We start from the raw sequence: 57,671 nt of genomic DNA, 5'->3' as shown, positions 1-57,671 counted from the left end.
AGTTATCAGGGTGAACACATAGGTACAGTAGAGATGGGATCAGCTTTAGGTAATAATTTTTTAGAAGAGATGCGGGGCTTTTTCCCAGGTGACTATTATCTTTACTCATTGGGAGGCAGTGCCAATGTTTCCTGGGATCAGGACTCAAGTGAGTGGATAGCTGCTACAGCAGCAGATGATCCTTATCAATTAGATGAGGAAACTATGACAGCACTTCGCAATGGTGAAGAGCTAGTAATTACAGAGGGAAATGATAATTTACTTTTGATACCATTTAGGGATTTTGAAGGTAATGTTAGCGGCTATATAAAGGCTGCTTATGACCGCAGTCAGCTGGTCGGTAGACTTGCTGCTTTATTAAGAAATATAAGTATTTTTGCTGTTCTGGCTATATTGATTGCTGTAGGGATAACCTTCATGATCAGCAGCAAGATATTTAATAAATTGAAAGATTTCGAAAACCTCTTTTCTGAGATGGCAATGGGGAACTTAAGTGTATCTTATCCGATTACCGAGGTTAACTGCTCTGAGATTATGGATTGTGGTCAGGCAGGCTGTCCTGATTTCGAAAAGGATGGGGTTGTCTGCTGGTTTGATGTTGGTAGTTATGCCCCTGATTTTGGCAATGAGATTTACTGTCCCAAAATAAAGAGTGGTGAATATGAAGACTGTCAAGAATGTAAGGTCTATAAAAAGGTCAACAGAAATGAGATCGAATCACTTGGTGCCTGGTTTAATAAACTGGTAGAGTCTTTAAGAGACTTGATCGATGAGGTTCAGGAAATATCGGAGATTCTCTCCGCTTCCAGTCAGGAATTAACGGCTACTGGAGAGGAAATTTCGGCAGCTGCAGAAGAAGTTGGAGATTCTATGCAGCAGGTTGCTTCTGGTGCTGAAGAACAGTCAGCCCAGGTTGAAGAAACCTCTGCTTCTATAGAAGAACTAACCCAGCTGCTTGAAGTTGTAAATGATGATTCAGAATCGATGGCAGAAAAAGCAGATAAGGTGATGGAAAATATAGATAGTGGTAATCAGGCCTTAGATAAAACTGAAAACAGCATCAGCCGGGTTAAAGATAATACTGATTCAACCTCTGAAGCTATTGATTCACTGGGAGATTCTTCTCAGAAGATCGGAGAAATAGTTGATCTGATCAATGATATAGCCTCTCAAACCAATTTGCTGGCTTTAAATGCTGCTATAGAAGCAGCCAGAGCTGGAGAGGCTGGTCGGGGCTTCTCGGTTGTAGCAGATGAGATTAGGGAACTATCAGAACAATCTGCTTCTGCCACAGAAGAGATCACCAAGTTGATCAATTCTATTCAAAAAGATGTCAAAAAGGCTGTTAAGAATATGGATGAAAATAAAGGGGCTGTTGAAGAAAGTGTTGGTTCAATTAAGACTACAGCCGGTTCCTTTGCTGAAATAACTGCTCAGGCTTCAGAGCTAGATAATTTGATTCAAAATATTAAATCTGAGGTCAACAAGATGAACAAAAACAGTCAGGATGTAGAAAAGGCTGTAAGTGAAATATCAGCTGTAAGTGAACAGGCTGCTTCAAATGCGGAAGAGGTTGCTGCCTCAAGTGAAGAACAGGCTGCTTCTACCCAATCTGTTGTAGATGCTTCTGAAGAACTGGTAGGAGTTGTAGAAAAACTAACTACAATAGTAAATGAATTTGAACTATAAGGGAGTAAAAAGAGAGTCTTCCTAAAGTGAAGGCTTTCTCTCTTTTTTTTTACTTTAAATATATCAATTTAATAATCCAAAGTTAAGGAGTTAAAAAAATGCCTCCCCAAAATTATAATAGAAACTATTTAAGTGAACAAGAGCTTAGAGATGACAATTGGAAATTAAAAGAAAGAGTTAAAGAGTTAAAAGCACTTTATTATCTCTCAGAGTTACTTCGGGCTAAAAATAATTCGATTAATTATATTCTGGCTGATTTAGCCCATAAGCTGGGACAATTTTGGCAGTTCCCTGAGATTACAGCAGTAAGAATCAGCTTTAGAGATAAAGAATTTTATTCACCTGCTTTTAAAGAGAGCCGCTGGAAACAGAGCAGTGAAATAGAACTAAGCCAAAATGAGAATGGCTTAATAGAAATTTTCTATTTAGAAAAAAGAGCTGCAGCAGATGAAGGGCCATTTTTAAAAGAAAAGAGGAATTTGCTGGAAACTATCAGCAATATATTAGCTGAAGCATTAGAAAACAGGCTCTATGCCGAACAGCTGCAGAGAAAAAATGAATATCTAGACAGTTTGATTTTTCAAACTCCCTCGGTTATTTATTCTTATCACATTAGAGGTAATAAGTTTAGGATGGATTTTGTTCATGACAATATAGAGCAGGTTTTAGGCTGGAAAAAAGAAACTGTAACCGCAAAAGCAAAAGCAGATTATTTACAGCTCATCCATCCTGATGATCACGAAAAACTGATTAAAAAAATAGCTAATATTAGAAATAAAGATAAGTTTAGCGAAGAGTATCGCTTAAAAGATATCTGGGGTAATTACCGCTGGGTCAGAGATTATCAGGAGATAAAAAATAGAACTAGTGATTTTGTTAAAGTTGTTGGCTCATTTAGGGATATCCATAAATATAAAATAACCCAACAGGAATTAAAAAGACAGGAAAGACGCTACAGAACAATTTTTGAATCAGCCCCGATGGGGATTATGATCGAAGATGATAAAGGTAATATTTTAAAAGTTAATAATAAATTTGCCGAAATAACAAATTATAAGAAAGAAGAATTAGAAGGCAGCAGCATTTATGATAAATTGCTTTCAGAAGAACAGTTTGAAATTGCTAAAAAGAATATTGAAAAGATCTTAAATGGTCAGGACCTTGAATTTGATATCAAAAATTTCTCTAAGGATGGCAAAAGTTTTTACAGCCACCTTAAGGAAACAAAAATTATTTTAGAAGATGGTAGAAAAGGAATACTATCGATGCAGATAGATATAAATGAGCGCAAAAAACAGGAAGAAAGGATAAAATATCTGCTGTATAGGGATGTTCTAACAGATACCTATAACAGAAGATTTTTAGAAGAAGAGCTTGATAATTTAGACTCTAAAGATAACCTGCCTCTTGCCATAATTATGGCTGATATAAATGGACTCAAGATCATCAATGACAGTTATGGCCACTCAGAAGGAGACAAATTTTTGATTAAAATTGCTGAAATATTGAAGCAGTCGATTTCTGAGGATGATATCTTGGCCAGATATGGTGGAGATGAGTTTATAATAATCTTAACTTCTACTACTGCTGAAGAAGCTCAAGCAGTCTTAAAAAAGATTAAAGCTAACTGCAGAAAAACCGATACAGATGAAATACCTGTTTCGATCAGCTTTGGTTTGGCAGTTAAAGAAACAGTGGGAGAAGATATCCATGAGGTTATGAAAAAAGCTGATAACTTAATGTATCAAAAGAAATTATTAGCAGGCAGAAGCTCTAAAAATAAAATAGTTAAAAGTCTGCTCAGCAGTTTAAAGGCTAAAAGTGATGAAACAGAAGCACATGCTTTAAGGATGATGGATCTCTGTTCTGATTTGGCTGCTAAATTAAAACTTTCTAGTTCAGAAAAAAACAGGCTTTCTTTACTGGCCAGCCTCCATGACATAGGTAAAACAACTATTTCTGAAGATATTCTTAATAAAAAAGATAAATTAACAGCAGAAGAGTGGGAAATAATGAAAGGCCATAGTAAAAGAGGATATAAAATTGCCACTGCTTCAGAAGATTTTGTTAGAGTGGCAGATGAAATCTTATCTCATCATGAAAAATGGGATGGAAGTGGATATCCCAGACAGCTTAAGGGTGAAGAAATACCTTATTTGGCTAGGATAATTTCCATCATAGATGCCTATGATGTAATGACAAATTACAGGGTCTACAGCCCAGCTATCAGCATTGAAGAAGCCCTTGCAGAAATAGAAAGATGTTCAGGTACACAGTTTGATCCCGAATTGGCTGCAGAATTCATAGAGATGATCAAAGAAACAAATAAAAGAAGTGCTTAAGCTATTACTTCTTCAATAACTATATTCATATGTTTTAAAAGATCCAGTTCGGCATCCTTTTCTTTTCCGGTGCTGGACTGGATTATTCTGATTATTGGTCTGGTTGGAAAACCTCTATTTTGGGCTTTGACAATACCCCTTTCTCCTGTGCTTAAGATAACCTCAGAACCATTAGGGTAAAAAGATATTTTAGGAAGTATTTTTTTGACTATTTGATAATCAAATAGTGTTTCTGTATGATGCATTATATATTCTAAAGCCTTATGAACAGGCATTTTATCCCGGTAAACCCTGCTGCTGGATAAAGCATCAAATACATCCGCAATAGCAGCTATTCGGGCAAAAACGTGGGTTTCCTCGCCTTTTAGACCCCTAGGGTAGCCTGTACCATCCCAGCGCTCATGGTGGGAGAAGACCATTGTCCTAGAAAGAGGACTTATAGTCTCCAGTTTCTGCAGTTCTTCAAAACCCAATTGGGGATGATTTTTCATTATATCATATTCTGAATCAGTTAAGCGGGCCGGTTTTTTAAGAATTTTTTCGGGGATCAATTTTTTGCCAGTATCATGAAGCATACCTCCCATACCAATTTTGCAGATATCATTTCTGCTGTAGCCCAAGATCTTAGCAATAGCAATAGAAATAACACCAACATTTAGAGAATGTTCATAGGTATATTCACTTGTTCTTTTTAAACTGTGCAGGTTGAGTAAAACTTCATCATTCAAAATTATTTGAGAGCTTATCTCATCTACTAAACCCTTCAATTCTTTTATATCGTTTTGGCTCAGCCCCTCAGAAATTTTATCCAGAGTTTTTTTGATGACCTTTTTGCCCTGGCGCCTGCTTTTTTCTTTGATCACCGGTTTTAATTCAATATCAGCCGAATATTTATCTTCAACATATAGATAATCTATCCCTAACTCCAGAAGCCTATCTTTGTATTGGTGGAGATTTTTTACACCTTTGTTAAGGAGAATATTATCATTATCATAAATCGCTTTAGCAAGCTTCATTTCTTGAGTGAGATCTTCTGTTAATACCAAGCGCATAATTGATGTCCTTTCTGATGCTTTAATACTTAAGTTATAAATTTATGCTTAGTAAATAAATTTCTACAAAAGCATTGAAATACCTTTAAATTAGCGCTTAAAAAAAGGTTTTTAGTTTTTGGTCTAGAATAAATAACAAAGATAATTATTTCTATTAATAAATGTCATTTATAAGCAAAATAGTGTATAATAGATTTAAGCTAATTTAAGGAAGGAAAGATGTTTGATGAAAGAAATGGATTATAAAAAGCTATTTGTCCAATCACCTACAGCTATTGCCTATCATAAGATCATTTTAGATGATCAAAATAGGCCCTGTAATTATGAGTTTTTAGAAGTCAATTCTAGTTATGAGAAGTTAACAGGTCTTAAAAAAGAAGCTATAGTTAATAAAAAGGTGACAGACGTATTTCCTGAGATCAAAAGCGGGGAATTTGACTGGGTAGCTTTTTATGGGGAAATTGCCCTCAATGATGATAGCAAAGAAATTGTAGAATTTTTTAAACCTTTAAAGAGCTGGTTGAGGGTTAATGTTCACTCTCCAAAGCAGGGTTATTTTATAACCCAAATTCGAGAAGTAGAGTTGGAAGAACTTAGTACTTACAGTATAGAAAAAGACCATTCGCTGAAAGCTGACAGGGAAAAGCTTGATTTTCAGCTGCTTACAGAAAGGTTAAAAGATATTTCTGGAGCTGAATATGCGGTCTTAAATATTTATGATTGGCAGGAGCAAATCTTTGTGACCAAAGCTATAGCAGGTGATAAAGAAAAAATAGAGGAGGGTCTTTCATTACTGGGAATAGATCCTTTTAACTGGAAATGGTCTGCAGCTGAATTTGGTCATTTTTTGGAAAAAGATGAGCTCATTATCTCTTATAAATGTCTAAATGATATTGTTCAAGATGTTATTCCTGAACCAATAATTCTTAAACTGCAGCAGCTTTTCAATTTGAAAAAAAGCTACTTATTGAAAATCAATCAAGGCGACCGCCTGCTCGGCTACTTTATTTTGATCATGACTGAGGATAAGGAATTAGAAAATAGGAGTCTGCTTAGAATTTATTCAAAGCAGCTTGCTCTGCTGATCGAAAGCAGTGCAAATAAAAACAAGCTGGCCCAGGCCAGAGATAAGCTTGAATTAGCCATGGAAGCTGCAGAGCATACCTTTTGGGAATGGGATCTGAAAACAGATCAAGCTTATTTTAGCCCTTATTTTTATCAAATGCTCGGCTATAAAGAGGATCAACAGCAGATAGATATGGATAGAATTTTTGACTACATTCACCCTGATGACCGTAAAGAGTTAATGCCAAAAATAGAAAATGCTGTTGAAGAACATGAGCCTTTTGCTGAGGAAATGAGGCTTAAATGTAAAAATGATAATTGGAAATGGGTTAAAGTTAAAGGTAAAAGCTATCACTTTGATTTTCGGGGGAGAGCCAAACTGGTTTTAGGAATCACAATAGATATCGATCAAAAGAAAAAACAAGAAGAAGCTCTTAAAAAAAGCAGGCAAAAATTTAGCAAATTAGCAGAAGAGGCACCTATAGGTATTTTGAGTGCTGATCGCAGTGGTAATATCGATTATGCTAATTCTAAGATGATCGAGATATTAGGCTCACCAGGCTTGATTGAAACAAAAAAGATCAATCTGCTTAAGTTTCCTCTTTTAATAGAAAGAGGTTTTTCGCAAAAAATAGAAAACTGTATGGAAGATAATAAAGCAGCCACTTATGAACTAAATTATAGTACTAAATGGGGTAAAAATATCTGGCTCCGGGTGCATCTTACCCCCAGGCATGAAGCTGAGCAGGTGACAGGGATTCAGATGATAGTTGATGAAATCACCGAAAAAAAAGCAATAGAAGAAAAACTAAGATTAAGTGAGAAAAACTTTCGCACCTTTTTTGAATCGATGGATGATATGATCTTTATCTCTAATTATAGAGGGGAGATTTCTCATACCAACCATCTGGTTAGAGAAAAACTTGATTACAGAAAAAATGACTTAGAAAAGATGAGTTTCTTGGAAATATTTAAGCAAGAAGAAAGAGATATTCAGAAGCTGCTGGCCGATATGGCTGCCGGCAAAATATTGTGTTTAGAAAGCAAAAGTGGGCGTTTAATACCTTCTGAAACCAGAATCTGGTTTGGTAAATGGGATGGCAAAGAAGTTATCTTTGCTATTGCCAAAGATGTTAGCCGTCAGCAGGAAGCACTGCAAAAATTCAATAAACTTTTTAATAATAATCCTGCTTTAATGACCTTTAATCGGCTTTCTGATCTCAGTTTTGTGGAGGTTAATACTGCCTTTTTGAGCAAAATGGGTTACAGTAAGGAAGAAATAATAGGCAAGAGCTGCAAAAATATCGGCCTCTTTTCAGCTAAAGAAAAACGCAAAAAAACAATCAAAAAGATTATTGAAAATGGCAGTGTAAATAATGTAGGGCTGCAGGTACTAAATAAAAGAGGAGAAATACTCGAACTGCTTTTTTCCGGTGAATTAATCGAAAGTCAGGGCCAGAAATATATTCTAACTGTGATGACAGATATCACTGTGCAAAAAAGGGCCGAAAAGGAACTTGTTAAAACAAATAAAAAACTGCAAAAATCGATGGAAAAAGCAAATAAAATGGCTGCTGAGGCAGAAAAGGCGAATGAACTTAAAAGTCAATTTTTAGCTAATATGAGTCATGAGATCAGAACCCCACTTAATATAATAATGGGTTATACAGAGATTTTGGCCAAAGATCTAGAAGAAGATAATTATAAGCGCTATATCAAATCGATTCGTTCGGCAGGAGAGAGCCTTTTAGATCAGGTGAATGATATTTTGGATATGTCTAAGATCGAAGCCGGGATGATAGAGATCAACTATGAATTTATTGATTTGGCAGCTCTATTAGAAAATATCACCGCTATTTTTGCTGATAAGGTTGAAGAAAAAGGACTTGATTTTCATTTAAAGATGGATAATCTTCCTCCTTTAATCAAAATGGATGAAGTAAGATTTAGACAGATCATGATTAATCTGCTCGATAATGCAGTTAAATTTACCAAAAGTGGTCATATTTCAATAGCTGTTTACTGCCGCCCAGCTGATCAAAAAGCTGAAGAAAATATAAAGCTGCGCATAATAGTTCAAGATTCCGGAATTGGGATCACTGAAGAAAAACAGGAAGAAATATTTAAGGCTTTTTCTCAGGAGAATGCTGAAAGCACCAGGGAATTCGGGGGTACAGGTCTTGGCCTTTCTATTACCAAGCGTTTGATCAGCATGATGGATGGTCAAATTTCCCTGCAGAGTACAGCAGGAAAGGGAAGTGTTTTTAAAGTCGAATTTTCTTCCCTTGAATATAAGAGTGGTACTGATCAGAGCTCTCTAGAAAGCAAAAAAGCTGATTCTAAAAAGTATACAAATAAAAACATACTTGTAGTTGATGATGAAAAAGCTAATCGAGGACTGCTTAAAGAACATTTAAAGCGAAAGGGTATTCAGTCCATTGAGGCTGCAAATGGTAAAGAGGCCTATCAGTTATGCAGAGATCATAAGCCTGATCTGGTTATCATGGATTTAAAGATGCCTGTGATGGACGGCTATCAGGCTTTAGAGAAGATTAAGGCAGACAAGAATACTGCCGAAATACCTGTGGTAGCTTTAACCGCAGCTGCTACAGAAGAAGAACAGAAAAATGCAAATAAAGCAGGTTTTGATGATTTTCTCTGTAAACCGCTTTTAGAAGAAGATTTAATAAAGATGATCAACAGATTTTTAGAAGCTCATTAAAAGTTAAGTCTAAGTTGATAGAGGACAGCCTCCTTGAGGCTGTTTTATCTTTATCAGAGCTTAAATTTTTAACTATTTCACTAATTTAAAGTTAATTAATAGAGAAGGAAGGTGGATTTTATGAATTTAGACAAAATACTGGCCAAAGGTTGGCTGCCCGATTTTTTGCTCCGCTATGCTATCAGAAAAGTTCTGGCTCATAAGCTCAAAAAACAGCGGATTACAGATGTAGAAAAGCGTTTTGAAAAGCTTAATCAATTCATAGCTGGACTTAAAGAAGAAGCGATAGCAGTTCAAACCGATGCTGCTAATGAACAACATTATGAACTTCCTCCAGCTTTTTTCGAAAAGGTCCTGGGAGAAAACTTAAAATACAGCTGCTGTTACTGGGAGGACTCTCAACAAAATAGTCTTAAACAGGCAGAACTTGCTATGCTTAAACTGAGTGTTGAGAGGGCAGAAATTAAGTCTGGACAAAAAATTATGGATTTAGGCTGTGGCTGGGGCTCTTTGAGCTTTTACATTGCCGAAAATTATCCAGACTGCAGTGTGACAGCACTTTCTAATTCTCAACTACAGATAGACTATATCAAAACAAAGGCTGAAGCTAAAAAACTGCATAACCTGCAGGCTAAAAAAGCAGATATCAACAGTTTCCAGCCTGAAGCTGAATATGACAGGGTGCTTTCTATAGAAATGTTTGAACATATGCGGAATTATCAGCTGCTTTTGAATAAAATAGCTTCCTTTTTAAAAGCAGACGGTAAATTATTCGTTCATATTTTTTCTCACCACAGCTATCCCTATCTCTATGAGGACCGAGGAGATATGAGCTGGATGGCCCGCTATTTTTTCTCGGGAGGAACAATGCCCAGCCAGGATCTGCTCCATTATTTTTGTGATCAGCTGACTTTAGATAAACAGTGGGCGGTTTCCGGCAGCCACTATCAAAAAACCTTGCTCAGCTGGCTGCAAAAAATGGATCAAGAGCAGAAAGAAATCAGGACAATCTTTAAACAAACATATGGAGCTGAAGAAGTAGAAAAATGGTGGAACTATTGGCGAACCTTCTTTATTTCTTCTGCAGAGTTTTTTGGCTATAATAATGGTAATGAATGGTTTATCAGCCATTATCTTTTTAAAAAATGAAGCAGAAAGGCTTAAATAGGGCTTTTCTGTCGAATAAAGTAAAAAAATGCAGGATTTTTTTGAGTTAAAGGGAAATTATAAGTAGAGTAGTTAAATATACTTAAGAGGTGGTATGATGGCTAAAACAATTTATGATAATCTTGCCGAGCTTCCAGTTATTACAGCCGATGCAGCAGCAGAATACAAAGAGAAAAAAGAAATATTAACAGAAACGGTTAATGAGCAGTTAAGCAGTAGAAATGATATTTTTGAGTTGATTGGGCATAACCCTATCTCTAAAATGCAAAATAATCATGATAATCACGCCAGGTTTATGGCTAATATTTTTAAGCTTAATGATTATAAGCTGCTTTTGAGAACGGTTATTTGGGTTTATATGACCTATCACAGTCATGATTTTAGTTTTGATTATTTCTCGGTAGAACTAAAAGCCTGGATTGAAGCTATAGAAGAAAAGCTAAGTTCTGAAAGTGCAGGCCAAATAATTGAAATCTATAATTTTATGCTGGATAATCACCAGAATTTTATTGAATTATCAAAAGAAATTGATAATGCTCAAATCGATATTCCAGCAGATATGGAGACTACATATAATTTATTTTTCAAATATCTTCTTAATGGAGATCATAAAAAAGCTTTAATGTTGGCTAAAGAAGAGATCGAAGAAAAAGAAGATCTGCAGATCTTTTTTAATCATATAATTAAGCCAGCAATGTATGAAGTTGGCTTTTTATGGCAGAAAGGTGCTATATCCGAGGCTGAAGAACATCTAGCTTCTTCTATTGTGGCCAGGGTGATTTCAGGCTTATATATTTATATAATTGACCTAGTAGAGAATTCTAAGGGTAAAGCTGTTATCTCAGCTGCTGCCAATGAATACCATGAGATAGGTTCTAGAATCATTGCAGATTCCTTAGAAATGGACGGCTGGGATGTTGAACATCTTGGTGCTGATACACCGGTGGAGGCACTGATAGATTTTCTCAAGATGCAGCAGCCAACACTGCTCGGTTTATCTGTTTCGATGGCCTTTAACTTAGACAATTTAAACGAGACAATAGCAAAAATTAAATCAAAGCCAGAACTAAAAGATCTGAAGATAATGGTTGGTGGTAAGATCTTTAATGAAAATCCAGAACTCTGGAAAAAAACAGGTGCTGATACCTGGGCCAAAGATGGAGAAGAGGCAGTAGAGATTGCAAAAAAATGGTGGGAAAAAAAGGAGGGGTAAGCAGTGCTTGAAGATATTTATTCAAAGTGTCCCTATCCTTTAGATCTATTTTTAGATAAATTAAGTTCTTATATTTTGCTTAATTTTGATATGGACTTAACGATCAGGGGTTTTAATAAAGAATTTTTAGAGACGGTAAAGTTAGTTGAGGCTGAGATAAAAGATAAAAGTATTGCTGATATATTTAGCAGTTCTAGTTTGCAGAGGGTAGATTTTGATTCAATCAAAAGCTATCAGAGAGTAAAGCTCTGTTTTAAAGAAGATGTTATAATCGATAAATTATATCACCAGTATAATTCATATTTTTTTAATTTAGAAGACGGCTATTATTTGATTGCAGAAGAAAGCACTCCAGAACAGGGTGAAATAATAGAAAAGATCAGCCGCTTAAATAATGAGCTGGCAAATAAAACACGGGAACTGAGTCGGAAAAATGTTAAATTAGAAAAGGCTAAACAAAGAATAGAAGAACTGCTGAAAACAGATAAACTGACAGCTTTGAGCAACCGCAGGCATTTTATGGATTATTTTGAAAAGATGATAGCAAATGCTAAAAGACATTCACTTCCTCTTTCACTTGTGATGTCTGATTTAGATCATTTTAAAAAGATTAATGATAATTATGGTCATAGTGCTGGTGATAGGGTATTAGCTGCTTTTGGGCAACTGTTATTAGAAGAAACAAGACAGGGAGATCTGGCCTCAAGAATAGGGGGAGAAGAATTTACTATTATTTTAAATGGAACCCCACTTAAAGAAGCTAAAAATTATGCAGAGAGGATCAGAAAAAAAGTTTCCAACTTGGAGTTCGAAGCTATAGAGGCTGGGATAACCATCAGTATGGGGATAACAGAACTAAAGCCTAAAGATGATGCAGAAAGTTTTTTAAAAAGAGCAGATAAGGCCCTCTATAAAGCTAAAAATAAGGGTCGTAATAGGGTGGAGAGCCTTTAACTAAAGTATTGAATAGAATCGATTAAAAAAGAAGCGCCAAAATATATTAAAAGCAGAGAAAAGATTATTATTAATTTCCTGTACAAATTATCATTTAAAAATTTTCTTCCTTTAGAGATAAAGAAAGCTATTAAAGCATACCAGGCAAAATCGGCAGAAATATGGCCCATAAAAAAGGAAGCTGCAGCAGTATTTCCATGCTGGGAAGCATTTGCCAAATAGGTCATTCCTATAGTTGCCCACCAGATTGTCCAGTATGGATTAGCGATACTAACCAGTGCCCCGGGAATTATCAAACCTCGCAATTTTTCTTCACCATCAGCTTTTTTATTTAAGGCTTTTTCGAATGATATTTTTTTCTTCAGAGCTGAGTTAATCATGTCAGCTGCCATCAAGATTAATACCAAGCCTCCAACAATTCCGATTACAGCAGCAAATAATGGGCTGGCAAAAAGCCTGCTCATTCCTGAAAGTAGAAGTATAACCAGGATTAGTTCCAGGATAGCATGACCGGTTATAATCAACGGTCCTGCGATAAAACCCTTCTGCAGACTGCCGTTGATAACATAGGTTAAAAGTGGACCTGGCATCATGGCTCCTGAGAGGCCAATTATAAATGAAGAAAAAGCAAGTTCTAATTCAAGCATTTTTTTCAACTCCAAAATAAATTTAAAATCTTCTTAGATAATTTTAGTACTTTAATTAATTGTACAAGCCAGAATTCATTTAGTCAAAAAATATTAAAAAATTTAAGCAGGAATCTTTAAGCTAATATATAAAGTATAATACAGCATTAATATATTTGAGGAGGAGAGCAGTTATGCCAAAACGAGAAGATATTGAGAAGGTGTTAATAATTGGGTCTGGCCCAATTGTTATAGGCCAAGCCTGTGAATTTGATTATTCAGGTACTCAGGCATGTAAAGCACTTATGGAAGAAGGATATGAAATAGTATTGGTTAATTCGAACCCGGCAACTATAATGACAGATCCGGAAATGGCAGATAGAACCTATATTGAGCCGTTAAATGTCAGTAGTTTAGAGAGGATAATAGAAAAAGAGAAACCAGATGCCCTACTTTCTAATCTTGGTGGACAGACAGCTTTAAATCTTTCATCAGAATTATATGAAGCGGGAATCTTGGAAAAACACGGTGTAGAAATCATCGGTATTCAGCCAGAGGCAATCAAAAGGGGAGAAGACAGGATTTCCTTCAAAGAGGAGATGGAAAAACTTGATGTCCCTATGCCCCGCAGTTTACCGGCTTATACTGTAGATGAGGCCGAAGAAATAGCTCAGGACCTTGGTTATCCGGTTGTAGTTAGACCAGCCTATACCATGGGGGGTACAGGTGGTGGATTGGTCTATAATGTAGAAGAACTTAGAAATATAGCTGAAAATGGTATTGCAGCCAGCATGATTAATCAGGTTCTGATCGAAGAGGCAGTAATCGGCTGGCAGGAATTAGAATTAGAGCTGGTAAGAGATGATAATGGTAAAAAAATATCGATCTGTTTTATAGAAAATGTAGATCCAATGGGTGTTCATACAGGTGACAGTTTCTGTGTAGCACCGATGCTGACTGTTCCCCAGCATATTCAGGATAGAATTGAAGAATACAGTTACAAAATAGCAGATGCTATTGGAGTGATTGGAGGGGCTAACTTTCAGTTCGGCTATAATCCGGCAGATGACAGGATGGTTGTAATCGAGATGAATCCCAGGACTTCCAGATCTTCAGCCCTGGCTTCTAAAGCAACCGGTTTTCCAATTGCCAGGATTTCTACCAAGCTTTCGGTAGGTATTACTTTAGATGAGCTTCCTTACTGGAAAGAAGGAACTCTTGATAAATATGAGCCAAGTGGAGATTATGTAGTTGTTAAATATGCCCGCTGGTCATTTGAAAAATTCCCTGGAGCAGAAGATAAATTGGGAACCCAGATGAAAGCTGTTGGTGAAGCGATGAGCATCGGTAAAAATTTTGCTGAAGCCATGCAGAAAGCCATCCGTTCTTTAGAGATAGGCAGATATGGTTTGGGCAATGTTCCTGAAATAGAAGAGCTGAGCAATGAAGAAATAAAAGAAAGGCTAAGCACCCCTTCTAGTGAGAGATTCTTTTTAATCTACCAGGGAATGTTAAATGGGATCAGTATTGATGAAATTTATGAGATCACCTATGTTGATAGATGGTTTTTAAATGAGATGAAAGAACTTGTTGAACTGGATTTAGAGCTTAGAGAACATAGAGGAGCAGTACTTCCTGAAGAGCTTTTGCTTAAAGCAAAAGAAAAGGGCTTTTCAGATAGATATATAGCTCAACTGACTGAAAATGAAGAAGCTGAGCTTAGAAGTCAAAGACTTCAAGTAGGCAAAAAAGGTCATTTTGATATTGTTCCTGTTAGTGGAGCAGATGGTGAATATTATTATTCATCATATAATATGGACAAAAGTCCGGTTGGTGCTACAGATAATAAAAAGGTTATGATCCTTGGTGGAGGTCCAAACAGGATTGGCCAGGGAATAGAATTTGATTATGCCTGTGTTCATGCGGCCTTTACTTTAGATGATCTTGGTTATGATTCTGTAATGGTAAATTGTAATCCTGAAACTGTTTCAACTGATTATGATATCTCAAATAAACTATATTTTGAGCCTTTAACTACAGAAGATGTATTAAGGATATATGAAAAAGAACAACCTGATGGGATGATAGTTCAGTTTGGCGGCCAGACACCACTCAATATTGCTGCAGAATTAGAAGAGGCAGGTGTCAATATTTTGGGAACCTCTCCGGCAAGTATAGATTTTGCTGAAAACAGGGAAGAGTTTAGAGCTTTGATGAATAAATTAGATATTCCCCAGCCAGAGAGTGATATTGCCAAATCGGTTGCAGAAGCTTATACTATTGCTGAAAGAATTGGCTATCCTTTGATGCTGAGACCTTCTTATGTGCTTGGTGGTAGAGGGATGGAAATCGTTTATGATGAAAAAAGTCTGACAAAATATATCGATACTGCTGTAGCAGAAGTATCAGCAGAACATCCAATTTTAATTGATAAATTTTTAGAAGATGCTTTAGAAGCAGAGGTTGATGCTTTAACAGATGGAGACGAAACCTTTGTTGCAGCGGTGATGGAACATATAGAAGAAGCTGGTATTCACTCAGGTGATAGTGCCTGTGCAATTCCTTCGATTAATATTACAGATCAGCAGTTAGAAACTATTAAGGACTACAGTGCTAAAATAGCAGAAGGACTTGATGTAGTTGGTCTGATGAACATCCAATTTGCTATTTATCAAGGGAAGGTATATATTATTGAAGCAAACCCAAGGGCATCAAGAACAGTACCTTTAGTCAGTAAGGTTACGGGTATCAATATGGCCCGCCTGGCAACAAGACTGATGCTTGGTGAACCACTTTCAGCCCTTGAGCTTAAAGATAAGCAGATACCTTATACAGGTGTTAAGGAAGCTGTTTTCCCATTTGATAAGTTTGATAATATTGATCCTGTTTTAGGACCTGAGATGAAGGCTACTGGTGAGGTAATGGGAATTGCAGAAAGTTATTCTCATGCTTTCTATAAAGCCCAGACAGCTGCAGGTTTAGAGCTGCCGCTTTCAGGCAAGGTTTTAATCACTGTTAATGATAATGATAAGCCGAAAATAATCTCTACTGCCAAAAAACTGGTGGAGCTTGGTTTTGAGATCAAAGCAACTCAGGGAACTCATGAGTTCTTAAAAGAAAATGATATTGAAAGCAGTGTTATTAACAAACTAAACAAAGGCAGACCGAATATTATCGATGCCATTAAAAATGGAGATCTTCAGCTGATCATAAATACTCCGATCGGTAAAGAGGGTATAGAAGATGACAGCTATATTCGTTCTGGAGCTATTAAATATAAGATACCATATATAACTACCACAACAGCTGCCAAAGCAAGTGTTGAGGGTATAGAAGCAGCAATTAAAAGCGATTATAAAATAAAAGCAATTCAAGATTACCATCAACTGCTCAAATAATGAGCAAAATTCAATTCTAAATAAAGATAAAAATGCCCCTTTAAAGGGGCATTTACTTTTTTGAGATAAAATTAGGCAAAAAAATAACAAGGTTCTGACGAATCTTCTTCGATTTCCTGTTTGTAGTTTGTTTTTTTACTCTTCTTATTTTTTCTTTTTCTTTTTGATTTAGCCCTCCATTACTAGTTTTGATTTCTTCAAAGTTTATTATTAAAGAAGGCTATTCCTTAATAATTACTTTTTGGTTATCTCTACTAGTAATTTCTTCGGCTTTAATCTTACTAAATCGCCAAGAAATTTACTTAAATAAGAATTTCAAAAGACTACTTGCAAACATTCAATCTTAGGACTTCCTCAGAACCTTGTACTAATATTATAGGCCCAAAAACTTAAAAAAGCAAAAAGCCTCAGTGCTTATTATTGAGCTTTAAAAACCATTAGAGCGAATTAAAATACAGATACTCTAAATTTTATTAATTTTCAGAATTTATAAATAATATGATAATAGAATAGCTTAATTAAAAGAGCGGCTTCTAAAGGCTGTTCTTTTTTTAGAAAAATTAAATTTTTTGAAGGAGAAACATAGTTTTACTTGAAATATAATTTAGTAGAAATAGTTATTAATTTCAGCTAAAATTTTAATTGTGGTGATGAAAATGGATCAGATTCAAGCATTCAGCAAAATATTCGACAAATTGAAATTAGGTCTTGCAGTGATCGATTCAGAAGGCAGCTTTCTGTTCATAAATAAAACTGCAGTAGAAATAACAGGCTACACTAAAAAAGACCTGGGCCAGATAGAGAATTGGTTTGAACTTGCCTACCCTGATCAAAAACTGAGATCTAAAACCAAAGAGAGATTCTATCAAGATATTGAAAGCGGTTCTTACAGCAATCTGACAAAAATAAGAACTAAAGATAAGCAGGATAAATATGTAGAATTAAGGGTAAACCAGCTTGAAAACGGGCTTCTTTTGGTAAATCTGTTGGATAGAACCGAAAACCATAATTTGACCAAAAAATTAGCGGAAAAAAGCAGGTATTTAGATAAAATAGTCTCTAATATTCCTGAAGTGATAATTTTACTAGATGAGCAGGAGAGATTTTTGGATATCTGGGCAGGTGTGGAAAGAGAACTTTATAGGGTAAAAGAAGAGATTATTGGCAAAAAGATATCAGAGATATTTTCAGGAGAACTGCTTGAAAAATTCAGGAAAAACTTAGAACTTGCTGAGCAAAGTTATCAGGTGCAAAGTTTTGAATATCAGCTTGAAATCGGGGGTAATATAGAAAGCTATGCTGCTAGACTGCTTAAAATAGATAAAAGCAAGGGCAGTGAATTCTTAGTTGTCAGCCGAAATATTAGTGATAGGTATCAAAGAGAAAAAGAATTAGCAGAAGTTAAAGAAAGATTGGAGCTGGCTGTTGATGGTGCTAAACTGGGTGTTTGGGATTGGGATTTGCAGTCAGATCAGATTAGCAATAATGATCATTTTAAAAAAATGGTAGGTTTAGATGCAATAGCCGAAGAAAGTTGGGATTTTTCTTTTTCTGATTGGGAGGCATTAGTCCATCCTGATGATAGGGAAAAAGTTAAAAATTTAATTGATGATCACCTTAAAGGCAAAACAGAACTTTACCACAGTGAACATCGTATTAAAACTACTTCTGGAAACTGGAAGTGGATTAATGATATAGCTAAAGTTAGTAAATTTGATGATAACGGTAAGCCAGCTCGAATGGTTGGGATAGATATAGATATTGACAAGCGTAAAAGAGAAGAGGAAGAAAACATCTATCTAAGTACAGCTATGAAAAATATTTCTGATGCTGTTATCTTAAAAAATAAAGAATTTGAAATAATCTATCTTAATAAACAGGCCGAGAAATTATTTGGTTATAGTTCAGCAGAACTTAAAAATAAAAATCTTTTAAAGCTGATAGCAGGAGAAGATGCAGCTCAGATTCAGCAGAAAATAGAGAGAAAAGTTGGCAAAGGTGAAATCTATTCTGGAGAGCTTAAAAACAAAAAGAAGGATGGCAGCACTTTTGTGGGAGAGTTAAAAGTAACACCTGTTTGCACAAAAAATAAGGGTTGTAATTATGTTAGCATTTTAAGAGATATTACTGCAAGAAAGACAAGAATAAAAAAGCTCAGATTCCAGTATCAGTTGGAAAATTTAATTTCTAATATCTCAACTAAATTTGTAGGCATAGATCTTAAAAGTTTAGAAGGGGCTTTATCATACAGCCTGGAAAAGCTGAGTGTTTTTCTGCAGGCTGAGAGGAGTTATCTTTATCAATTTGATGATTACAGCAGAACACTTTCTAAACTAGCTGACTGGAGAAAAACAAAAAAAATAGCCCAAATAGAAAGAAATAAGGTTGAAGAGTTATTTAACAATAAAGATTTGATTGAAGAATTAATGAATAAGGGCTATTCTTATATTAAGGATCTTGATCAACTTAGTAATTCTCAGCAAAAAAATATTTTAGAAAGGGATAATATCAAGTCCAGTATATATTTAGGGCTTTTTGAAGATCAAAAATTATTTGCTATTATAGCTTTTGACTTTTTTAAAGCAAAGCAGGATTTAAATGAGAGTTATATTAAAACACTTGATATTGCTGCTCCTATAATTGCCAATGCTATAATCAAAAATAACAAGGATAGGGAAATCCAGCGTTTGACTTTTCAGGATAACCTGACCGGTCTTTATAATAGAACCTTTTTAGCAGAGGAGATCAAAAGGCTTGATCAACAAAGACAACTACCGATCAGTATACTTATTACGGATATCAATGGTTTAAAAGAGATTAATGATAATTTTGGCCATAAAATGGGTGATGAATTGATAGTTAAAATGGCCGAAATATTAAGCACTACTTTTAGAGATGAGGATATTATTGCCAGGTGGGGTGGAGATGAATTCATAGTTTTTCTTCCCCAGACAAGAAAGCCTGAAGTTGAAAAAATGGTAGAAAGATTGCAAAGAGCATTTAAGAAAACTGAGCAGGATGAACTTGCTATTAGAGCGGGGATAGGTACTGCAGTTAAAGAAAGAGCAGCTCAAGATATTAATCATATCATAAATAAAGCAGATAAAGCTATGTATGAAGATAAAGCCAAAAAGAAACTGTAATAAACAGGCAAAAAAATAGCAAGGTTCTGACGAATCTTCTTCGATTTCCTGCCTGCAGTTTGTTTTATTACTTTTCTTGTTCTTTCTTTTTGTTCTTGATTTAGTCCTCCATTACTATTCTTAACTTCCTCAAAGATTATTATTAAAGAAGCTTATTCCCTAATAATGTCTTTTCAGTTATTTTAAATAGTAACTTCACTGGTTTTAAGCTTGCGCCTAAATCTCAAACAAATTTACTTGAATAAGAATTTCAAAATACTACTTGCAAACATTTAATCTTAGGAGTTCCTCAGAACCTTGTATAAGTATTATATGCCTCTTTAACAAAAAAAGCAAAGCTTTTCTAAGCTCAAATTTAGTTATTGTGGCTATTTAAGTCTTTATATGTCTATTTAGCTTTAAATATTATCAACTTTCAGAAAATTAAAGCTATTATTATATAATGAAAAAATCAGGAAATTCTTTTGTTATCAGCTATTATTTGTTATAATAGATTTAATTAATAACAAAATTTCCAAATTTCTTTAAAAAATAGATATATATTTATAATCTCGGTTGAAAAGGGAGGTATAAACTTGGCTGAAGAACAAGTTATTATCGATAGATTCTATAAGACTATAATTGATAGTGTATATGATATGATTTTTCTGCATGATTTGGAGGGGAATATTCTCGATGTTAACAAAAAGGCAACAAAAACAATGGGATATTCTCGAGAAGAATTATGTGAGCTGGAAGTTTTTGATCTTCATCCAGATGATTCAAATAGAGATGTCTATAACCGTAAAAAAGTAAAAGAACATTGGCAGAAATGTGCGGTTGGCTCTTCAGTATATTTTGAACTTGAACATCTAAATAAAGATGGGAGTAGAACTCCGGTCGAGATTAGTGCAGGCAAGGTAGAAAATGGTGATCAGGAATATTTTATTGCTTTTGTGAGAGATATTACTGAACGCAAGGAAAAGGAAGCTAAAATAGAATATCTCAGCTTACATGATCATTTAACAGGATTATATAACAGGCGCTATTTTGAGCAGAGTTTAAAAAAGATTGACAAATCTATGCTGCCTCTGAGCATTTTAATGGCAGATTTAAATGGTTTAAAAATAGTTAACAGCAGTTATGGTCATACAATGGGTGATAAAGTTCTGATTAAAGCGGCTGAACTTTTAGCAGAGATTATTCCTGAATCTGCAGTTTTAGCCCGCTATGGTGGTGATGAGTTTATCATCTTATTTCCTAATTGTGATTCTGAGCAGGCCCATCAGTATCTTTATGAGATTAAAGAACGCTTTGCCAGAACGGAATTAGAAGGGATTCCCCTTTCTATAGGTGTTGGGCTGGCAGTTATGGATAGTATGGCAGCAGAGATAAAGGATATTATAAAAATTGCTGACAAAGATATGAATCATAATAAGTTGTTAGAAACAAATAGTGCTAATAATAAAATAGTTAAGGGATTATTAAGTGCTTTGAGTGCTAAAAGTGATGAAACCGTAGAACATACAGAACGGATGACCGAATTGGCTATTTGTGTTGGTAGGAGATTGGGCATTCAAAATTCACAATTAAACCGCCTCTCTCTGCTGGCTGCCTTACATGATATCGGAAAAACATCTATTCCAGGAGATATTTTAACCAAAGCGGGAAAATTAACTGCTGAGGAATGGGAGATCTTAAAAGCTCATCCTTCCCGAGGCTATAAGATTGCTTCAGCTACCAGTGAATTCTCGGTAGTTGCAGAAGAAATTCTATCTCATCATGAAAGATGGGATGGGAATGGCTATCCCAGGGGTTTAAAAGCTAAAGAGATTCCCTATCTGGCCAGAATAATAGCACTGGTTGATGCTTATGATGTAATGAGGAGTGGAAGGCCCTATAAAAAAGCAATGAGCAAAAAAGAAGCTGTTGCTGAGATCAATAGATGTAAAGGAAGCCAATTTGATCCCTATTTAGCAGAAGAATTTGTTGAAATAATTGATGAAGTAGAATTTTCTTATCAGGGGGATAATTAAGTGACTAAAGAAATAAATTATAATAAGCTGATCAGAGATAAGATTCCAGAGCTAATAGAAACTGCAGGAAAAAAATATGAGCTGCACAAAGCTGATGACAAAGAATATCTGCAGAGCTTGTTGGCAAAGGTTAAAGAAGAGCTGCAGGAATTTGAAGAGCAGCCTTCACTTGAAGAAATGGCTGATATTTTTGAGGTCTTAACTGCTTTAATAGCTTATTTTGATTTTGATGAAGAAAAGATAAGGGAATACCAGGAGAAAAAAAGAAAAGAACGTGGAGCCTTTAAGAAAAGATTGATCTTAGATAAGGTTATAGAATGAATGTTTTAAAAGTTGAATAAAAGATTAAAGAATTGACTGAAGTCTTAGGGCTTCAGTTTTTTTGTTTTTAAATAAATTAAGGCTCAATCATAAGCTGTTTAGATATTTAAAAAACTTTTTGAACTAAGTTGATATGATTTTTTTGCTTAGGGATAAAAGTTTTTTGTTTTTTTTAATAAATATATTTGTATACCATTATATTAAAATTTAAGAGCTTGCATTTAGAATAATTCAGAAATATAATCAAATCTATCAAATAGCTGACATCAAGATAACATAAGTTTAGAAAGGAGTTAAGATGACGCAATTAAATAATAAGACAAGTGGTTATCCGAGAATTTCTGAGCGTTATATTAAATATAAGCTCAAGGAAGAGAATATTAAGATGATTAGAGTAGAATACACAGATCTGAATGGAGTTAATAGAAGCAAACTACTGCCGGTTGATATGATTGACCATGTTTTTGAAGAAGGTATCGCTTTTTGTACAGCTATTATGTCTATGTCTTTTGACAATAAAATTGCCGAGGTTGATTATATAGAGGAGAATAACTATGATGATTTTAAAATTCTTGCAGATCCCTCTACTTTTAAGATATTACCTCATATTGATAATACAGCTTTATTGTTGGGAGATCTTTATCATAACGGAGAAAAAATGAAACAGTCACCCCGCTGGTTTTTAAAGAGAATGATTAAAGAATATCAAAACTTAGGCTATAATCCTATCTCAGCTAATGAATTGGAATTCTTTTTATTTAACAGAAAAAAAGATGGAGCATTTATTCCCTATACAAATAAAGCAGGGAATTGCTATACAAGTGATTACAGAATAGACCCGAATCAATTTTTAGGTAAGATGACAGAAACTTTTAAGGAAATGGATTTTCAGGTTTTGTATATGAATCATGAGTTTTATCCAGGTCAGTATGAATATAACTGGAAACATGGTTCAGTATTGAGGAATGCAGATGAGGGAGTTCTCTTTAAAGGTATCAGCAAAGAAATTGCTCATCAAAACAATCTCTTTATAACCTATATGGCAAAACCCCTTGATGATAATGGAGGTAGTGGTGGTCATTTTCATTTTTCAATAGAAGATATTGTTTCAGGTGATAATCTGTTTTTTGACCAAGATAAAGCAGATGGGATGTCTGATCTGATGCATAATTTTGCGGCAGGAATACTCAAACATGCTAAAGCCTTAACTGCTTTTCTGGCTCCTACAATAAACTGCTATAAGAGATTTCAGCCCAATTCTTTTGCCCCATATTATATTGGCTGGGGTTATGATAATAGAACTGCTTTTTTAAGGGTTCCTAAAGAAAGAGGTGGAGCAACCAGACTTGAGGTAAGAGCAGGTAGTGCTGCTGCAAATCCATATCTGGCTTTAGCTTCGATCTTAGCTGCAGGACTTGATGGAATCAAAAATGAATTAGAACCAGAGCCTATCTCTGAAGAGGACCTCTATTATCAGGATATTGATGAAAGAGAAAGGGTACCCAAGAGTTTAGAACTGGCTTTGGCAGCTCTTGAAAAAGATCAGTGGCTTAAAGAATGTGCTGGCCAAGATTTAATCAATAATTTTGTTAAGCTTAAAGAATTAGAAGTTAATAAATTTTTCAATTCTGTTACAGATTGGGAATGGGATTTTTATGCTTACCATGTTTGATCATCAACTAAAGAGGAGGAAAAACCGTGTGTGGAATAGCAGGAATAATCAACAAAAACGAATCTAAACTGGCAAGCACAATAATAGATATCCTATCATTGATTCAGCATCGCGGACCAGATGCAACAGGGATAGCTTTTTATGACAGACATCTAGAAGCAGATGCTAAGTCTTTACGCCTCAGTCTAAGTGATATTAATGCCAGACTAAAACTTAATGACCTAATTACAGAATATGGGGCAAAAGTAAGCAAAGAAAGTTCTGAAGTAAATAAAAATTTTAGTTTTTTAGATATGAAGCTCGATATAGATGAAGAAAATATTAGTGGACTTCATGCAGCAATTAACAAGACTGAAGCCCTCTATGTTCATTCTATAGGCAAAAGCTGCAGAGTATATAAGGATAGTGGAAGTGCAGTTGAGCTTTGGAAAAATCATCAGATTGAAGAAGAATCAGCCAGCCATGGTTTAGGACATGTCAGAATGGCAACAGAGAGTGCAGAAGATATTAATGCTGCTCATCCATTTGTATCACCATTTTATTCTGATTTGAGTATTGTTCATAATGGTCAGCTGACCAATTACTTTAATTTAAGAAGAGAATTAGAGAGCAAAGGAGCCATTTTTAAAACAATGAATGACTCAGAAGCTGCCAGTCATTTGATCTCCTACAAAATGAAAGAAAATGGTGGGGACTTAGAGGATGCCCTCCATTATAGCCTGGAAAAATTAGATGGTATATTTTGTATATTAGCAGCAACTTCTGATCAGATGGGATTTGTTAAAGATAAGATGGGCATTAAACCTTTATTAGTTTTTGAAAAAGACGGAATTATTTTAATGGGTTCAGAACAAATTGAATTTACCCCTATTTTTGATGATATCTATGCTAGAGAAATGGAACCTTCTGAGGTGAGAGTATGGAGTATTTAGATGCAGCAAATCTGCAAAGTAGAGAGCTTAATAAGCTTCTCAAGCAAAAATTACAAAAAAATAAAGAGCTTAAGCTAAAAAACCCTCATTCACTGCATAATATTGGTATAGGTTTAGAAATGGGTGAAGTTATTATCGAGGGTAATACTGGTTTTTATGCGGGAGGCTTCCTCAATGGAGCTAATTTAACTATTGAAGCTAATGCAGGCTGGTATACCGGAGATAACATGATGGCTGGAGAAATAACCATCAAAAAAAATGCCGGCTGTAATTTAGCAGTATATCAGAGTGGAGGCACTATAGTAGTTCATGGAAATGTCGGCAGCCGCCTAGGTTATGGCATGAAAGGTGGTACAACAATAGTCTGTGGATCAGCTGGAATGTGGGCAGGTCAGATGATATTAGGAGGCAGGCTAATAGTGCTTGGTGAAGTCGGCAGAGAAGTGGGAGAATCGATGTATAAAGGTGTAATCTATTTAAAGGATAAAGCTGTAGAAGCTAAACTAGGTGGAAATGTATTTATCGATGATTTAAATAAAGAAGAAATAAAAGAGATAAATCAGCTTTTTTCCCATTATGGGATTAACGAAGAAGCATCTAAACTGCAAGCTTTAAGACCGCTGACCTCAGGTAGACATCAATATGAACTTTTTGAAATTGATCTACAAGCAGAAGAGGCCAGAAAATACAGCAGCAAATCTTTGGAGGAATTGTTATGAAAAGAAAAAAAGCAAAAGATGTACAGAGGGGAATTTGGAATAAAGAAACACTTTCTGCAATAGACAATAAGGCGAGCAGTGGTAAACATCGGATTAGAGGCTGTGGATCAACCAGAGCTATGCCTAATTTTGATGATATAGTTGTTCTTCCTTCACAGCTGACCAGGATGTCTATCGATACTTATAGAGAAAAATGTGATACCAGAACAACTTTAGGTAGCCGCAGTGCAAAAAAACCCCTGGTTATTGAAACCCCAATTATGATTTCAGGAATGTCCTATGGGGCATTAAGCAAAGAAGCTAAGATCGCTTTGGCCAAGGCAACTGCTAAAACAGGAACCGTAATCAGCAATGGAGAAGGTGGACTTTTAAAAGAAGAGCTGCAGAATTCATATCGACAGTCAATACAGATTTTACCAAGCCGTTTTGGTTTCAGCAAAGATAATATTGATGCAGCAGATATGCTGGAGTTTTTGGTTGGTATAGGAGCTAAACCAGGTCTTTCCGGTCATTTGATGGGAGAAAAGATAACCGAAGAAATTGCAGAATTCAGGCAGCTCCCGGTTGGTATAGATCTGCACAGCCACCCCAGACATGGAGATGCCCTGGGAGCAGATGACATGGTTGTTAAAATGGATCAGATTCGTCAGTTGACCAATGATGAAGTACCAATCTTTATGAAAATAGCAGCTGGAAGGGTTAAAGATGATGTAAAAATAGCAGCCAAAGTTGGTGTAGATGGAATAATTATAGATGGTGCTCAGGGTGGAACTGGTGCTGCTCCAGTTATGGCTTCAGATCATCTTGGAATACCTACCATGCCAGCCTTAGTTCAGGCGGTAAAAACTTTAGAAGAAGCCAATTTAAAAGAAGAAGTAGATATTATCATTTCTGGGGGGATAAAAGATGGGGCTGATCTGGCGAAAGCAATTGCAATGGGAGCTGATGCTGTAGCTATTGGTACTGCTGCCATGGTTGCTATGGGCTGCAGGGTTTGTCTGCAGTGTCATCTCGGCAGATGTGGATTTGGAATTGGAACCCAGGATAAAAAGCAGCGAGAAAACTTGGATATAGATCAGGCAGCTCAAAAAGTAGCAAATTTCATTAAAGGGATGACTAATGAAGCGGTTCTGTTAGCAAAAGCAGCCGGAAAAACAAAACTAAAAAATTTAGAAAGAGAAGACCTTAGGGCTATTAATACTGAAGCTTCAGCAGTGACCGGAATCCCATTGATCGGGACTGATTATGTCTTTTCTGAGAGCTTTGGTTATTTTTAAGTTAAGCATTTGAAAGGAGTTAGTTAAGGTGCGCATTAAAAACCATCCAATTATAAAAGATTTTAAAAAAGAAGAGCTAGTTGAATTTAGATTTGATGATCAAGTAATGCAGGGCTATTCTGGAGAGAGCATAGCTGCAGCACTAAAAGCAAATGGAGTAATGATTCACCGTTATACTAGGAAAAAATCAGAACCTAGAGGAGTTTTCTGTGCTATCGGGAGATGTACAGATTGTGTAATGATAGTTGATGGTAGAGCTAATGTCAGAACCTGTGTTGAACCACTTCAAGCAGGTATGATTGTTGAAACCCAATATGGATTATCCAGGAAAGGCGCTAATAAAAATGAAAAGATATGAACTAATAATCATTGGGGCAGGTCCAGCTGGATTATCAGCTGCCATAGAAGCAGCAGCTGAAGGTATGGAGGTCATAGTTTTTGATGAAAACCAAAAACCAGGTGGACAGCTTTTCAAACAAATTCATAAGTTTTTTGGTTCAAAACAGCATCGAGCCCGAGAAAGAGGTTTTAAAATAGGGGAAGATCTGCTTAAAAAAGCAGAGGATTATGGAGTAGAAGTTAAATTAAACTCGACGGTGATCGGTCTTTTTGACAGCAAAACTGTTTCAGTCAAAATTGCTGACAGTATTGAACACTATTCTGCCTATAATATTATTGTTGCTGCAGGAGCATCCGAAAAAATGATTCCTTTTCCTGGCTGGACATTACCAGGTGTTATCGGAGCTGGTGCAGCCCAAACCATGATGAACATCGAAGGAGTTAAACCTGGTGAGGATGTTTTGATGGTTGGCTCTGGCAATGTAGGTCTTGTGGTTGGCTATCAGCTGATTCAGGCCGGATCTAATCTTAAAGCAGTAATCGATGCCTCCGAGAAGATTGGTGGTTATGGGGTTCATGCTGCAAAGCTTGCTAGAACAGGTGTGCCTTTTTATACTTCCCATACACTCAAAGAGCTAAAAGGCGAAACAGAGGTAGAAAAAGCTATAATTACTGAGGTAGATGAAAACTGGCAGCCTATTTCTGGTAGTGAAAAAGAAATTAAGGTTGATACTGTATGTTTGGCTGTAGGACTTTCACCGATGTCAAAATTACTGGAGATGGCAGGCTGTCAAATGAAAAGTGAAGCTGGAGATTTAATTCCTATCTGTGATCAATATTCTAAAACTTCTCTGGAAGGAATCTATGCTGCCGGTGATGTGGCTGGAATAGAAGAAGCAAGTGCAGCAATGGTAGAAGGCAGAATTGCTGCTGCCTCAATACTTAAAGAGCTTTCTTATCTTGATCAAGCAGAATTTGAAGCAAGATTTTCAGCTTATAAGGCTTCTTTAGAAGAGCTGAGACAGGGTATGTTTGGAATCGGAGAAGGCAGCTGGGATTATCCTCAAAAAAGCAGAGAAGGTTATCCTTTAGCAAAAACCCTGCTTAAAAAAGGTTATTTGAAAGCCGAAGAACTCAAAAAATTCCCCGGCTTTATTGATAAAAAAAGCAGTGAAGTTATACCTATTATTGAGTGTACCCAGAATATTCCCTGTGATCCCTGTCAGGATATCTGTCCTAAAGATTGTATTAAGGTTGAAGGAGATATAGTTACCCTGCCTGAGTTAGATGAAAATTTTGAGTGCTCTGCTTGTGAGCTTTGTGTTGCTGCATGTCCGGGACAGGCATTATTTTTAGTTAATCATAACTATAGCAATAACTATAGTTCTGTCTCTTTTCCCTATGAATTTTTTCCTCTGCCTGAATTAGGGAGCAGAGGTAAAGCCTTAGATAGAGCGGGTAAAGTTGTAGGTGAGGCAGAAATAATCAAGGTCAATCAGGCAAAAATAAATGACAAAACAGCTGTTTTAACCATGAAAGTTAAAGATGCTATAGTAGATCAAGCTAGATTTTTTAAGGAGGGGGATTTTTAAGATATGGATAAAAAAATTGAACGTAGTTTTAATAAAGAAGCTTTTTTAAGTAAATCAGATGATGAGATGATAATCTGCCGCTGTGAAGAAGTAACTAAAGGAGAAATTAGAAAGGCTATTCATGAAGGTATGCTGACGATCGATGAGCTAAAAAAATATTTAAGAACAGGAATGGGATTATGTCAGGGTAGAACCTGTACAAAGCTTATAAAAAATATAATGGCAGAAGAATTAAACAAGCCTCCTAATAAGCTAAAAAATCTTACTCCTAGAGCACCTTTGCGGCCTATTCAGATGCAGATTTATGCCAATGATGATCTTAATAATTTTGGTTAAAAGTAATTTATAAAGGCAGGTAATTAAAGTGAAAAAATATGATGTAATTATTGTGGGAGCAGGTGTTATCGGTTCTGCTGCTGCATATAATCTGGCTAAAAAAAATTTAGATGTTTTGGTTTTAGAAAAAGAAGAGATTGGGATTGGAGGGTCAAGCCGTAATGGGGGTGGAGTTCGCCAATCAGCTCGGAAAGCAGAAGAACTTCCCCTGGCTATTTATGCAGTTAATAATATCTGGCCTAATCTTGAAAAAGAGTTGGGGGTAAATATAGAATACCACCAGGAAGGTAATCTCCGTTTGGGCAAGACAGAAGCCCACCGCCAAATACTGGCAGATATTGTAGCTCAAGGCCAGGCTCAGGGTCTAGAACTGGAACTAATCAAAAGAGATGAGATTAAAAAGATTTGTCCTTATATCTCTGATGAGGTTCAATATGCCAGTTATTGTCCTACAGATGGTCATGCCAATCCAATGAAAACAACCCTGGCCTATTACAAAAAAGCTTTAGAGCTTGGAGTTAAGTTTATAACAGGTGAAGAAGTAACTTCAGTCCTAATAAAAGAGGGTAAGATAGCAGGTGTTAAAACAAAAACGGACTCTTATTCCAGCCAAAAAGTAATATTGGCTGCTGGTTATGAATCTAAGTTTATTGCAGACTCACTGGGGATTGAGATTCCAATGCGCAAATTATTAGTAGAGGTTTTAGTAACTGAACCCAGAGAGCTGATGTTTGATCAGATGATTGGTACTGCAGGCTCTGATTTTTATGGTCATCAAAGTGAACACGGTTCATTTGTATTTGGTGGAATGACTGGTAATGAGCCTTATCAATTTGATCAAAAAAGAAGGGTGACCTTAAAGAGAACTGCTCCTTCTATTTCAAGGGCTATTTTAAATTATTTTCCCCTGCTCAAAGATTTGAATGTAATAAGAACCTGGTCTGGTTTTCTTGATCAGACTCCTGATCACCTACCAATTATAAGCAGAGTAGAAGAAATTGATAATTTTTATTTAGCCTGTGGTTTTAGTGGACATGGTTTTGGTATTGCACCAGCTGTTGGAGAATTGATTGCCGATTTGGCAGCAGAAGAAGATCCAGCTTTAAATTTGTCTTCATTCAAATATGATCGTTTTCATCCTAAATCTTAACTGCAAAAATCAAGGAGGTTATTAAAATGGATTTTAAAAGAGAAAATTTTTCTTCAGGAGCACCATTAGAAGAGAAAGTTGGCTACAGTAGAGTAGTTAAAGTAGGACCTTTAGTTCATGTTGGTGGTACAACTTCTGTGCAATCAGATGGAAGTGTTTTTGGAGTAGATGATGGATATGCCCAGACTAAATTTATCTTAGAAAAAATTGAAAAAAACCTAAAAAAAGCTGGAGCAGCATTAAAAGATGTGACAAAAGTAAAAATGTATGCAGTTGATATGGCAAGGAGTTCTGAATACATAAAAGCCTATTCTGAATTCTTTAAAGAAATTAAACCTTTGTTTACCCTGGTTGGTATAGATGAGCTTAATCGTAAAACTCAACTTTTAGAAATAGAGGTTGATGCTTTTATCATTTGATAAAAATTAATCAATCAATAAATTTTGGTCCTGAAGATCTAATTTTAACTTTTGGGGGGCAGACTGCTAATTAATTCTCTACTACCTCATCCCCTACCTTCTCTAAGTTAATTGCAGATTTTCAGGGCTTTTTTGTATTAAATACATTAGTTCGTGACAATAAGGTGTCATAGTCTTGTGATATGATTAATATTGTAATAAAATAAAGATGAATAAGATTTTCTGGAGGTGAAAAACTTGAAAAAGTTTTTATTGTTATTAATCTTTTTATTTATTTTTTCTCAGTCAGCAGCTGCTCAGAACTCCAGTTTTAAATTTGATTTAAACTACGGTTATGGTGGAGAATATGAAAGCCACAGTTTTGGAGTCCAGATAATCAATCGAGATGATTCTGGTCTGATAAGGGGCTTTGGTGTTTTTAGTATTAGCACTGATTCTGATTATGATAAGCCAGAAAGAGATGATCTTCCTTCAAATTATCAAGTTATAGGGAGCCATGTATCTTCAGAAACAGGACTTTATTTCATTTTAGGAAGACAGTTGACAGCTAGGAGCAGTATAAGAGCCAATCTTGGCGGAAGTATTATTGAAGAAACAGAGGTACTTGCCGATCCTGAAAGTGGAAGTGCTATGACTTTTAAAGGGGCTACAGAAAGCGAACAATTTTGGGTCTATGGAGCTGAAATAAGCTTTGCTATTACTCCGAGACAGGATCTATCTTTAGGTTACAATAATCGGCGAGGTATTACCACAAGCATTGCTTTAAGCTTTTAAAAGAGTTGAGCAGAAATAAATTAATTTAGCGGGTGAAATTATGATAAATGCTATAACAGGACGTGACATTCATTTATATCAAAGTTTAATCAAAGAGCTTAAAAAAGCAGAAGAAATTAAGATAATTGTTTCTTTTCTGAGAGAATCAGGAGCTCAATTGCTTGTCAGGGATCTAAAAAAACAGGCATTTAAAGGTGCAGATATTAAGATACTGACATCAAAGTATTTAAATATCACCGAACCTTCTGCTATTTATCTTTTGAAAAACGAGCTTGGAGATCTGGCAGAGATTAGATTTTTTAATGATGAAGAAATATCTTTTCATCCCAAAGCATATTTTTTCGAAAATGAAAGTGAAAAAGTTCTTTTTGTTGGTTCTTCAAATATCTCTTTTTCTGCTCTTCATGCTGGGATTGAATGGAATTATCGCCTGGAGGAAGAAAAAGATCAGAAAGCTTTTAATGACTTTTTAACTGAATTCAAAGATTTATATAATAATTATTCCATACCCATTAGTGATAAAGTGCTTAAAAAATATGCAGCTGATTGGAAAAAACCAAGTATAAGTAGAGAAATTGACAAAAAAGATTATATTCAAAAAACAAAAAAACAATTATTAGATAAAGAAAAGCCACAGCCTCGAGGAGCTCAAATAGATGCTTTATATGAACTAGATCTTGCCAGAAAAGAAGGAGTTTCAGAAGGAGTTGTTGCTGCAGCTACAGGAGTAGGAAAAACATATCTGGCAGCTTTTGATTCTCTTGAATATGATAAAGTACTTTTTGTTGCCCACAGAGAAGAAATACTGCAACAGGCTGCAGATACATATTTAGCTTTAGATCCTCAGAAAAATATAAGCTTTTTTGATGGTAAAAATAAAAATAAAAATGGAGAGGTTGTTTTTGCAAGTATTCAGACCCTACATAAAGAACAATATTTAGAAGAATATTTCTCTCAAGCTGAGTTCAATTATATTATCATCGATGAGTTTCATCATGCAGCAGCAGATAGTTACTTAAGCATTTTGAATTATTTTGAGGCTGATTTTATGCTTGGTTTAACTGCTACTCCTTACAGGATGGATAATAAGGATATTTTTGAATTATGTAATAATAATCTTATCTTTGATATAGATTTAAGAACTGCTATAAACCGTGATCTTTTGGTTCCTTTTAAATATTTTGGTATTTATGATCAGGAAGTCAATTATGAAGAAATTGATTATCAGAATGGAAAATATAATAGCAAAGAATTGGAAAAAGCTCTTTCTACCCATAAAAGAGCTGATTTAATACTTGAAAATTATAGAAAACATGCAGGAGATAGAACTCTAGGCTTTTGTGCTTCTATTAAGCATGCTAAATATATGGCAGATTATTTTAAGCAAAATCAAATAAAAGCAGTTTGTGTACACAGTTCAACAGAAAAAGACCCAAATTTCATGGACAGAAAAAAAGCAGTAGCTAAATTAGATAAAAATGAAATAGATATTATTTTTGCAGTCGATATTTTCAATGAAGGTGTTGATATTCCGAGTCTTGATACAGTACTATTTTTAAGACCAACTGAATCTTATGTAGTATTCTTACAACAGCTTGGCAGAGGTTTAAGAAAATATCCGAACAAAGAATATTTAAAAGTGCTTGATTTTATAGGTAATTATAAACGAGCTCATTATCTTCCTTTGCTTTTATCTGGGCAAAATCCCATGGAGATAGATAATAAAAGGTATCAGAGTAGTGAGGATTTTGAATATCCAGAATTGTGTCAGGTTAACCTTGATTTAAGGCTTATCAATTTATTTGATAAGATGAAAGAAAATGATCCTTTGGAAACAAGAATGAAAGATGAATATTTCAGATTGAAAGACTATTTGGATAGAAGACCGATGCGTCTTGACCTCTATAATGGTAGTGATATCGAAATAAAAAACTATTTAAATAGCAGCTATTATGAAAAAGGATATCTAAGATTTTTGGCTGAAATTGGAGAAATAAATAAAACAGAAAAAAGTTGGTTAAACACGATTGTAGAAGAATTTTTGCTAGAATTAGAAAATACAAGAATGAATAAATTGTATAAGATTCCAGTTCTTTTATCTCTACTGGAGGATGGCGAGCTCAAAGCTGAAGCTAAGATGGAAAAGGTAGGGCTGTCGTTTATGAATTTTTACAAAGATGACAAAAGATTTCAAAAAGACTTGAACAATAAAAAACATAAAGGTTGGCAGCAGTGGGATAAAAAAAGATTTATTAGGGAAGCAAGGATTAATCCTGTTAAATATTTAAGTAAAAGAAAATATTTTATTCATGATGAAGTGAATAAGAAATTTCTTTTACACAGAGAAATAAAAAAATTTTTAAGTTATGAACTAAGCAGACATTTCAAAGATATAGTCAATTTCAGAAAAATGCAATACTATAATAAAAGACTAAAAAATATTTAAGGAGCATAAAGATGGGATGTATATTTTGTGAATATAATAAAAGTGATTATATAGTTGAAAATGAATTGGCTTTTGCCATTTATGATAACTTTCCAGTCAATAAAGGGCATATACTTGTAATTCCCAAACGTCATTTCAGCAGCTATTTTGAAGCAGAAACTGCTGAAATAGAGGCAATATTTGAGCTAACAAAAAAATGCAAAAATATACTTGATGAAAATTACAATCCGGACGGTTATAATATTGGGGTTAATATCAATTATGCTGGTGGGCAGACTATAATGCACCTTCATCAACATATAATACCTAGATATAAAGGGGATGTAGAAAACCCGAGGGGTGGAATTAGAAAGTTGATGCCTAACCTGGTTGAGTATGATGGTTAGATATATAAAATTAAAGTTTGATAATTATTTCACTTCAACAAAGCAAAGAAGGTTTTGAACTCTATTTGTTGAATAATAAAATAAGGGAATTAAAAATATTTTTTCAATAGATTACCAAAGTTTATAGTTTATCTGGGGGTGAATTTTATTGGTTAAAATACAGCCTGAAAATTCAGAAAAGTATGTCAAAAGAGTTTTGAATCTACTTTTAAAGCAATATGTTTTAAATTGGCTTGGAGAGTCTCAGTATCGTTCAACATTTAAACTTTCAGAAGCAGTTAACTTTTGTGGACAGCATAAAATGGAATTAATAAAATATCATGTTGATTCACTTCTTGAGGAAGAAAAGAATTTAGAATATGTTTATGAAAAGATAATTGATTTTAAAGAGTTCAAAGATTTATTAAATTATTTAGCTCCATGTGATTTTGATACTCCGGAATCAACCCTTCTTGAAATATTGAGAAAGCATGATCAAATCACAATAGTTGAGCACAAAGAAAACGATAGATTTAAATATTGCCTTGGAGATTGATAGTTTTTTGTACAGAAACTGATAAATTTCAGTATTATTTAAAAGGGGAGATCATTATGAAAATTACAGTTGATAGTATTGCTCAGATGATTGACCAGAGTAAACTTGATCCCTATGTTACAGAAGAAGAGATTGTTGAATTCTGCAAGGAAGTGAGAGAATATAATTTTGTTGCTGCATTTGTACTGCCGGCTAATCTACCAATAGCAAAAAAAGAGTTGAAAGATAGTCCAGTCAAGCTGGGAACAGGGATAGGTTTTCCTTTTGGAACTACTACCACTAAATCCAAATTGCAAGAATGTGAAGAAGCTCTTGAATTAGGTGTAGATGAATTAGATGTAGTAATTAATATTGGGGCTTTGAAATCTGGAAAGTATGAATATGTATATAATGAACTTAAAGAGTTGGTAGAGTTAATCAAGCCCAAACCTTTGAAGGTGATTTTAGAAGTATCTTATCTTACTCCTCGGGAAATCAAAGAAGGAACCAGAATTGGCTGTAAAGCTGGTGTAGAATATGTGAAGACTGGTACTGGATATGGAGGGAGAGACACTAACCTTTTAGATATTAATTTAATTGCTGATTCTATTGCTGATAATACTAAGATCAAGGCAGCTGGAGGAATAAGAGATATTTACACGTTAATTGAAATGTCCAAATTGGGAGTGCAGCGTTTTGGTGTCAGTAGAGGTCCTGAAATTATTGAGCAGTTCAAAAAATATTTTCCTGGTGGAATTGAAATCTAGTCAAGTAACAATAATAAAGGAGGATAAAAATGTCACAAAAAATTATCGCTTGGGATTTAGGAACTGGTGGAAATAAAACCTCACTTTATGATATTAACGGCAGGTGTTTAGATGAGACCTATGAGTCATATGAGACAACTTATCCCCATCATGGTTGGCATGAACAAAAACCTAATGATTGGTGGCAGGCTGTAGTTAGCAGTACAAAAAGATTGTTAGATAAAGAAAATGTTGATAAAGATGAAATTGTAGCCTGTGGTATTTCAGGTCATAGTTTAGGAGTTGTTCCAATAAGCAAAGCAGGAGAATTGTTAAGAGAAACCACACCTATTTGGTCAGATGGACGTGCTGTTAAGCAAGCTGATAAATTTTTTGAAAGATATGATGAAAAAGAATGGTATAAAATCACTGGAAATGGTTTTGGACCACAATTATATTCAGTTTTTAAAATAATGTGGTATAAAGATAATGAGCCTGAAATGTATAAAAACATAGATAAAGTCATTGGAACAAAAGATTATATTAATTATAAATTGACAGGGAATATATTTACAGATCAATCATATGCATCTGGTTCTGGAGTATATAATTTAAAAGAAGGTCGATATGAAGATGATCTAATAGAGGCTAGTAATTTACCTTCCTCTATTTTTCCCGAAATTGTTGCTTCTACTGAAGTAATTGGAACAATAAAAAAAGAAATAGCCGCTGAAATTGGTCTAAATCCAAGCACAAAGGTTGTTGCAGGTGGAGTAGATAACTCCTGTATGGCTTTAGGTGCTCTAGCATATAAAGAGGGTAGAATATATAATTCATTGGGTTCTTCTTCCTGGATAGCAGTTTCTTCAAGTGAACCTTTATTAGAAGTTAATTCAAGACCTTATGTTTTTGATCATGTTGTTCCAGGTATGTTTGCTTCTGCGCTGGCTATTGCTTCTGCAGGAACTAGTTTTGAATGGGTAAAAAATAATATGGCAAAAGATCTTATAAATAAAGCCGAAAGAGAAAATATAAATGTATATGATTTAATAGATGAGGAAGCTGCAAGTTCACCTGTTGGAGCAAACAAATTAATCTTTAATCCTAGTTTAGGTGGAGGTATGCCGATGGATAAAAGCCCTAATATTAGAGGTGCTTTTATTGGGCTTGATCTAAAACATACTCGGGCAGATATTTTAAGGTCTTCTATGGAAGGTATTTCTATGGGTTTAAGACTTTGTTTAAATAGGTTGAGAAGGATGACAGATATCAAGGATGAAATTTTGCTAGTTGGTGGTGGCAGCAAAAGTGCACTATGGCGGCAAATATATGCTGATCTATATGAGATGAAAATTATCAAATCAAATATTGATCAACAGGCAGCTGCTTTAGGAGCAGCAGCGGTAGCTGCAGTTGGAACTGGACTCTGGGAAAATTTCGATAAAATTGATCAAGTACATGATATTACAGAAGAGGTTAGACCTATTTTAGAAAATGTGAAAAAATATAATAAGCTTTTAAAGATTTATAAAAAAGCGGCAGAATATCAGGCAGATTTAGGAGATTCTCTGATTTCTTTAGAATTATGATAAATAAATCTAATTTTAATCTTATAAACGCCAGCAATTTTATTGCTGGCGTTTTATCAAAGCAAATTAAGCTGTCATTCCACCATCGATTACATGTTTAGAAGCAGTTATAAATTTACTTTCATCTGAAGCAAGGAATACAGCAAGATCAGCTATTTCTTCATTTTTGGCATAACGACCTAGTGGAATAGAATTTTCAAATTGTGTTTTTGCATCATCAGATTTACCAGGTGCAAATCCTTCTTCTAATGATCTCATCATGCGGTTATCTACTGGAGAAGGATGGATAGAGTTTACTCTAATATTATGCTCTGCACCCTCAATAGCAGCTGCTTTCATGGTTCCAATGACTCCATGTTTACTTGTTACATAAGCACTAACTCCTGGACTACCCTGTAAGCCTGCAACTGAAGAATTAATTATTATACTTCCACCGCCATTTTCCTGCATATATGGAAAAGCGTGTTTAATTCCCAACCAGACACCTTTAACATTAATATCCATTACCTTGTCAAAAAGTTTTTCGGGGTATTCGGTTATTGCTTTAACTTCACCTTCAATACCAGCATTTAAAAATAAGGCGTCAATTTTTCCAAAAAGCTCAATAGCTTTTTCAGTATATTTTTTTACATCCTTACTTTTACTTACATCAGCTGTGATAATTTCAACTTTTTTACTATCCAATTTTTCAGCAGCTTTTTCTAAAAGATCTTTATTTAAATCAACTAATAGAATTTTTTCAGCACCTTGAGAAAGCATTTTCTCTGCTGTAGCTAATCCAATTCCACCAGCTCCACCAGTAATCACAATACTTTTATCTTTTAATCTCATTTCTAAAACTCCTTCCTTTTTTTACCTATTAATAGAATAACATCTTTTTTGATTGGATTAAGTTAAATGCTATACTTTATATTTTAATTTAGCATAGGGTTTATAATTTTGAAAAGCGTAATTTACTTACTTGCAAAAAACAATTAAAGCTAATACAGTTTAAATAACTAGTTTTTTAGGAGGAATATAATTTGAGAGATAAGTTATTAGCTATTGGTTGGGATGTAGGGGGCTGGATGGGAAATAACCATGGATTTTCTATTATCCAGTGGAATTATGATAAAAAAGAATATAAGTGGTTAGGAAAATCGATTGAATTAGGAATTCCAGCTGCTTCTACTTTTTCTTTAGAATATATTATTGAGCAGGTAACAGATATTCAGCTGCAGAGGAACCTTTTAAAACTATGATAGCAGATAGAGCTGCTGAGGGAACAGATGCTTATGATTCAGCCCTTTGTGCTATAATGGCTTTAGCCTATGCTGCTGATATAGATAGTCTGCCCGAACTTGTGGGACCAGAAAAATTACTGAAGCGATAAAAGAAGAGGGTTGGATTTACTACTTTTCGAATAATTAAGCAGAAAAATATTAATAAATTTATAAAGAAAAGGTGGTAATAATGAAAAATATTTTAATAACGGGAGCAACAGATGGTATTGGTAAAGCAACTGCCAAAGAATTAGCTAAAAAAGGAAAGAGGATAATTATTCATGGAAGGAGTGCAGCTAAAGCTCAAAAGACATTAAAAGAGCTGGAGAATCTTAATTCTGAAGCTGAGCATAAAATAGCCTTAGCAGATTTAGAGTCACAAAAAGAAATTTTAGATTTGAGCAATAATTTAAAAGCGGAAGAAAATAAAATAGATGTCTTAATCAATAATGCGGCACTGCATAAAGAAAGTTTTGAGCTTAATGAAGCCGGCATAGAAAAATCTTTTGCTGTTAATTATCATTCACATTTTATTTTAACTTTGCTGCTCTTTCCCTTATTAGAGCAGTCAGACTATAGGAGAATAATTAATCTTGCTTCTATGGCCCATTCCGATAATATAAATCTTGATAAAGTCTGGAATCCAGATAATTATGAAGGCAGCCAAGCTTATTATGATTCTAAATTAGCAATGCTTTTATTTACTTTTAAACTGGCAAAAATATTAGATAATTATTATGTTAATACCCTTCATCCGGGTGTGATCAGTACTAAACTGCTGCATCAGGTTTGGGGCCCAGGAGGAGAATCTGTCAAAAGTGGAGCAGAAACCCCGGTCTATTTAGCTTCATCTGCTGAGTTAAAAGGAGAAAGTGGTCACTTTTTTGTCAATAAAAAGAAACAGAAAGCAACAGCAGCAGCTTATGATAATAATCTACAGAATGAATTGTGGGAGAAAAGTATCAAAATGATAAAAGAGCCAGAAATATTAGATCAAATAGCTGCTAGATTTCTTAAAATTTAGCAAAAATTGCAGTTGGATTTAAAATATTAATATTATTTTAGCAAGGCCTTTTCTGCTTTTTCTTTAGAAAGGGCTATTTTTTATTTAAATTATTTTTAAAATTTACGATAGTAATAATAAGGTTGAAAATAATTCTATTTTAAAAAATTGGAAATCCTTTATATAAGGGGTGATTTAAATGAAGAGTGCTTACGAAAATATTGATAATATTGAGCAATTAAAGTTAGGTGACCATAGTGTTTTGCTTTATGAAGATGAAGCAGAAATAATCGACAGATCTATTTCTTTTATTAGATCTAGTTTAAAAAGAGATGAAAAATGCATCTATATAAAAGGTGATGCAAATACTGTACTTCTGATGAAGGAATTAAGAAGTCAAATCACAGGGATTGATGAATATTTAGCAGATGGCCAATTGCAAATCTTAAGCAGTGAAGAAACCTATGCTTTAAGTAATTCTTTTAAGGCTGAAAAGATGATAAGCTTAATAAAAAAAGAAGCAATAAAATCACTTAAAGAGGGTTATAATGGTTTAAGTATCACAGGTGAATTAAGCTGGGTTTTAAATTTTGAAGGTGGTAAAGAAGAAATAATTGAATATGAGTGGAAATTGAATGAATTGGTTTTTGGTAAATATCCAGTACTGGCCATGTGCAGATATAATATCAATAAATTTGATGATTCTATAATAAAGGCTATTATAGAATTACATCATTATATAATATGGAAAGGTAAAGCCCATGAAAACCCCTATTATATAAAACCAGATGGTTATAGAGATAATAAAATTGTAGAATATGAAATTTCTACTTGGCTTAAAAATATCCAAGAATACAAAAAAAGAGAAGGTAAATTCAAAGAAAAAATAAAAGAAAAAGAAATTGAATATCAATTTTTATTTAACCAGATAAATGATGCAGTTTATTTACACAAAATTAAGGCTAATAATGAGTTTGGTAATTTTATAAAAGTTAATAATAAAGCCTCTAAAATGCTGGGATATACTAAAGAAGAATTATTAGAAATGTCTCCTAAAGATATAGATACACCAGAGTTTGCAGAAAAAGTTCGCAAACAAATAGCCTATGCTATACCTTTTACAGAAGAAATAGTTTTAGAAACAAAACATAGAACTTCTTCAGGTGAGGTTATTCCGGTCGAATTAAATATTTGCCACTATCAAAATAATGGAGATTCTTATCTTTTGACAATAGCAAGAGATATAACTGACAGAAAGAAAAAAGAAAATGAATTACTGCAAACAAAAAAAGATTTAGAGCAAAAAAACGAACAACTAGAAGCGATCAATGCAACATTAGATCAATCGATTAAAAATATTAATGAGCTTAACCAAAGATATATTAAGATGATTGAACTCTTTGCAAATGAAGATGATTTAAATTATGGTAATGAAAAATCTTTTCTGGAAAACCTTTTAAATACGGCCATAGAAGTTATTCCAGAAGCTGATTATGGCAGCATCTATAATTATAAAGCAGGTAATATTAATTTTATAAACTGTATTGGGCATGATAAAGAAGAACTTAATAAAATTGATATTCCGGCTGCAACTTTTTTTAATCAATATAAAGATGTTGAAATAATAGATTTTAGGGAAATGTCAAAACGGGCAGAAAAATATATTGAGAAAAATGAACTAGCAAAACTAAAAAAGCAAAAATTTGAGCTAAAAGAAATAATGCAGATGGATTTAGAAGTTGCTGGAGAAAAAAGAGCCAGCTTAAGTTTAGAAATTGATTCTAAAAGCAAAAATAAATTTACCATACAATCTTTAAAAACATTTAGAGCTTTTCACAATTTGGCTTCTATTTTTTACAGTCTGGATAATTATAATAATCTTCAAAAACAATTCACTAAAGAATTAGTTAGCTCGATAGTAAAATTACTCGAAATGTATGATCTATATACAAAAGGACATTCTGAAAATGTAGCTGATTTAGCTTCAAAAATAGCGGTAAAAATGGAGCTCTCACCAAAAGAAATAAATGAAGTTTATTGGGCAGGCTTGGTGCATGATTTAGGTAAATTGATTCTTCCTATTGAAATATTAAACAAAAAAACATCTTTAAGTGATAAGGAGTATGAGTTAGTTCAAAAACATCCTATTTGGGGCAGTCAGGCTCTTGAAAACTCTGAAACTTTGCAACCAATCTCAAAATATATAAAGTATCATCACGAAAGATGGGATGGCAGGGGTTATCCAGAAGGTCTTGCTAAAAAGCAAATACCATTAATATCACAAATATTACAGGTTGCTGATTCTTGGGATGCTATGAGATCGCAAAGGGCTTATAGAGATGCATTAGAAAAAGAAAAAGCCATCAAAGAATTAAAAGTTAATAAGGGGACTCAGTTTTCTCCAGAAGTAATTGATGTTTTTTTGCAGATTATAGAGTAATAAGTGTAGTTAAATTATTATTTGCAGAGGAGTAATTCAAATGAAAAAGCCAAATATATTTATTGTTGAAGACAATTTATTAAATACTGCTATTTTAAAAGATATTTTAAGAGAAAAAGATTATCTAATCAACTCAGCTGCTGATGCAAAAGAGGCTTTAGAGAAAATTCAAGACCTGCAGCCTGATATAATACTCTTAGATATTGTCCTGCCGGGCATGAATGGTTTTGAGCTTTGCAAAAAGTTTAAAAATAATTATAAAACAAAAGAAGTACCTATTATTTTTATAAGTTCTCTTGCTGAAAACAATAATATCGCCAAAGGTTTTGCTGCAGGTGGTATAGATTATATTTCAAAACCATTTAAAAAAGAAATAGTTTTAGCAAGGATAGAAACTCAGATTAAATTATATAGAACCAAAAAAGAACTGCAGGAAAAAAACGAGAAGCAGAATATTCTTTTAGAAAATATAGATACCCAAATCTGGTATCTTGAAGATATAAAAACCTATGGTAAAGTGAATAAAGCTCATGCAGAATTTTTAGGTTTTGAGCCAGAAGAACTGCAGGGTAAATGTTATTATGATTTTTTTCATGAAGAAGAAAAAGCGGTTTGTATAGAGGGCAATAAAAAAGCATTTATGGAAATGAAAAAGGTAGAAAGTGAAGAATGGGTCAGAAACCATCAAGGCGAAAAAAGGCTGCTTAAAATTACTAAAACTCCAAAATTAGACACAAATAATAATGTTGAATATGTAGTTGCTTCTGCTGAAGATATAACTGAAAGAAAAAAAGAACAACAAAGAATAAAGTATTTGTCCTTTCATGATGAATTGACAGGTCTATATAACAGAAGATATTTTGAAAATGAAATTAACAGATTAAATGATGCTAGAACCCTACCAATTTCGATTATCGTAGCAGACCTTGATAATTTGAAATTTGTTAATGATAACTATGGGCATAAAGAAGGGGATAAATATATAATCAAAGCTGCAGATATTTTGAGTAATATTTTTAGAAGCGAAGATATTATAGCTAGGATTGGAGGAGATGAGTTTGCGGTTATTCTTCCTGATACCACAAGTGAAGTTGCTGCAGGAATTGTAGAAAGAATAAAAGAAGAATTCGATAATTGTAATGACTATAAGTCTTTTGCTATTTCAATTGGATATGCCAGCAAAAAAAATTATTCCCTTAGCTTAGAAGAAATTTTCATTCAGGCTGATAAAGAGATGTATAGAGATAAAAGTGCTAAATAATTAATATTCTTAAAAGTAGTTTAAAGTTTTAGATTATAGTTTGGAGGATTCAAAATGCAAAAAGATTTAATTTTAAAAGAAAAAAGAGATTTGAAAAACTTTTTTGAAGTTAATTTAGACCTGCTTTGTATTATTAATACTGATGGTAATTTTGAGAAAATTAATGGTACCTGGCAAGATTTGTTAGGCTATACTAAATCAGAGTTAGATGAGATAAAACTATTTGAGCTAATCCATCCTGATGATCAAATATCTACCAAAAAAGCAATAGCAAAATTGAAAAAAGAAAAAAGCATAAAAGAATTTGTGAATAGATTTAAAGCAAAAAATGGAACATATCATTTTATAGAATGGAAGGCTAAATTAGAGGAGAATTATATTTATGCTGCGGCTAGAGATATAACAAGTAGAATATTTCAAAATAAAAAAATAAATGAGCAAAAAAATAGATTAGAGATGATAATGCAGGGAACCAATGCAGCAACCTGGGAATGGAATATTCAAAGTGGAGAAACCGTTTTTAATCAAAGGTGGGCCGAAATTTTAGGTTATGATTTAGCTGAAATTTCTCCTACTCAAATAGATTTATGGTCAAAGCTAACTCATCCAGATGATTTAGCTAAATCCAGAAATCAGTTAATTAAACATTTCAAAAAAGAAATAGACAGCTATGATATAGAAATAAGAATGAAGCACAGCAGTGGAGACTGGATTTGGGTAAAAATTTTGGGTAAGGTAACTTCTTGGACCAGAGAAGGTAGAGCCGAAAAAATGTTTGGCATCTATATTGATATTACAGAAAGAAAAGAACAAGAAAAAGAAATTAAACTTTTGGCAAATGCTATGAAAAATATTTCGGATTCAGTTATAATAACAGATGCCAATTTTAAAATAAAGCATATCAATAAAGCAGCAGAAAAATTATTTGGTTATTCACTAAAGGAAATTAAAGATAAAACTCCAATTATCTTTAATTCTGAACAAGATCCGCAAAAAGTACAGCAAGAAATTTATGAAAAAATATCAGCCGGAAAAATATATAAAAAAGAATTATTAAACAAGAAAAAAGATGGAAGTAAATTTATTTGCGAAATGAAGATAACACCAATCAAAAATAAAAAAGGAGAAATCTATTCTTATATAGCTGTTCAAAGCGATATAACAGCCAGAAAAGAGCAAAGGGCAGAACTAGAGTTTCAATATCAATTTCAAAAAACTCTTGCCGAGATAAGCTCTAATTTGATGGATGTAAATAAAGCCAATATTGATCGGAAAATGACTAATGTTTTAGAGAATATAGGAGAATTTTTCAATATTGACCGCAGTTATATTTTCCAGTTTTCAGAGGAAAACAAAAAAGCATCTAATACTCATGAGTGGTGTAGAAAAGGTGTAAAATCTTTTAAAGATGAGATGCAGAACTTAAATGTCGATAACTTCCCCTGGTGGATGGAAAAATTAAACAATAAAGAAGTTATAAATATTAAAGACAGAGAGAAAATGAGCAGCAGAGCTAAAAATATAAAAAAAATATTAATAGAACAAAATATAAAATCTTTATTGGTCTTACCGATGTATATAGAAAATAGATTATTCGGTTTTTTTGGTTTTGATTCTGTAAAATACAAAAAACACTTTACAGAAAAATATATTAGATTATTAAAAATATTTACAGATACTATTGTAAATGCTTTTTCTAAATATATTGATAATAAAAGAATTAGAGATTTGACTTATAAAGATGGTCTCACCAGCCTATATAATAGAAGATTTTTTGAAGAAGAGTTAGAGAGATTAGATACTCCAAGACAATTACCTATCACTATTATCATGGCAGATATTAATGGGCTGAAACTGATCAATGATAGTTTAGGCCACCAAGAAGGTGATCAGCTTCTTAGTAAAAGTGCGGAAATCTTAAATGATGTTATGAGAAAAGAAGATATTTTAGCTCGTTATGGAGGAGATGAATTTGCAATACTGCTGCCTAAAACAGATGGTTTAGCTGCAGAAAAAATTATTGATAGAATAACTGAAAAAGCAAAAGCAACAAAAGAAGAGCAGCTAACAGTATCAATAGCATTAGGTTCAGCTACTAAAGTAGATATGAGCAAAAAATTAAGTGCTGTTTTAAAAGAAGCTGACAATCAAATGTATCAAAAAAAATTATTAGAAAGCAAAAGCACAAAAAGTAAGATCGTTCAGGGTCTTCTTAATTCTTTAGAAGTTAAAAGCAATGAAACAAAAGAACACGCTTTAAGAATGATAGAATTAGCTACAGCTTTTGGTAAAAAATTAAGTTTATCAAAATTTGAATTAAATAAATTATCTCTACTTTCTACCCTTCATGATATTGGAAAAACAACAATAGAAGAAGATTTATTAAAAAAAGCTGATAAATTGACAGAAAAAGAATGGAAAAAAATTAAGAAGCATTCGGAAAGAGGCTATAATATAGCCAATTCTTCAGAAGAATTTGCTCTAATAGCAGAAGAAATTTATGCTCATCACGAAAGATGGGATGGAAGTGGCTATCCCCGCCAAATCAAAGGGGAAGAGATTCCATATTTAGCAAGAATAATAGCTATTATTGATGCCTATGATGTAATGACAAATGAAAGAACATATAAAAAGGCAATCACAAAAGAGGAAGCATTAGAAGAAATAAAAAGATGTGCAGGCAGTCAATTTGATCCAGAATTAGCAGCTGCTTTTATAGAAATGATGTAAAAAGATTGCAATTTCTGAAAATAAATAGGCTAGCACTGTATTGCATTTTAAAATATAATCTGATTCTTAAAAACAGCCTTTTCTGCTTTTTCTCTAGAAAGGGCTATTTTTTTATTTAAATTTTTGACAAATTTGATTAAGTAAACTATAATTTAAATTAGCAAATACTTAATTAAATTGGGTGATAAAAGCTCAAGTTTTCTCACAAAGCTTGCTAGCCCCGGGGAGGGTCAAAGAATGATTAAAAATCAGGATAGTACGATTTTAAGAATTATTAGCTATGCTTTTAATCATAAGAAAAAATTATTCATAACAGCAGCTTCTGTAGTTATTTCAACTCTGCTTGCTTTAGTGCCACCGCTTTTTATAAGAAAAGGAATAGATGTATATATAGCTCAGGGAGAATTAACCAAGCTTTTTATTGCTGCAGCACTAATGGTTATTTTGATTTTAATTAAAGGAATTTTTGATTTCATTAAAAGTTATTTTGCAGAATACATAGCCCAAAATATTATTCATGATTTGAGAGTAGAACTATATCAGCATTTAAACAGCCTTTCTTTTTCTTTTTTTGATAGTTCTGAAACTGGAGATTTAATGTCAAGGTTGACAGCTGATGCAGATACCTTAAGAAAATTTATAAATCGAGGCAGTACATTTATTACAGCTAATATTTTGACAATAGCAGCTATTTTTTTAATCAGTTATTCCTGGGATTATAGACTAGGTATAATTTATCTTTTAATGCTGCCTTTAATGATATTAGGTATAATCATTTATGCTCGAAGGGTAAGACCTATGTTTAAAAAGGTACGCAAAAGTTTTGCTAGGTTGACTGGAATGATTAGAGAAAGTTTTGTTGGTATCGAAGTAATTAAACTTTTTGGTAGAGAAAATTATGAGTTTGAAAAATTCAAAAAGGAAAACCAAAAATATCTCAATATTAATCTTGAAGCAGCAAAAGTATCTGCTTTTTGGATGCCTTATGTTAATTTTTTTATGGGACTTGGAACTGCTGCTGTAATCTGGTATGGAGGTCGTTTGGTAATTTATGATCAAATTTCTCTGGGGATTCTAGCAGCTTTTATTAGCTATATTTCTATGCTTTTGCGTCCGGTTAGGCAGACTGGAATGTTGATCAGTTTTGGTAGTCAGGCTGCAGCGGCAGCCGAAAGAATTTTTGAAGTTTTAGACCGCGAATCTGATCTAAAAGAAGCAAAAAACCCACTGGAACTAGATAAAATAACTGGTGATGTAGAATATAAAGATTTGAGTTTTTCTTATCAAAAAGGAAAAGAAGTTTTAAAAAATATTAATTTAAAGGTCAAAGAAAAAGAGACAGTGGCTGTAGTTGGTCCTACAGGAGCTGGCAAAACAACCCTGCTGCATCTTTTGCCACGATTTTATGATCCTGACCAAGGGAAAATATTAATTGATGGTCATGATATAAAAGAGCTAAAACTTGATTCATTACGGCGAGAAATTGGAATAGTAATGCAGCAGAGCTTTTTATTTGCAGCTTCGATAAGAGAAAATATTTCTTATGGAAAGCCCGATGCCAGTTTTGAGGATATCAAAAAAGCTGCTCAGGTGGCCCAGATTGATGAGTTTATAGAATCACTGCCCTTAGGATATGAAACTCCTGTTGGAGAAAGGGGTGTCAGCCTTTCTGGTGGTCAGAAACAACGCCTTGCCATTGCCCGAGTATTATTGACACAGCCTTCACTTTTGATTTTGGATGAACCAACTTCCAGCATCGATGCTGCTACTGAATCAAAATTAAATCAGGCTTTAAAAGAAGTTCTAGCAAACAGAACTAGTTTTATCATTGCCCACAGGCTTTGGACAGTAAAAATAGCAGATAGAATAATTGTGATAAAAGATGGAGAAATAATAGAATCAGGTAGTTATCAAGAACTTAAAGCAAAAGATTCATATTTTAATAGCTTAGAAAGCAGCTTAAAAAGAAATTCAGAAAATATAGTAAAAAAACAGAATGCTAAGGAAAGTGGTGATGGGAGATGAGAGGTGGATTTGGTAGAAGAATGACTTCTGAAGCTGAAAAAGATTTTTCGTTAAAAGAATTAGATAGGGAAACTCTTAAATTTCTTTTTTCTTATTTAAAAGCTTATAAGCTTAAAATAGCTTTTGCAGTACTAGCAATGCTGATGGTTAGCCTGGCCTCTTTGGCTGCCCCATATTTATCCAAGATAGCAGTAGATGACTATATTGCTCAAGGGGATTTGAGTGGTTTAAATTTAATTGCTTTATTAATAGTTTTATCTTATCTTGTTTTTTGGCTTTTTTCCTATCACCAGACATATTTAGCAAACTATATAGGTCAGCATGTTATAGCTGAGATTAGGGATGACCTATATCAGCATCTGCAAACCCTTTCAATGCGCTTTTATACAAAAGAAAGTACAGGCAATGTCATGTCTACAGTAACCCATGATGTAAATGCACTGACAGACCTATTATCTACAGGCTTTATTCATTTACTTAATGATTTTTTTACAATCAGCGGAATTATGATTGTGATGCTTTATTTAGACTATAGATTGGCTTTGTTGAGCTTTATAGTTATTCCTTTTGTAATTTTTACGGTTAGATTTTTGGGGAAGAGAATGCGCAGTGCTTATAGTGATGTCAGACAAAAGTTGGCAGAGTTAAATGCAGATGTAGAAGAGAATTTATCCGGGATTAGATTGATTCAGGCCTTAAACCGAGAAGCCAAAAATGAAGGTGAATTCAAAAACTTAAGCTGGAAAAATTTTAAAGCCAATCTGGCAGCTGCTTCTTATTTTGCTTTACTTTTTCCACTGATGGAGTTAGCAAAAGTTTTAGGTGAGGCTATTGTGCTGGCAGCAGGTGGAGCAGCCGTAATTAGCGGTAGAATTTCTTTAGGTATAATAATAGCTTTTATGGCCTATGTACGCAGGTTTTTTGCCCCTCTAGCTGATTTAAGTCAGGTCTATAATACTTATCAGTCTGCAGGAGCAGCTCTGGATCGAATCAATAATTATTTTAAAGCTGATGATATTTTGGAAGAAATTGATAAAGAAGAATCTTTAATAATCAAAAATAAGTTAAAAGATGATTTCAAAGCTGAGCTTAAATTCAAAAATGTTTCCTTTGCCTATGAAAAAGAAAAAGTAATAGACAATTTAAATCTTGAAATAAAAGCTGGAGAGGTTTTTGCTCTAGTAGGAGAAACAGGAGCTGGAAAATCTACCCTGGCAAAACTATTAGCCCGTCTTTATGATCTAGATGAGGGGGAATTGCTGATTTCAGAAATAAATATCAAAAATATCCCATTTGATATTCTCCGTAAAAAAATTGCTGTTGTCCCCCAGAATGTATTTTTGTTTAATAGTACAATTCTAGAAAATATACGCTATGCTGCTCCTAATGCTAGTCAAGCAGAGGTTGAAGCAATTTGCGGAAAAATAAATGCAGACCAATTTATTAAAAAAATGCCTAAGGGTTATCAGACAGAGGTAGGAGAAAATGGTGTTAAATTATCAGGTGGTCAAAAACAGCTGCTTTCTTTTGCTAGAGCCATGTTGGTTGATCCTAAGATATTGATTTTAGATGAAGCCACCTCAAGTGTTGATCTTTATACAGAAAAAATAATTCAAGAGGGGATGGATGAACTTTTATCTGGAAGAACTGTTTTAATTATTGCCCATCGTTTTGCGACCTTAAAGAAGGCAGAAAGGATTGGAGTTATGAAAGAAGGAAGATTAATTGACTCAGGAAGCCATCAAAAACTACTTAAAGAAAATGAGATATATAAAGAGCTGGTTAATAAGCAGCTGCTTAATAATGAGTGAGTATATAATGATTTCATTATAATAAATAATAAGCGAAGAAAGAGGTGTTAACTTTGGCTGAAATAATCAATTTGCTTAAAGCTTTAGGAGACTCAAGACGGCTAGAAATTATAGAACTGCTTCTAGAGAAAAGTTTTTGTGTTAAGGCTTTGGCTAAAAGATTAGAGATATCGGAATCAGCAGTTTCTCAACAGCTTAAAATTCTAAGAGAAGTTGCTTTAGTTCGGGGCGAAAAAAAAGGCTATTTTGTTCACTATACTGTCCAAAAAGATCGCTTAAAAGAAGCAGCAGAGTATATAAATAATTTGAGTCAAAAATAATATTAGATAAAAGCATTCTACAATTTACATTATAGGGTTAGAGGTATTATAATGTTAATAAACAAACTATATAGGGGGTAATTATTTTGGCTATTCTTGGTAGAAACGATAAGTGTCCTTGTGGAAGTGCTAAGAAATATAAGAAGTGCTGTATAGATAAAGAAATACTTAAATTTGAAAACCCAAAAACACATATAAACCTAGACGATGTAAAAAATTAGATACAGACACAATAATTTCTAGGTTGAAATATTATGGGGTAAATATTAACAAAGAAGAATTCGTTATTCAAACAGATAATTAAGGATTATCCAAATTGGGCCTGGGGATATATTGCTTGGGGAGATCAATATGGTGATTTTGCTGCAAAAGATCTTATGGATAAAGAGAAGGCTAGAAAGATCTATCAGCTTGCACTTAAAGAAGAAAATGATATTGATAAGGAAGATATAGTTTATGTAAAGGAGAGAATTGACAACTTATAATAGCAAAATATTTTAGTGATGAGTATATTGAGAGTGAAAAAATTCAGCCTTATATTAGCCGCAAACTTAGCCAAAGAATAGTGTCCGAAAAAGATTCAGACGACTATTATGAACCAAGTGAAAAAACAAAAAGAAACTTGCGAATTTATTTATAACTTTTAAAACTGTGAATCTAGCATGATCCTAACTATTGATAATGATTTGCAATTATTGAGCTAATCTGTTATATTTTGATTAAATCATAAACAATAACAGACAAGATAAAATAAATCAATAATTGGAGGTAAAAGATCATGAAAATGATGAAAGGAGTTTTGCTGGCTTTATTACCGGTAACTATATATGCTATTTATAGTTACAGGCTTTCTGCTCTTATACTTATTTCGGCCTCTATAATCGCAGCTGTGGTCGCAGAAACTATCTATCAAAAAGCAGCAGGCCGTCCGATAAAAATAAATAATTTCAGTGCGGTTGTAACTGGTCTGCTTTTTTCCTTTACGCTTTCACCTTCTACCCCTGTTTATGCGGCAGTTATTTCTGTTGCCTTTGGGATTATAGTGGGTAAACAACTTTTTGGTGGTTTTGCCAAGAACTTATTTAATCCAGCTCTGTTAGGACGATTATTTTTAATTTTTGCTTTTCCAGCTGCTCTTAGTCCTTGGCAGTCAAGAATTGATATGGTGAGTACTGCTACACCTCTGGGTAATTTTTGGGAAACAGGTGAGATGATAGCTATAAATGATGCATTTTTTGGTTTAGTACCAGGTAGTTTAGGAGAAATGTCTGCTTTATTAATTTTCTTGGGTGGTATTTATATTGTTTATAAAAAGTACGCCCGCTGGAGAATACCGGCTAGTATTCTGGTCACAGCAGCGCTTTTTGCTCTGTTGATGGGACATAATCCTTTTTTTCATTTATTTACAGGTAGTTTAATGATCGGTGCTTTTTTCTATGCTACTGATCCTATGTCTTCTCCCCGTCGGCCAGGTGCACAGATAGTATTTGGTATAGGAATAGCTATTATCATTATGTCTATGAGGTTCTGGGGCTGGCTGCCTGAAGGAACTGCTTTTGGAATTTTAATTATGAATATCTTTGTACCAATTCTGGATAAAAAGTTTGAATAAAGAGTGTGAAATTCTATATTTAATCCGGAGGTGAAAGAGGTGACTGAAGTGACATTTTTCCGAGTGATTTCTTTAACAGTAATCATCTTAAGTGTTGGATTGGCTTGGTTTTTTATAAAAACTGTCAGCAACAGTCATGATCAGGATAAATCACAGCTAAAAAAACAGGCAAAAGAAGAAGCTATTCGTTATTCTGTTGTTATTGGTGTAATTTACATGGTAGTGGTGCTTGCTTTAGGAAGTATATAATTTTACTGAGATGATTAAATCTTGAAAAATTAAAAAATATTAGGGCGGTGAGTTTCGTTTGGGCCGAGAAAAGTGCAGGTAGTTTGAGCCAGCGAAATTTGCCGCTAAATCTATATCTAAAGAACTTAGACTTCTTCAAAGGAGTGTAGTTTTAATGGATAAAACTAAACTTTCAAAAACCTTAGCCTATATTTTGCGCCATCATCCAGAGGCATTTGACTTAAACTTAGCTGCTGATGCATCTGTGCAAACAGATAAGCTTTTAAATGCTTTGGAAAACAAATTTAAGCAAATCACAAAAAACGACCTGATCGAAGTTGTAGAAAACGATCCTAAGGGTCGTTTTAGCTTTATAGAGGGAAAAAAAAGGATTAGAGCAAATTATGGCCACAGCATAGCAGGGCTTAATCCAGAATATAAAGCTGTGAAACCACCAGAATTTCTTTATCATGGGACAACACCTAAGGTCAAAAATAAGATATTAAATCAGGGTATAAAAGCTATGAATAGAAATTATGTTCATCTTAGTGCAAATATTGAAGAGGCAAAAAAAGTTGCTCATAGAAGAACAAAAAAAGCCCTTATATTTAAAGTCAGGGCCTTAAAGGCCCATCAGGCTGGGCAAAAATTTTATAAAACAGCTGAGGATATATATTTAACCGATCAAGTTGCAGCAAAATATCTCTCACTGGAAACTATATAATCAAGGCTGTAATTTTGAAGAATAAATATGCTTAAAAAGGTTAAAATATTTTTTTATAGAATATATATCATAAAGCAGATTATTTCTAATTAAAGATTTAAATGCTAAAGGGCAGGAGGGTGATAAAAATGACAACAAAAACAGAATTACTGCTTATCAGGCATGGAGAAACAGAATATAATAAAAAGTCAATTATCCAGGGCCAGACAGATACAGAGTTAAATGTCAGCGGCATAAAAAATGCTGCAAAAACAGCTGAATTTCTAAAAGATTATGAATTTGATCATATCTACAGCAGTGATCTCAAGCGGGCCAGAAAGACAGCATCATTTATTGCTGATAAACTGGATATAGAGATCAAGGAGAGTAAAAAATTAAGAGAAATAGATTTTGGAGACTGGGAGGGTTTAAAGCTTGAAGAAATAGCTGCTCAATATCCTGATAATATGGAGGCCTGGAGAATTGATCCGCTGACAAATGGAGCACCAGGAGGAGAGAATCTTAGCGAGTTTGCAGCCAGAATAAACTCTTTTTTTAATCAGCTCTTAGAAGAGCATAAAGGAGAAAAACTTATAGTTGTAACCCACGGTGGTGTGATAAAAATATATCTTAGAGACGTTTTAGCGGTAAAATCACAAAATTTTAAACAGTTTCAGATAGATAATACATCTCTAACAGAAATTAAATTTTATGATGATGATGCAATTTTAACCAAACTGAACTACCTAGTTGGAGAAAATTTTAGATAAGGAGAGAATTACATAAGAAAAAGAAAGATCTGGATTGGGAGAAACCTGGTTTTGATTACCATGAAATAGATAACAGGTGTGTCACAAACTATAGTAATGGAGAATGGGAAAATCACACTTTGACCGCTGAATCAGATATCGCAAACCACAGGCTGTAGGTTCAAGTCCTGTCACCGGTTCCAATGATATGAAAGGGATATAGAGTTTTGAAGAAATCATAATTTGATGATTTGACAACAATAACAAAAATAGAGCATGTTTATGGCCCGGTTTTATGGAAGAAAAATTCAGTGAAATTTTAAATTATTTAATTAGTTAGTTTTAGAGATATACAAATCTTGACGAAATAATATTCGTGAAGAAATGAGTTATATGAAACCGTAGCAAACGCTTTTACAACTAAAAATTTATAGTATAAAGAAAACAGTGCCGGTAAACCTTCAGCACTGTTAATTAAATCTAATTTCAAGTTTTTTACCAAGTGCGTGAGCAACCTTATCAAGAAATTCAACACTCGGATTATAATCATCATTTTCTAGTCTAGAGATGGCAGACTGTTTAGTTCCTATTCTATCTGCTAATTCTTTCTGAGTTAAATCATTTTCTATTCTATACCTGATTATTTGTTTTTTTATTTCATACATAACATTCAGTTTTTCATATTCTTCTTTAACTTCTTTAGATTCAAAAAGTTCATTTTTAAAATCTTTATGATCTATAAATTCCATTTTATTTCACCTCACTTGATAGAATTAAGTCTGTTAAGCGCAATATCTATTTCTCTTAGAATTTTAGCTTTTTCTTTAGCTGACTGTTCTTTAATAAATTCAATTACTGGAGATTTATTATTTTTTGCATAATACTTAACTTTATACATAATCTATTCACTCCAATTTCTAAATTTATTATATCACATATATGTTATAAAAGGAAGAAGAAATTTAAAATTAAGTTTATATAAAAACATTTACTGTATAAATGCAGGGATTTTTTTCTTTTGCATGAAGTAAGTTAATAATTGATAAATTAATAGATAAAGCTACGGCATCATATAACATGGGATTGGTGTCATGACTTCTGTCATAAAGCTTGCAATATTAAGCAGCAAGAAATATTAAGGCAAGCTTTACGCCAGTTCCTAAAGGGAACCAGGCACGAGCGCAAATCCCAGGGACGTTATGTGACATATCATAAAACCAAATAATCTCTTTTTTTATTTTCATAAAATATAAATTTGAAAATAATTGCAATATAAAACGAATTATATTATAATAAAATATATAAAATGAAAACAAAAGAGAGGATGATTTAAATGAAACCTTTTAAACCATTTGAATTACCAATAGAAGAACAAATTAATCCTATGGAATTTTATAATGAACTAATTAATGCAAGTACAAATGTAGGTAAATATCAGGTTATGTTAAAAAAATCTAAAGTTAATGAGTATTTTCTTATTACTCCCTTTAGTTTACAGGAAGCTGTACAGTCCAGCAAAATTGAAGGTACACAAGTAACTTTTGATGAAGTTTTAGAATTTGATATTGATAAAAATGAAAAAAACAATGATGCTCAGGAAGTTTTGAATTATTATGATGCATTAAACTATGGTAAGAGTGCTTTAGAAAAATATCCTATATCAACACGTCTCTTCAAAAAATTACATGAGATTTTAATGAGTAATGGAGTTCGAGGTCAAAATAGAGCTCCAGGAGAATATCGTTCTATTCAAAATTTTATAGGTCCAGAAGGCTGCACTTTAGAAACTGCTACTTTTGTTCCACCTCAGCCACAATTAGTCGATTCCTATATGTCTAACCTAGAAAATTATATTAATAATCCCAATGACAATCTACAATCTTTAGTCAGGATAGCAATAATACATGCTCAATTTGAAACCATTCATCCATTTTTAGATGGTAATGGTAGAATTGGTCGTATATTAATTCCACTGTATTTATATGATGTAAATCTCATAAATTCTCCCAACTTATTTATCAGTGAAGTATTAGAAAAAGATAAACATAAATACTATAGATTGCTGAATGGAACAAGAAAAGAGGGTAATGGTTGGAATGAATGGATTAAATTCTTCCTCCAAAGCGTAAATAAACAAGTACTCAAAAATATTGATCTAATTGAAGAAATTGATAATCTATATGAAAGAGATTTAGAAAATGCAATGAATTTAATAAATAGTACTAATGTAGTAGATCTAATTAAAGCAATGTTTCAAAAGCCAATATTTAATGTGAAAACAATAAGTTTCTTAACAGGAATACATGATTCTACATGTAGAAGATATCTTTCCACTCTTGAAGAGGAGAAGGTAATATTTTCAGATAATAAAATGAGAAATAGAAAGTATTATTACTATAATTTACTTGATCTATTAAGATGAAAACCATGATACGTCACATAACATGGAATTGGTGCCATGCCTTCTGTCATAAATCTTGCAGGCTAACCAATCACGGATATGAAAAAACAAGCTTTACGCCAGTTCCTAACGGAGTCAGGCACGAGCGCAAATCCCAGGGACGTTAGATAAATTGGGCTAAATTTTTGATTTTAGATATAAATTAATTTAAAAATGAGAATTAAGTTTGAAAAGAAAAATAAGATATATTAGAGTAATTTATTGCAATAAAAGATGAATTAAATTTATTTAAAAGAAGATAGAATGATATATATAATTTATCAGAATAATGGAATATAAATTTTTAGGAGATTAAATAAATGGGAAAAAATAATTATAAACCATTTTATTATTTATTAATTACTCTTATTTGGACATGGATATTTTGGTTTGGAGCAGTTTTTACTGGTCAAAGCTGGTTGCAATTTCCAAACGCTATTTTAACATTACTAGGATTTTTAGGCCCTTTTTTAGTTGCAGTGATAATGGTTAAACTCGGTTATTGGGATGAGAGTTTAAAAAAATTTTTACGTAATAACTTTGATGTAAGACTGTTATCTATTCGATGGTATTTTTATTTAATTGGCTTTATTTTAATTTTAACTGGATTACCGTTATTAATTGGTAGTATTGTTTTTACTCAAAGTTTAAATCAACTTACTTATTTTAGCCCGCCTACTACTTTCATTTTAATAGGAATTATAGCTGGAGCTGTAGAAGAGCCTGGGTGGCGTGGTTATGCTCAAAAAGCATTACAAAAAAATATGTCCCCACTAAATAGTAGTATTATTATAGGAATCTTTTGGGCTTTATGGCATATGCCACTTTTTTTATTAGAAGGGACTTATCAATACTCTGTAGGATTTGCTACTTCAGGTTTTTGGTTTTTTAATCTATCCATCTTGGTTGGTTCAGTTTTTTATGCTTGGCTTTATAATGCTGCTGGACAAGTAGGTATTATTGCAGTTTTATATCATGGTTTGGGAAATGCAATGAGAGAAATTTTATCTTTTGCCAATACTAGTTTTGAAATTGAACTAATTGAATTTGGTGTTGAGGCTGCGATCTCTTTAGTGATAGTTGTTATTTCATGGAAATTTATGACTAAAAAAAGATTTGGTAAATTTTAATGAGTTTTAAATATAGCTTTTAGTTTTTAAAATGAATAATTTAGAATAGATTAAAAAATTATAAATGTTAGTAGTTTTTATTCTGAATATATAGATTTTAAAGATCGCCAAACTTCACCTAACAGCAAGGTTTCCGATTTCGCTCCTACGTCGCTGCATTGCAAATTTATTCGGCAAGGGCAGTCGTCCTAAGCCTCATGAACTTCTTAAATCTCAGGGATGTTATGTGACATTGAGCTAACTGAAAATTTTATTTTATAATAAAAATTTATATTTTCGTTTGCCATGTAAAATTATTCTGATTTCTACTATTTTTTTATTTTCAAATACTACATAAAACACAAGATAGTTTCCTATAACAAGCATCTGATATCCTTTAGATTTTAAACTTTCATCTTCAGTTTTTTTGCTTTTGCAAGGGAAATCTTTTAATTGTGATATATTTTCATCAATTTTGACCAAAAAGTTTAAAGCTGCCTCAAGAGCGTCTGTTTGTAAATGGAATCTAATTTTTTATTTTTTGAGTTAGGAAGGAGAATGATTATGTTTGATATTATTGATGAAAAAAAGAAAAAGATTGAAGAAAAGAGACCACTGCCAAAAAACACTTTAAAAAGCTTAAAGGAAAAACTTTTTTTGGAATGGACCTACAATTCAAATGCAATAGAAGGTAATACTTTAACCTTATCAGAAACAAAAGTAGTACTAGAAGATGGTATAACTATAGGTGGAAAAACATTAAAAGAACATTTAGAGGTTGTAAACCATAAAGAAGCTATTAATTACATGGAAGACATAATTAATAAAAGTGAAAAACTATCAGAAAGGCAAATAAAAAATATACACTATCTAATACTTAAAGGAATAGATGATGAAAACGCAGGTAAATATAGAAGTGAGAAAATAGTAATAAGTGGAGCTGAGCATGTACCTCCAGCACCAGTTTTTATTCATGATCAAATGGAAGAACTAATTAATTGGTATTATGATAAAAGCTCAACTCTTCATACCATAGAAAGAGCTGCCAAATTACACACTGATTTTGTTAAAATACATCCATTTATTGATGGAAATGGTCGAACAGCTAGAATATTATTGAATTTTGAATTAATAAAAGCTGGTTTCCCAATAATAATAATTAAAAATGAAGATAGGGTTAAATACTATGAAAGCCTAGATAAAGCACATACTACTGGGAATTATAATGATTTTATTGACTTAGTATCTGAATCATTAAACAGAAGTTTAGATATATATTTAGAAATAATTAATTAAATAGATTGGCTCTTTGACAAATGTTGTGAAATCTAAATAGCACCGATTGAATCTTATTATCTCTTTAATTTTTAAATTTAATCT

At 33.5% G+C, this 57,671-nt stretch carries 48 protein-coding genes (1 of these 48 running past the window's edge); 42 read left to right on the top strand and 6 right to left on the bottom strand.

Going from position 1 to position 57,671, the window contains the following annotated elements; genetic code table 11:
• Positions 1 to 1,689 carry the 3' portion of a methyl-accepting chemotaxis protein gene (locus LJ207_RS07465; protein WP_229345722.1) on the top strand. It extends 504 nt beyond the left edge of the window, so 1,689 of the gene's 2,193 nt are visible here — the last part of the coding sequence; its start codon lies beyond the left edge, outside the window; its stop codon occupies positions 1,687 to 1,689.
• Between the two features lie 98 nt (positions 1,690 to 1,787).
• Positions 1,788 to 4,031 (top strand): diguanylate cyclase domain-containing protein, encoded by a 2,244-nt coding sequence (locus tag LJ207_RS07460; RefSeq protein ID WP_229345720.1) that lies wholly within the window; start codon positions 1,788 to 1,790, stop codon positions 4,029 to 4,031.
• On the opposite strand, the gene LJ207_RS07455 is transcribed toward LJ207_RS07460, so the two are convergent.
• The gene (locus LJ207_RS07455; RefSeq protein WP_229345710.1) at positions 4,028 to 5,083 is read right to left on the bottom strand and encodes an HD-GYP domain-containing protein; all 1,056 of its coding nucleotides are present in this window, start codon (positions 5,081 to 5,083) and stop codon (positions 4,028 to 4,030) included. The two genes, LJ207_RS07460 and LJ207_RS07455, sit on opposite strands and share 4 nt — an antisense overlap.
• A 226-nt stretch (positions 5,084 to 5,309) precedes the next feature.
• Here LJ207_RS07455 and LJ207_RS07450 point away from each other — a divergent pair, with 226 nt between their 5' ends.
• The 4 genes from LJ207_RS07450 (at position 5,310) to LJ207_RS07435 (ending at position 12,204) form a co-directional block, all read left to right on the top strand.
• Entirely contained in the window at positions 5,310 to 8,870 is a 3,561-nt protein-coding gene (locus LJ207_RS07450; protein ID WP_229345709.1) for a PAS domain S-box protein, read from the top strand.
• A gap of 120 nt (positions 8,871 to 8,990) precedes the next feature.
• Positions 8,991 to 10,019, top strand: a complete 1,029-nt coding sequence (locus LJ207_RS07445) for an SAM-dependent methyltransferase (RefSeq protein ID WP_229345707.1) — start codon at positions 8,991 to 8,993, stop codon at positions 10,017 to 10,019.
• A 115-nt stretch (positions 10,020 to 10,134) separates the two neighbouring features.
• Positions 10,135 to 11,250 (top strand): cobalamin B12-binding domain-containing protein, encoded by a 1,116-nt coding sequence (locus LJ207_RS07440; protein ID WP_229345705.1) that lies wholly within the window; start codon positions 10,135 to 10,137, stop codon positions 11,248 to 11,250.
• 3 nt (positions 11,251 to 11,253) lie between these two features.
• Positions 11,254 to 12,204 (top strand): GGDEF domain-containing protein, encoded by a 951-nt coding sequence (locus LJ207_RS07435; RefSeq protein ID WP_229345703.1) that lies wholly within the window; start codon positions 11,254 to 11,256, stop codon positions 12,202 to 12,204.
• On the opposite strand, the gene LJ207_RS07430 is transcribed toward LJ207_RS07435, so the two are convergent.
• Positions 12,201 to 12,851 (bottom strand): LysE family transporter, encoded by a 651-nt coding sequence (locus tag LJ207_RS07430; RefSeq protein ID WP_229345701.1) that lies wholly within the window; start codon positions 12,849 to 12,851, stop codon positions 12,201 to 12,203. The two genes, LJ207_RS07435 and LJ207_RS07430, sit on opposite strands and share 4 nt — an antisense overlap.
• Before the next feature lie 173 nt (positions 12,852 to 13,024).
• Between LJ207_RS07430 and carB the strand changes: the two genes are divergently transcribed.
• From carB to LJ207_RS07335, 19 genes are all read left to right on the top strand, one after another.
• Positions 13,025 to 16,228 (top strand): carbamoyl-phosphate synthase large subunit, encoded by a 3,204-nt coding sequence (carB, locus tag LJ207_RS07425; protein ID WP_229345699.1) that lies wholly within the window; start codon positions 13,025 to 13,027, stop codon positions 16,226 to 16,228.
• 656 nt (positions 16,229 to 16,884) lie between these two features.
• Entirely contained in the window at positions 16,885 to 19,371 is a 2,487-nt protein-coding gene (locus LJ207_RS07420; protein ID WP_229345693.1) for a sensor domain-containing diguanylate cyclase, read from the top strand.
• A 575-nt stretch (positions 19,372 to 19,946) separates the two neighbouring features.
• Positions 19,947 to 21,386 (top strand): HD domain-containing phosphohydrolase, encoded by a 1,440-nt coding sequence (locus LJ207_RS07415; protein ID WP_229345691.1) that lies wholly within the window; start codon positions 19,947 to 19,949, stop codon positions 21,384 to 21,386.
• The gene (locus LJ207_RS07410) at positions 21,387 to 21,707 is read left to right on the top strand and encodes a nucleoside triphosphate pyrophosphohydrolase (protein WP_229345682.1); all 321 of its coding nucleotides are present in this window, start codon (positions 21,387 to 21,389) and stop codon (positions 21,705 to 21,707) included. It abuts the gene before it with no gap.
• A gap of 298 nt (positions 21,708 to 22,005) precedes the next feature.
• Positions 22,006 to 23,379 (top strand): glutamine synthetase family protein, encoded by a 1,374-nt coding sequence (locus tag LJ207_RS07405; protein WP_229345680.1) that lies wholly within the window; start codon positions 22,006 to 22,008, stop codon positions 23,377 to 23,379.
• 26 nt (positions 23,380 to 23,405) lie between these two features.
• Complete coding sequence (locus LJ207_RS07400; protein ID WP_229345679.1) at positions 23,406 to 24,311, top strand: class II glutamine amidotransferase domain-containing protein; 906 nt, start codon at positions 23,406 to 23,408, stop codon at positions 24,309 to 24,311.
• Complete coding sequence (locus tag LJ207_RS07395; RefSeq protein WP_229345677.1) at positions 24,299 to 25,030, top strand: GltB/FmdC/FwdC-like GXGXG domain-containing protein; 732 nt, start codon at positions 24,299 to 24,301, stop codon at positions 25,028 to 25,030. Before LJ207_RS07400 ends, LJ207_RS07395 begins: the two co-directional genes overlap by 13 nt.
• Positions 25,027 to 26,307, top strand: a complete 1,281-nt coding sequence (locus LJ207_RS07390; protein ID WP_229345675.1) for an FMN-binding glutamate synthase family protein — start codon at positions 25,027 to 25,029, stop codon at positions 26,305 to 26,307. Before LJ207_RS07395 ends, LJ207_RS07390 begins: the two co-directional genes overlap by 4 nt.
• 28 nt (positions 26,308 to 26,335) lie before the next feature.
• Entirely contained in the window at positions 26,336 to 26,665 is a 330-nt protein-coding gene (locus LJ207_RS07385; protein WP_229345673.1) for a (2Fe-2S)-binding protein, read from the top strand.
• Positions 26,652 to 28,238, top strand: a complete 1,587-nt coding sequence (locus tag LJ207_RS07380) for an FAD-dependent oxidoreductase (RefSeq protein WP_229345671.1) — start codon at positions 26,652 to 26,654, stop codon at positions 28,236 to 28,238. The genes LJ207_RS07385 and LJ207_RS07380 overlap by 14 nt, the downstream gene beginning before the upstream one ends.
• 3 nt (positions 28,239 to 28,241) lie before the next feature.
• Positions 28,242 to 28,574, top strand: coding sequence for a (2Fe-2S)-binding protein (locus LJ207_RS07375; RefSeq protein WP_229345669.1), 333 nt, complete (start codon positions 28,242 to 28,244; stop codon positions 28,572 to 28,574).
• A 28-nt stretch (positions 28,575 to 28,602) separates the two neighbouring features.
• The gene (locus tag LJ207_RS07370) at positions 28,603 to 29,724 is read left to right on the top strand and encodes an NAD(P)/FAD-dependent oxidoreductase (protein ID WP_229345667.1); all 1,122 of its coding nucleotides are present in this window, start codon (positions 28,603 to 28,605) and stop codon (positions 29,722 to 29,724) included.
• Positions 29,725 to 29,750: 26 nt separating this feature from the next.
• Entirely contained in the window at positions 29,751 to 30,143 is a 393-nt protein-coding gene (locus LJ207_RS07365; RefSeq protein WP_229345665.1) for a Rid family hydrolase, read from the top strand.
• Between the two features lie 237 nt (positions 30,144 to 30,380).
• Positions 30,381 to 30,917, top strand: a complete 537-nt coding sequence (locus LJ207_RS07360) for a hypothetical protein (RefSeq protein WP_229345663.1) — start codon at positions 30,381 to 30,383, stop codon at positions 30,915 to 30,917.
• Between the two features lie 40 nt (positions 30,918 to 30,957).
• Complete coding sequence (locus LJ207_RS07355) at positions 30,958 to 33,363, top strand: DEAD/DEAH box helicase family protein (protein ID WP_229345662.1); 2,406 nt, start codon at positions 30,958 to 30,960, stop codon at positions 33,361 to 33,363.
• Between the two features lie 11 nt (positions 33,364 to 33,374).
• Positions 33,375 to 33,749: an HIT family protein gene (locus LJ207_RS07350; RefSeq protein WP_229345660.1), complete on the top strand. Its 375-nt coding sequence runs from the start codon at positions 33,375 to 33,377 to the stop codon at positions 33,747 to 33,749.
• Positions 33,750 to 33,897: 148 nt separating this feature from the next.
• Positions 33,898 to 34,284 carry a hypothetical protein gene (locus tag LJ207_RS07345; RefSeq protein WP_229345659.1) on the top strand — a complete coding sequence of 129 codons (387 nt, stop codon included), beginning with the start codon at positions 33,898 to 33,900 and terminating at the stop codon, positions 34,282 to 34,284.
• A 56-nt stretch (positions 34,285 to 34,340) separates the two neighbouring features.
• Positions 34,341 to 35,030, top strand: coding sequence for a deoxyribose-phosphate aldolase (deoC, locus tag LJ207_RS07340; protein ID WP_229345657.1), 690 nt, complete (start codon positions 34,341 to 34,343; stop codon positions 35,028 to 35,030).
• A 29-nt stretch (positions 35,031 to 35,059) separates the two neighbouring features.
• Positions 35,060 to 36,598, top strand: a complete 1,539-nt coding sequence (locus LJ207_RS07335; protein ID WP_229345656.1) for a xylulokinase — start codon at positions 35,060 to 35,062, stop codon at positions 36,596 to 36,598.
• A 66-nt stretch (positions 36,599 to 36,664) separates the two neighbouring features.
• Here LJ207_RS07335 and LJ207_RS07330 read toward each other — a convergent pair whose 3' ends face one another.
• Entirely contained in the window at positions 36,665 to 37,429 is a 765-nt protein-coding gene (locus LJ207_RS07330; protein ID WP_229345654.1) for an SDR family NAD(P)-dependent oxidoreductase, read from the bottom strand.
• Between the two features lie 191 nt (positions 37,430 to 37,620).
• On the opposite strand from LJ207_RS07330, the gene LJ207_RS07325 reads away from it, so the two are divergent.
• From LJ207_RS07325 to cobC, 14 genes are all read left to right on the top strand, one after another.
• Positions 37,621 to 37,839 (top strand): hypothetical protein, encoded by a 219-nt coding sequence (locus LJ207_RS07325; RefSeq protein ID WP_229345652.1) that lies wholly within the window; start codon positions 37,621 to 37,623, stop codon positions 37,837 to 37,839.
• Positions 37,836 to 37,970: a hypothetical protein gene (locus tag LJ207_RS12325; RefSeq protein WP_255666801.1), complete on the top strand. Its 135-nt coding sequence runs from the start codon at positions 37,836 to 37,838 to the stop codon at positions 37,968 to 37,970. The genes LJ207_RS07325 and LJ207_RS12325 overlap by 4 nt, the downstream gene beginning before the upstream one ends.
• A gap of 80 nt (positions 37,971 to 38,050) precedes the next feature.
• Positions 38,051 to 38,884, top strand: a complete 834-nt coding sequence (locus LJ207_RS07320; protein WP_229345650.1) for an SDR family NAD(P)-dependent oxidoreductase — start codon at positions 38,051 to 38,053, stop codon at positions 38,882 to 38,884.
• 178 nt (positions 38,885 to 39,062) lie between these two features.
• Positions 39,063 to 41,303 carry an MEDS domain-containing protein gene (locus tag LJ207_RS07315; protein WP_229345648.1) on the top strand — a complete coding sequence of 747 codons (2,241 nt, stop codon included), beginning with the start codon at positions 39,063 to 39,065 and terminating at the stop codon, positions 41,301 to 41,303.
• A 40-nt stretch (positions 41,304 to 41,343) separates the two neighbouring features.
• On the top strand, positions 41,344 to 42,564 hold the full coding sequence (locus LJ207_RS07310; protein ID WP_229345646.1) for a GGDEF domain-containing response regulator: 1,221 nt from the start codon (positions 41,344 to 41,346) through the stop codon (positions 42,562 to 42,564).
• A 54-nt stretch (positions 42,565 to 42,618) separates the two neighbouring features.
• Positions 42,619 to 45,294: a PAS domain S-box protein gene (locus tag LJ207_RS07305; RefSeq protein WP_229345644.1), complete on the top strand. Its 2,676-nt coding sequence runs from the start codon at positions 42,619 to 42,621 to the stop codon at positions 45,292 to 45,294.
• 237 nt (positions 45,295 to 45,531) lie between these two features.
• Positions 45,532 to 47,319, top strand: a complete 1,788-nt coding sequence (locus LJ207_RS07300) for an ABC transporter ATP-binding protein (RefSeq protein WP_229345642.1) — start codon at positions 45,532 to 45,534, stop codon at positions 47,317 to 47,319.
• Positions 47,316 to 49,130 (top strand): ABC transporter ATP-binding protein, encoded by a 1,815-nt coding sequence (locus LJ207_RS07295; RefSeq protein WP_229345640.1) that lies wholly within the window; start codon positions 47,316 to 47,318, stop codon positions 49,128 to 49,130. Before LJ207_RS07300 ends, LJ207_RS07295 begins: the two co-directional genes overlap by 4 nt.
• Before the next feature lie 44 nt (positions 49,131 to 49,174).
• On the top strand, positions 49,175 to 49,450 hold the full coding sequence (locus LJ207_RS07290; protein ID WP_229345638.1) for an ArsR/SmtB family transcription factor: 276 nt from the start codon (positions 49,175 to 49,177) through the stop codon (positions 49,448 to 49,450).
• Positions 49,451 to 49,536: 86 nt separating this feature from the next.
• Positions 49,537 to 49,671, top strand: coding sequence for an SEC-C metal-binding domain-containing protein (locus tag LJ207_RS07285; protein WP_229345636.1), 135 nt, complete (start codon positions 49,537 to 49,539; stop codon positions 49,669 to 49,671).
• A gap of 557 nt (positions 49,672 to 50,228) precedes the next feature.
• The gene (locus LJ207_RS07280; protein WP_229345634.1) at positions 50,229 to 51,062 is read left to right on the top strand and encodes an RnfABCDGE type electron transport complex subunit D; all 834 of its coding nucleotides are present in this window, start codon (positions 50,229 to 50,231) and stop codon (positions 51,060 to 51,062) included.
• Between the two features lie 39 nt (positions 51,063 to 51,101).
• Positions 51,102 to 51,311: a hypothetical protein gene (locus LJ207_RS07275; RefSeq protein ID WP_229345632.1), complete on the top strand. Its 210-nt coding sequence runs from the start codon at positions 51,102 to 51,104 to the stop codon at positions 51,309 to 51,311.
• A 154-nt stretch (positions 51,312 to 51,465) separates the two neighbouring features.
• Complete coding sequence (locus tag LJ207_RS07270) at positions 51,466 to 52,014, top strand: RNA 2'-phosphotransferase (protein ID WP_229345631.1); 549 nt, start codon at positions 51,466 to 51,468, stop codon at positions 52,012 to 52,014.
• Between the two features lie 128 nt (positions 52,015 to 52,142).
• On the top strand, positions 52,143 to 52,763 hold the full coding sequence (gene cobC, locus LJ207_RS07265) for an alpha-ribazole phosphatase (RefSeq protein WP_229345629.1): 621 nt from the start codon (positions 52,143 to 52,145) through the stop codon (positions 52,761 to 52,763).
• A gap of 449 nt (positions 52,764 to 53,212) precedes the next feature.
• Here the strand turns inward: cobC and LJ207_RS07260 are convergent, their stop codons facing one another.
• Both LJ207_RS07260 and LJ207_RS07255 read right to left on the bottom strand, forming a co-directional pair.
• Positions 53,213 to 53,491 (bottom strand): helix-turn-helix transcriptional regulator, encoded by a 279-nt coding sequence (locus LJ207_RS07260; protein WP_229345628.1) that lies wholly within the window; start codon positions 53,489 to 53,491, stop codon positions 53,213 to 53,215.
• An 11-nt stretch (positions 53,492 to 53,502) separates the two neighbouring features.
• Positions 53,503 to 53,640 carry a hypothetical protein gene (locus LJ207_RS07255; protein WP_229345626.1) on the bottom strand — a complete coding sequence of 46 codons (138 nt, stop codon included), beginning with the start codon at positions 53,638 to 53,640 and terminating at the stop codon, positions 53,503 to 53,505.
• Between the two features lie 435 nt (positions 53,641 to 54,075).
• Here LJ207_RS07255 and LJ207_RS07250 point away from each other — a divergent pair, with 435 nt between their 5' ends.
• Both LJ207_RS07250 and LJ207_RS07245 read left to right on the top strand, forming a co-directional pair.
• Positions 54,076 to 55,164 carry a Fic family protein gene (locus LJ207_RS07250; RefSeq protein WP_229345625.1) on the top strand — a complete coding sequence of 363 codons (1,089 nt, stop codon included), beginning with the start codon at positions 54,076 to 54,078 and terminating at the stop codon, positions 55,162 to 55,164.
• Between the two features lie 338 nt (positions 55,165 to 55,502).
• The gene (locus tag LJ207_RS07245) at positions 55,503 to 56,312 is read left to right on the top strand and encodes a type II CAAX endopeptidase family protein (RefSeq protein ID WP_229345623.1); all 810 of its coding nucleotides are present in this window, start codon (positions 55,503 to 55,505) and stop codon (positions 56,310 to 56,312) included.
• A gap of 255 nt (positions 56,313 to 56,567) precedes the next feature.
• Here the strand turns inward: LJ207_RS07245 and LJ207_RS07240 are convergent, their stop codons facing one another.
• The gene (locus LJ207_RS07240; RefSeq protein ID WP_369414173.1) at positions 56,568 to 56,822 is read right to left on the bottom strand and encodes a type II toxin-antitoxin system RelE/ParE family toxin; all 255 of its coding nucleotides are present in this window, start codon (positions 56,820 to 56,822) and stop codon (positions 56,568 to 56,570) included.
• Positions 56,823 to 56,855: 33 nt separating this feature from the next.
• On the opposite strand from LJ207_RS07240, the gene LJ207_RS07235 reads away from it, so the two are divergent.
• Entirely contained in the window at positions 56,856 to 57,587 is a 732-nt protein-coding gene (locus tag LJ207_RS07235) for a Fic family protein (RefSeq protein ID WP_229345619.1), read from the top strand.
• Positions 57,588 to 57,671: the final 84 nt, after the last annotated feature.

The sequence above is a fragment of the Halanaerobium polyolivorans genome, from assembly GCF_020711195.1.
In the GTDB taxonomy this organism is placed as follows: Bacteria; Bacillota; Halanaerobiia; order Halanaerobiales; family Halanaerobiaceae; genus Halanaerobium; species Halanaerobium polyolivorans.
Note: the sequence above shows the minus strand (reverse complement) of the source record. Positions and strands in the feature narration are given on the sequence as shown.

Coding starts and splice junctions, on each gene's coding strand:
- LJ207_RS07305 (WP_229345644.1), top strand. CDS start 42,619: ATGCAAAAAGATTTAATTTTAAAAGAAAAAAGAGATTTGAAAAACTTT.
- LJ207_RS07235 (WP_229345619.1), top strand. CDS start 56,856: ATGTTTGATATTATTGATGAAAAAAAGAAAAAGATTGAAGAAAAGAGA.
- LJ207_RS07450 (WP_229345709.1), top strand. CDS start 5,310: ATGAAAGAAATGGATTATAAAAAGCTATTTGTCCAATCACCTACAGCT.
- LJ207_RS07405 (WP_229345680.1), top strand. CDS start 22,006: ATGACGCAATTAAATAATAAGACAAGTGGTTATCCGAGAATTTCTGAG.
- LJ207_RS07420 (WP_229345693.1), top strand. CDS start 16,885: ATGGATCAGATTCAAGCATTCAGCAAAATATTCGACAAATTGAAATTA.
- LJ207_RS07310 (WP_229345646.1), top strand. CDS start 41,344: ATGAAAAAGCCAAATATATTTATTGTTGAAGACAATTTATTAAATACT.
- LJ207_RS07445 (WP_229345707.1), top strand. CDS start 8,991: ATGAATTTAGACAAAATACTGGCCAAAGGTTGGCTGCCCGATTTTTTG.
- deoC (WP_229345657.1), top strand. CDS start 34,341: ATGAAAATTACAGTTGATAGTATTGCTCAGATGATTGACCAGAGTAAA.
- LJ207_RS07380 (WP_229345671.1), top strand. CDS start 26,652: ATGAAAAGATATGAACTAATAATCATTGGGGCAGGTCCAGCTGGATTA.
- LJ207_RS07355 (WP_229345662.1), top strand. CDS start 30,958: ATGATAAATGCTATAACAGGACGTGACATTCATTTATATCAAAGTTTA.
- LJ207_RS07430 (WP_229345701.1), bottom strand. CDS start 12,851: ATGCTTGAATTAGAACTTGCTTTTTCTTCATTTATAATTGGCCTCTCA.
- LJ207_RS07395 (WP_229345677.1), top strand. CDS start 24,299: ATGGAGTATTTAGATGCAGCAAATCTGCAAAGTAGAGAGCTTAATAAG.
- LJ207_RS07365 (WP_229345665.1), top strand. CDS start 29,751: ATGGATTTTAAAAGAGAAAATTTTTCTTCAGGAGCACCATTAGAAGAG.
- LJ207_RS07390 (WP_229345675.1), top strand. CDS start 25,027: ATGAAAAGAAAAAAAGCAAAAGATGTACAGAGGGGAATTTGGAATAAA.
- LJ207_RS07315 (WP_229345648.1), top strand. CDS start 39,063: ATGAAGAGTGCTTACGAAAATATTGATAATATTGAGCAATTAAAGTTA.
- LJ207_RS12325 (WP_255666801.1), top strand. CDS start 37,836: ATGATAGCAGATAGAGCTGCTGAGGGAACAGATGCTTATGATTCAGCC.
- LJ207_RS07250 (WP_229345625.1), top strand. CDS start 54,076: ATGAAACCTTTTAAACCATTTGAATTACCAATAGAAGAACAAATTAAT.
- LJ207_RS07270 (WP_229345631.1), top strand. CDS start 51,466: ATGGATAAAACTAAACTTTCAAAAACCTTAGCCTATATTTTGCGCCAT.
- LJ207_RS07335 (WP_229345656.1), top strand. CDS start 35,060: ATGTCACAAAAAATTATCGCTTGGGATTTAGGAACTGGTGGAAATAAA.
- LJ207_RS07330 (WP_229345654.1), bottom strand. CDS start 37,429: ATGAGATTAAAAGATAAAAGTATTGTGATTACTGGTGGAGCTGGTGGA.
- LJ207_RS07455 (WP_229345710.1), bottom strand. CDS start 5,083: ATGCGCTTGGTATTAACAGAAGATCTCACTCAAGAAATGAAGCTTGCT.
- LJ207_RS07280 (WP_229345634.1), top strand. CDS start 50,229: ATGAAAATGATGAAAGGAGTTTTGCTGGCTTTATTACCGGTAACTATA.
- LJ207_RS07255 (WP_229345626.1), bottom strand. CDS start 53,640: ATGTATAAAGTTAAGTATTATGCAAAAAATAATAAATCTCCAGTAATT.
- LJ207_RS07260 (WP_229345628.1), bottom strand. CDS start 53,491: ATGGAATTTATAGATCATAAAGATTTTAAAAATGAACTTTTTGAATCT.
- carB (WP_229345699.1), top strand. CDS start 13,025: ATGCCAAAACGAGAAGATATTGAGAAGGTGTTAATAATTGGGTCTGGC.
- LJ207_RS07300 (WP_229345642.1), top strand. CDS start 45,532: ATGATTAAAAATCAGGATAGTACGATTTTAAGAATTATTAGCTATGCT.
- LJ207_RS07295 (WP_229345640.1), top strand. CDS start 47,316: ATGAGAGGTGGATTTGGTAGAAGAATGACTTCTGAAGCTGAAAAAGAT.
- LJ207_RS07320 (WP_229345650.1), top strand. CDS start 38,051: ATGAAAAATATTTTAATAACGGGAGCAACAGATGGTATTGGTAAAGCA.
- LJ207_RS07460 (WP_229345720.1), top strand. CDS start 1,788: ATGCCTCCCCAAAATTATAATAGAAACTATTTAAGTGAACAAGAGCTT.
- LJ207_RS07350 (WP_229345660.1), top strand. CDS start 33,375: ATGGGATGTATATTTTGTGAATATAATAAAAGTGATTATATAGTTGAA.
- LJ207_RS07440 (WP_229345705.1), top strand. CDS start 10,135: ATGGCTAAAACAATTTATGATAATCTTGCCGAGCTTCCAGTTATTACA.
- LJ207_RS07375 (WP_229345669.1), top strand. CDS start 28,242: ATGGATAAAAAAATTGAACGTAGTTTTAATAAAGAAGCTTTTTTAAGT.
- LJ207_RS07245 (WP_229345623.1), top strand. CDS start 55,503: ATGGGAAAAAATAATTATAAACCATTTTATTATTTATTAATTACTCTT.
- cobC (WP_229345629.1), top strand. CDS start 52,143: ATGACAACAAAAACAGAATTACTGCTTATCAGGCATGGAGAAACAGAA.